Genomic DNA, 57,545 nt, shown 5'->3' with positions numbered 1-57,545 from the left:
GCGCTGGTCGGCAGTGCGGAGCAGATCGTCGACAAACTCAACCGATACATGGACATGGGCATGCGGGCCTTCATCCTCTCTGGCTATCCCCTACTCGACGAGGCCAACTACGTAGCCCGACTCGTACTGCCCCATCTGCCCAACGCAACCCTTTCGCGTCTGCAGGGACGCCTTCCCGAACTCAGGGAGGCCGCTCAGGAAGGCCAGTAACTGTCTTTACCATAACTAAAAAGCCCCCGCCAGTGCTGGCGGGGGCTTTTGCAGGAGTAACCCGGTTTGTTCCGGATTTTATTTCACTTCTTCATACGGTACGTCCGAGACGTTACCATCGGTTGGCTGACCCTGACCAGCGCCGGGGTTGGCGTTTCCGCCGTCAAAACCGGCCCCATCTGTCGGAGCACCCTGCCCGTTGGTAGCGTTGTAAAGCTCCTGCGAAGCGGCAGCCCAAGCGTTGTTCAGCGTTTCAAGGGCCGAATCGATAGCGGCTGCGTCGCGCGAACCGTGTGCGGTACGCAGACCGGCCAGTGCCTCTTCAATGGCAGTTTTGTTGCCGGCCGAGAGCTTATCGCCGTAATCCTTGAGCTGCTTCTCGGTCTGGAAGATCATCGAGTCGGCCGCGTTGACTTTCTCGATTTTTTCCCGTTCGGCTTTATCGGCCGCTTCGTTGGCTTTGGCTTCTTCGCGCATCCGGTTGATTTCAGCGTCGGTCAAACCGCTCGATGCTTCAATCCGGATCTTCTGCTCCTTACCGGTTCCTTTGTCCTTGGCCGTTACGTTCAGAATACCGTTGGCGTCGACATCGAAGGTCACTTCAATCTGGGGTACACCCCGGGGAGCGGGCGGAATGTCAGACAGGATAAAGCGACCTAACTGACGGTTCTGCTGCGCCATGGGACGCTCGCCCTGCAGTACGTTGATTTCCACGCTGGGCTGGTTGTCCGACGCCGTCGAATATACCTCCGACTTCTTGGTCGGGATGGTCGTGTTGGCCTCGATCATTTTGGTAAACACACCACCCATCGTTTCGATCCCCAGCGAGAGCGGGATCACGTCGAGCAGCAGTACGTCTTTCACTTCACCGGTCAGTACGCCACCCTGTACAGCAGCCCCAATGGCTACGGCTTCGTCGGGGTTAACGGCTTTCGACGGTTTGCGACCGAAGAGCTTTTCTACTTCGTCCTGCACCTTCGGAATCCGGGTTGATCCACCGACCAGGATAACTTCATCGATCTGACCCGCCGACAAGCCGGCGTTTTTCAGGGCTTTGCGGCAAGGCTCCAGCGAGCGCTGAATCAGCGAATCGGCCAGCTGCTCGAATTTCGACCGGCTCAGCGTACGGACCAGGTGTTTGGGAATACCATTCACCGGCATGATGTACGGCAGGTTGATCTCCGTCGACGTAGAGCTCGACAGCTCAATTTTAGCTTTCTCGGCGGCTTCTTTCAGGCGTTGCAGGGCCATGGGGTCCTGACGCAGATCGATGGCTTCGTCTTTCTTGAACTCGTCGGCGAGCCAGTCGATGATTACCTGGTCAAAGTCATCACCCCCGAGGTGCGTATCCCCGTCGGTCGATTTTACTTCGAACACGCCATCGCCCAGTTCCAGGATCGAGATATCGAACGTACCACCACCCAGGTCAAAGACGGCGATTTTCTGATCTTTATCAGTCTTGTCGAGTCCATACGCCAGCGCGGCTGCGGTAGGCTCGTTAATAATGCGTTTTACATCGAGACCGGCAATCTGACCCGCTTCTTTGGTAGCCTGCCGTTCGGCATCGTTAAAGTACGCCGGTACGGTAATGACGGCTTCGGTCACGGTCTGGCCCAGATAATCTTCGGCGGTCTGCTTCATTTTCTGAAGGATCAGGGCCGAGATTTCCTGGGGTGTATATTGACGGTCGCCAATCCGAACGCGGGGGGTCGAGTTGGGGCCGTTCTCTACGTCATACGCAACGTTTTTTATTTCATTCGATACTTCGCCATAGCGTTTGCCCATGAAACGCTTGATGGATGAGATCGTATTTGTCGGGTTGGTGATGGCCTGGCGTTTGGCCGGAGCGCCGACCTTCCGTTCGCCGTTGCCGTTGTCCATAAACGCGACCACCGAGGGCGTAGTACGGGCTCCTTCGCTGTTCGGGATCACGACCGGCTCGTTGCCTTCCATCACGGCCACGCACGAGTTTGTGGTGCCTAAGTCAATACCAATAATTTTTCCCATGATACCAATTCTATTTGGTTTAGTTTCTTTCTTGCTGCAATTGAATGCTGACAGACGAACTCATACTATCAATAGAAATGCCAGCCGGGAAATTTGTTTGATTTGCTGTCAGATTGACAGCAAATGCCGAGTTTGTGGGCCAGAATGGCGGGTCTGTGCCACTGTATGCCTCATTTCCTGTCAGGAATGAATTGGCTTCCCCGTATAAACAACAAGGGCTCAGACCGAATGAATACGATCTGAGCCCCCCAAACTGGTTTAGTCTTTTTATCGTCCGCCAAATAGGCCGCCCAGCATACCGCCAAGGCCACCGCCACCGCCCTGCTGGCCTGCAACGCGCAGCAGATCGTTCATATCCAGTTTGCCATCGGCCATGGCTGAACCGGCCATGCCCATCCAGTCGACTCCCTGTTTTCCGGTGGCAGCACCCAGGATGCTGTTGCCATCCACGCTACTATCGTTGGGATCGGCGGCTTTATTCATCAGCTTACCCAGCACCATAGGCACAACGGCCGAAGCTACCGACATCGCCACCTGGGGCGAAATGCCCAGCTTCTGCATCAGATTCTGTTCAACATGTTGTTGAACGCCACCCGTTACCGGATTCTCCTGCACGTTACCACCCCCATTCACGACCATCCCGAGCAAGTTGCCCAGACCACCGCCCTGGGCCTGCTGGCCCAGACCGCTCAGGATACTGCTGGCTACCGTCTGCATCACGGAATCATTCTGTTCGTTGGGGATAGCCGGGTTATTCACGACTGCCTGGCCAGATTGCTGCTGAACCAGATTCATAAGGGTTTCAAACATGTCTGTAAAGTGTTTATTGGGTTGAACTCAAAAGGAGCCGAACAGTTTTTTATCGGCCTGATCCGAAACACCGGCTACCTTACTTCGTCAACGTGTTATACTTTTGCCCGATGGTTCTGCTAAAGTACCAAAAGCCCATCTATGACGAACAACACCCCCGAACGTAACGACGCATCTGCCGATAAAACAACCGTAGAGCAGGCGCTGCCCCCACTGATCACTGACTTGTTTTACCCCAGCGAATCCGATGAGCCTATCGAGCCGGTTTCCTGCTACCTGAAGCAGGAAACGCCCTTAACGGTCAGCCAGATCAAAGACTGGCAAATGCTGCCGCCAGCCGTTTATGTTGAGGAGCGGCCGGCAGCCGACTTCTGGGCTCCCGTAGTTACGGAGCAGGACTGGTATACCGATGACGAAAAAGCCCGGACGGCCCGCTTTCAGCAGCTGCGTCAGTTTCTGGAACGTGAGCTAACGGTCTGTCAGGTTTTTTACGTAGGTGAGATGGAAATGGACGTTTATTTCCTGGGCCGGGAGCCCTCAGGCCAGCGTACCGGCATCCATACCAAAATCGTTCAGACCTAGAGTTTACAGGCAGTTTAAGCCTGCAACCGGTCATGAAAGCGCACCGAACCGACAGGCTATAAACGACGAAACCCCGGCTCATCACCGGGGTTTCGTTTTCTTCAGGTCTGTTTACTTTACTTGCTCTACAACAGCAGCGAACGCTTCGGGGTGGTTCATAGCCAGATCGGCCAGTACCTTCCGGTTGAGTTCGATGCCTGATTTATTGAGGGCACCCATCAGGGCTGAGTACGACATCCCGTTGATGCGGGCGCCAGCGTTGATCCGCTGAATCCACAGGCTACGGAAATCGCGCTTCTTGGCACGACGGTCGCGGTAGGCATACCCTAATCCTTTTTCAACGGCGTTTTTAGCTACCGTCCAAACATTTTTACGCCGACCAAAATAGCCTTTGGCCAGCTTCATTACTTTTTTCCGACGCGCCCGTGAGGCAACGTGATTGACGGAACGTGGCATAATTTTTTTGTTTTTTGACGACCGGCGGAAGTACTGTATCGATCAATACGCCTTCACTTTATAAGCCGGGCATCGGGTGAAACGTGAAACCAGGATGCACCTGCATCCTTTTTGTCCTTAGACGTTCAGCAACGCTTTGATGCGACGCTCGTCGGCGGGGAACACCAGCGTATCATGTACCAGATTACGCTTTTGCTTGGTGGTTTTTTTCGTCAGAATGTGACTGTGGAAGGCGTGCTTCCGCTTGATTTTCCCGGTACCGGTCAGCTTGAACCGCTTCTTGGCACCTGAGTTGGTTTTTACTTTTGGCATTGTCGTAAACCGCTTAGTAGAGAAAAAATAAGTAAACAGGCCGCAAAGGTACAAAAAAAATTCAGTTTCCAGTCTATACCTTCCACTCGCAAAGCCGTATTGACAGCGTACCAGGTGGGGGTCTGTTCTGAAAACTGAATCCGTTTATTTCTTCGGAACTACCGTTTTGGGAGCCAGGAACATGCTCATGCGTTTTCCTTCGAGCTTGGGCTCGGCTTCTACCTTACCGTACTCCTCCAGTCCTTTCGAGAAACGCTCCAGCAGCTGAAAACCGCGGTCCTTGAATACAATGGCCCGGCCTACAAACTGCACATAGGCTTTCACTTTGGCGCCTTCTTTCAGGAAGTTGATGGCGTGTTTGAGTTTAAATTCAAAATCGTGGTCGTCTGTATTCGGGCCGAACCGTATCTCTTTGATCACGACCTTGGTAGCATTCGCCTTGATTTCCTTCTGTTTTTTCTTTTGCTCGTATTTGAACTTGGAGTAGTCGACAATACGGCAAACGGGCGGAACAGCGTTGGGAGATACCTCGACCAGATCGAGGTTCTGGGCTTTGGCCATCGCCTGCGCCTTATTAATATCGTAGATTCCCTGCTCTACATTTTCACCGACCACCCGCACTTCGCGGGCCAGTATGCGCTCATTGACTTTGTAGGGTTCTTCAACCACGCGACGGGGTGGTCTGCGTTGGGGTAATGCCATATATTGTGTTTAGTGTGACTTTGAAATCGCTTGGATAACGTACGCGCTACCAAAAAGTTCGGGAAAGTATTGAAAATACGGGTGCTACGCAAGTTTACTTCGCTTACCGAAGCCAGGTAAATAGTTTTTATACTACCGGGTATGATAACTAACAGAAAGGTAACCATCCTGTCAGCCATCATACCCGGTCTGTGTATTTAGACCTTCACTTCCTGCTGGAAGGTTTCTACAAACTCGGCTATGCTCATGCTTCCCAGATCGCCCTGGCCTTTCCGCCGGACCGATACTTTTCCTTCGGCAGCTTCCTTCTCGCCTACAACGAGCATAAACGGCACCTTGTTCACTTCTGCATCGCGGATTTTACGGCCAATCTTTTCATCGCGCAGATCTACGAAGCCCCGGATGTCGTGTTCCTGGAGGGTGAAATACAGGTCGTTGGCGTAATCTTCGTACTTCTCGGATATCGGCAGAATGGCGATCTGATCGGGCGAAAGCCAGAGCGGAAAGTTACCGCCTGTGTTCTCGATCAGGATGGCAATGAACCGCTCCATCGATCCGAACGGCGCCCGGTGAATCATAACGGGCCGGTGTTTCTGGTTATCGGCACCGATGTATTCGAGCTCAAACCGATTCGGCAGGTTGTAATCGACCTGAATGGTACCCAGCTGCCACCGCCGGCCCAGGGCGTCGCGAACCATAAAATCAAGTTTAGGACCGTAGAAAGCGGCTTCCCCCAACTCGGTAACGGTCCGCAGTCCTTTCTCGGCTGCGGCCTCGATAATGGCCGATTCGGCCCGCTCCCAGAGGTCATCCGAACCGATGTATTTGGCCTTGTTCTCCGGATCGCGCAACGAAACCTGGGCGCTGTAGTCGGAGAAGCCAAGCGACTTGAACACGTACAGAACCAGGTCAATTACTTTCATAAACTCGTCTTTCACCTGATCGGGGCGACAGAAAATATGCGCATCATCTTGGGTGAAGCCCCGTACGCGGGTCAACCCGTGCAACTCACCCGACTGTTCGTAACGATAAACCGTACCGAACTCGGCCAGCCGCAGGGGCAGGTCACGGTAAGAACGCGGACGGGTTTTATAGATTTCGCAGTGGTGCGGGCAGTTCATGGGCTTCAGCAGGAACTCCTCATTCGGATCGGGCGTCTTGATGGGCTGAAATGAATCTTCCCCGTACTTATCCCAGTGGCCCGAGGTCACGTACAGTTGCTTGCTGCCGATATGGGGCGTAACCACCTGCTGGTAACCAGCGCGGATCTGGGCTTTGCGCAGGAAATTTTCGAGCCGCTCACGCAGCATCGTACCCTTGGGCAGCCACAGGGGTAAGCCAGCCCCTACCCGCTCCGAAAACGCGAACAGGTCAAGCTCTTTGCCCAGCTTACGGTGGTCCCGTTTTTTAGCTTCCTCCAGCAGATGCAGATACTCGTCGAGTTCTTTCTGCTTGGGATAGGTAACGGCGTAAATACGGGTCAGCTGCTTATTTTTCTCGTTGCCGCGCCAGTAAGCGCCAGCCACATTCATCAGCTTGGCGGCCTTGACGAACCCGGTGTTCGGAATATGCGGCCCCCGGCAGAGGTCCGTAAACTGACCCTGTGTATAGAACGTGATCGTACCGTCGTCGAGTCCTTCGAGCAGGTCGAGCTTGTAGGGATCTCCTTTTTCTTCAAAGTAGGCAATGGCATCGGCCTTGCTCATCGGCTTGCGGATGTAATCCTGCTTCTGGCGGGCTAGTTCCAGCATCTTGTCCTCAACTTTTTTGAAGTCCTCCTGCGAGAAGGGCTGTCCGTTGAGGTCAACGTCGTAATAGAAGCCGGTTTCTACCGCCGGGCCGATCCCGAATTTCACGCCGGGGTACAGGCTTTCCAGGGCTTCGGCCAGCAGGTGGGCCGATGAGTGCCAGAAGGTGGCTTTTCCTTCGGCATCGTTCCAGGTCAGCAGCTGCACGCTGGCATCTTCGTTGATAGGCTGGGTCGCGTCCTGTACCTTACCGTTTACTTTGGCAGCCAGCACATTGCGGGCCAGCCCTTCGCTGATCTGGGTGGCAATATCCAGCCCGGTCGAGCCTTTCGGGTATTGCCGTACGCTCCCATCGGGCAGCGTCACGCGGATTTGTTCGTCCTGCGCAATCATTGGATTGAATTGGTTTATAGATGGTACCCGCAGCCTACCTACAACTGTAGGCTACTTACTTTATTCATGTAACGTATTCTATGCTAAGTTTGTCCGTCACCCCGTCAGCAGATCTGCTGCTCACGATAGAGTCAGCACAGCCGCGTGGCCCAAACAGCATGTATTAATTCTGCCCAATGGGCTTGACGGCCCGCCGGAGCGAGTCGCTTTCACTGACTGATACCCTGGCTTTCGGCTGGATCGTCGAGATCCGGACCCGGCTGGTATCCAGTTCCGTGCGCTTCTGTTCTACGGTTACCGGCTCGGTTGGTGAATTCGGCAAAAATAGCGGGTTGTACGATCCGGCATACTGGCGTCGCTGCGACCGCCACAACCCGGCTGCAGCCTGCCGGTCTGCCGGATTTTGCCGGGTCGCCTTGGTATAAGCCGCAACCGCCTGTTCATATTGCCCCATCTGCTCGTGACAGTACCCGATGTAGGTGTCGATGCGCGGAAACTGCGGCCTCAGCTGCTGAACTTTCTGGTAGTTGGCCAGGGCCGCGTAATGATTCCGATACTTCTGATTGATGAGACCCACCTGAAAATAAGCCTGATAATAGGCAGGCTGCAACCTGATGGTCTGCAAATAGCAGGCCAGCGCGCTATCGGGTCGGTTGGCCGTGTGGTAGATGAGGCCCCGCCCGTATTGAAGGCGGGCGTTGTTGGGGAAGTACCGGATTGCCTGTCCGCTATAGGTCAGCGCAGCGTCCAGATTGCCGAGCGTCCGGTAGATGGACGCCAGCTGATTATAGGTTTCCAGGTACCGGGGTTTCAGACGTAGCGATTGCTGATACAACGCCAGGGCCTGCGCCGTGTCGCCCTGCTTGGCCGCCATCAGGCCGTTGAAGAAATACGCTTCGCCATCGTAGGGAGCCATCTGCAGGGCTTTGGCGATGTAGAGCCGGGCTTTATCGTACTGACTCTGCTGCTGGAGTAAATCCCCCTGCAGCGTGTACAGCTCTGGTGTGTTGACCCCCAGAATTTCAGCCCGCTGCGCATCGTCCAGTGCGTTGGCCGGCTTTTGCAGTTCCCGCAGCACCTTAGCCCGGGTCAGGTAGTAAACGCCCGCATTGTTGTTCCGCTCGATGGCTTCATTGATATCGGCCAGCGCATCGTTCACCCGGCCGAGTGCCAGCAGGACCACCGCCCGCTTGGCGTAGGCCGAGGCTGGTGATGAGGCATTGATGGCCCGCGTCAGTGCCCGCAGCGCCCCCTCTACCCGGCTGCTATCGTCAGGCTTGGGAAAATCAGGAATACGGGCCGCTTGCCGGTTGTCGCTGCCACAGCCGCCCAACATGATACCGACGAGCAGAACGGCCAGACTTGTACTGGCCCAGCCGTTACCCCACAAACGCCCTGCGCCCAGCCGGATTAGCAGCCAGTTGATTGGTTGTTGTTGCGGGGATATGATGCTTTGTTTTTTCACCGGAATGGCTCAGTCAAGCCCGGCGGTAACGCCTGCCGACAAAGGTACGGACGCAAATCGGTAGAATACGCCCAGTGGCAGCCGTTTTTGGTACGTATCATCCATGAATAGCTCCCCCCATTCTGCATTGGGTACCTCCCCAAACGTTTGCCGCATCAGGTTGTCGAGAATCAGCGAGGAGAACCCCAGCGAGTACAGGTTAATAATGAAGAAAAAATTATCCCGGTCGAGCAGGTCGGCACAGGCTTTGAGCAGGTCGTTAAGGTGTTCTTCCAGCACCCATTTCTCCCCATCGGGGCCGCGCCCGTAGGCCGGCGGATCCAGGATGATGCCGTTGTACCGATTTCCCCGGCGCCCTTCCCGACGAACAAACTTTACCGCATCATCGACCACCCACCGGATATTATCGAGTTCGCTATGGTCCATATTTTCCCTCGCCCAGCTGATAATAGGCTTAACCGCATCTACGTGGGTCACGTCGGCGCCGGCCTGCCGGGCCGCCAGCGAAGCCCCGCCGGTGTACGCAAACAGGTTCAGCACCTTGGGCCGCTCTGTATCCATGCTTTGAATGGCCCGGTGGAGATACGCCCAGTTATCTGCCTGTTCGGGGAAAAGACCCACGTGTTTAAACGTTGTCAGGGCCAGCTTAAACTTAAGGTTGAGGCCACTCTGCTGAAACGTTACGAACCAGGGGTCGCGCATATCGGGCGTAGTTTGCCAGTCGCCCCGTTCGGGAGATTGCCGGTCACGCCGGAAAATGGCATGGGCACGCCGTTCCCACTCGTCGTCACTCAACGACTTATCCCAGATAGCCTGGGGTTCGGGCCGGGCCAGCACGAAGTCCCCAAACCGTTCCAGCTTATAAAAATCGCCGGAGTCGATCAGTTCATACGACGACCAGGGCGCAGGAGTAATGAGTTGCATACGAAAGAAGTGAACGGAAAACGATGAAGCGGGCAGCCCCGTTACTGGGCCAGGCTCTGCTGGCCCAGGGCGAGAATAAGCTCGTATTCATCGAACCGAATAGGCATCACCGACAGGCGGGATTGCCTGATCAGCGCGATGTTGGTCAGCAAGGGCTCCTGCCTGATCTGGGCCAGCGAAACGGGGCTTGTAAACGGCAAAACGGGCTCCAGTTCGACGACCACCCACCCAAATTTAGTTTGCGCCGGATCATCGGCAACCGTCGGGTCGGGATAGGCTTCGCGGACAACCGTAGCCAGACCAACTACGGCGGGTTTGGTGACACTATGATAAAACAGGACGGGATCGCCAACCCGCATCGCCTTCAGGTTGTTGCGAGCCTGGTAGTTGCGAACACCGTCCCAGATGGCACGTCCCTGTGCAATAAAATGGTGCCATCCGTACGCATCCGGTTCTGATTTTACGAGCCAGTAGTTCAAGGCGCAATCATAAAAAAGCCGGGTTGTCAGCTGATCCTGCGGGCAGGATCAGCTGACAACCCGGCGGGTTTTATTAATAAAAATCGTCGTGCTCAGAGCTGCTGCCGAAGGGCGATCCGTATTGGTCTTCGTCGTCTTCGTAGCGCGATCCGGCCCGGTTGAATGCCAGTGCTTTCTTGAGAATCATGATCTGCCCCGTATGATACAGGTCATGGTTGATTATACCGTGGAGCATATCGTAATAAGTGTAGTCACGCCCCGGCACAATGTCTTCCAGAAACTCGTCATCGTCCCGTTTGTCGAGTTCGTTGATCAGCTCCTCCTGACTCAGGCTGAGTTCCATTTCGAGCGCTTCCCACTCAAAATCATCGATTTTATCGGGGAGGGCACCAAAATTTTTCTCCGGTGTGGTTATGTCAAACGTCGCATCGCCCTGCATCTTCTTGACGCAGAAAATCCGCCAGCTTGTCATGTGAAAAACCAGTTCGGCAATGGTATGTGTATTAGGGCTAATCCGTCGCCCGGCCATGTCGGGGGTTACTTCCCGCAGGGCCTCCACCACCGACGGGCCATGCCAGGCCTCCTCGCTCTCGTACGTGGTGTTGAGTAAATCGATAATGCGTATGAGTTCGTCGTTAGGAACCATCTTTTCTAGTTGTGTCGTAGTGCTTCAGAGTAGTAATACCAACCATACGTATAACACGAAGTGCCGTACTCTGTTGGTTTACCTTAATAAATACGGTTAAATCAACCACAGTCGCCCATCGGCAGGTGTTCGCTGCACACGGGCCGATCAGCAATTTGTCCCGCAAAGGTAAGTTAATATTGACGGGTTCCGAAAAAATGCCGCACTGAGGCCGCTCTAATTGAGGGCTACCGGTACGTGGGTTTAGGCACCTGAAGCCCCCGATCGGCAATAATTGTGGTTGGGCATGATTTTAGCAACAGGTTTTTCACCGGATGTGACCCTGGGAAGCTCCCCGCGACTCAACTGAACAGGCCTACCGATGATGACTTCGTTTCTACGCTTACTTGTCTGCTTTCTACTGGGGCTTGCCAACTGCTCAGGTCAGTTTACCAAGCCGCTCCAGTTAGATACTGAGGCCGGAAGCTATTTTTCAACCTCCGGGCTTACCCCCTTCTGGTTACGGGCCAACCAGTTCGGTATTGTTCCGCGCGAACATGCCATCATGACCGTCCGGCAAACGCTGCGGGTCGATTATGACCGGCAGCCCGGCAGCAAGTGGGATAGCCTCCGTTCGGTCAACAAACGGATCGACTGGGGCTGGGGTCTTCAGGCTGTCTTCAACGCTGGGTATGCCTACAAACTGCTGATTCCCGAAGCGTATGTCAAGGTTAAACTAGGTGCGTTTGAGATCTGGAGTGGTCGTCGGCGCACAACGAGTGGACTGGCAGATTCGATACTTTCGTCAGGCTCCTATGCGGTTTCGGGCAACGCGCTACCGCCGTTGAGCCTACAGTTTGGCATTCCGGAGTTTACCCCCCGACGCGGGCTGATCAGCCTGAAAGGTTTTTATAACCACGGCTGGTTCGAGAACGATCGCTTCGTCAAAAATGCCATGTTGCACCAGAAAGCGCTCTACCTGCGTTTGGGTAAACCCAGCTGGCGACTTAAACTGTACGGCGGCTTCAACCACCAGGTCATGTGGGGCGGGAATACCGAGCGACTGCCAGGCACTATGGTCAAAAACCAGCAGTTGCCCGCTACCTTCAGTGACTATCTCGACGCCGTGATGGGAAGCACCCTGGGCGCCCGCACCAATGTTGATACCAATCGGGTAAGCCAGTTTGATCGCGAAAACCGGATTGGCAACCACCTCGGCACGGTAGATGTGGGGTTCGAGTACACAGCTCGTTCTTTTTCGGTCTTTGCGTATCGCCAGAGCATCTACGAAGACGGGTCTTTGTTTTACCTGATCAACATTCGCGATGGGTTACACGGCCTCCGCATCCGCAACCGACGCCCCCTGAATCCCGACGGCCTCCAGATTCAGGACCTGTTGCTCGAATATTTGTATACACAAAATCAGGGGGGCGCGGTATTCAGCAATAACCCATCCCAGCGCGGCCGTGACAACTACTTCAACCACTCTCAGTACCAGGACGGCTGGTCGCGCTACGGGCTGACCATTGGCACGCCCTTCATCACTCCCTCGGGAGATGGCCGCACCGGCCTGCCCCTGTACGGGTTCACCAACAACAACCGGGTATCCGTCATGCACATCGGTCTGTCGGGGCAGGTGCTGGATTTCTTTCAGTTTCAGGTGAAGGCGTCCTACAGCGCCAATAAGGGTACCTACGAAAAACCCTTTGCCCAGACGGTGCGTCAGTTTTCGTCGGCGCTGACCATGTCGGCCCCGCTCTACATTCTTAACGGCGTGACCGCTTCGATGGCGGTAGCCCTTGATACGGGCAATCTTTACTACAATAGCCTCGGATTTTACGTCGGAATCCGAAAAGAATCTCAGTTCGGACGTTAACTTTCCTTTTCGTTTGTAAGCTATTTTATAGACTAACCGAATAATAAATCTTTAGTCTAATCTATCCTTAGAGTATCTAAAGTTTTACTTAAAACGGCTACTTTTCTGTGCATAAGCGTACTGACAGTGAATAAAAGTGGTATTAGGTATAGTAATTGTCTAAGGTCGATTCTGTATCTGATTAGCTCACAACGATCACTTAATGCGCTTACTGCTAACCTTATTCTCAATATACTTTATTTGTCATGGCTAAACACCAACATCTAAAAGATGAAGAACTTATCCGTATGTATCTGCATACCCAGCAGAACAATTATTTCGAAACCCTTTACAATCGGTACGTCAGCAAGGTGTACCGCCGGTGTCTTTCGCTGATCAAAGACTCTACCAAGGCTGAAGATTTCACCCACGACATCTTCCTGCGCGTGTACGGAAACCTCGGTAATTTCCGCGAGCACTCTACCTTTTCAACCTGGCTGTACTCCATCTCCTACAACTACTGCATGGACCAGCTTCGGTACGCCCATCGCACGGTAACCGTTGCGCTGGACGATGACGATGAGCATCAACTGGCAGACAGTTCGGATCACGAACTGATCGAAACCCAATTTCAGCAGCTGGCTCAGGTGATGGGCACCATTTCGCCCCAGGAGACCCAGATGCTTCGGCTTAAGTACGAGGAAGGGCTGGATATCCGTTCCATTGCAGACCAGCTGGCGTTGAAAGACAGCGCGGTAAAAATGCGCCTGAAACGCACCCGTGATAAGATTCGGCGTCTGTATGACGCGCATTACCTGTAGTGCTGGCAATACAAATTATTCCTGTAGAAGAATTCGGTTATCTGTTTGGCCAAACCTATCCGTATCCGCAGCCTCCGGACACGGATAGGTTTCGTTGGTGGGTACTACCTGCGGGTACCGAAATCAGTGACCCAATAGTGGCGGTAGGTACTGGTCGCTGAATAGGCATACCCCACCCCTACCTGTTTGAAGTTGGCACTCATAATATTGCGGCAGTGGCCCGGCGACTTCAGCCAGCCATCAACTACCGCCCGGGTGGTGCTATAACCAGCGGCAATATTTTCGCCGGCGGCCCGCCATATGTATCCCTCCCGGGTCATCCGATCCCAGGGTTGCGAGCCGTCGCGTCCGGTATGGCTGAAATAGTTGTAGGTAGCCATGTCCAGCGCATGCTTGTCCGAAGCGGAATTTAGCTGGCTATCCAGGGTAAGAGCAGGCACAGCGGGGTACGTTGTGGTGCCGCACTGGCAAGGTTTGGAGCGAGCCACGTTGATGTACGTCAGGACTTCCTGCTGCTGGGCATAACTGGCGGCTGCAGCACGAGCCCCGGCCAGATCCGGGGCAGGGACGGTGGTTTCTCCCGTGTTTATTTCGGCATAGACTGAAGACGATACAGGAGCCGGCACCTGCTCCGACTCCCGATCGGACTGACACGCTGCTGTAGCCATAACTATGACTGCCGTAGCGAAGAGGTAGGAAAACTTCATAAAATATATAGTTGGATTTGTTGATTAAACGGTAGTTCTACCGCTCTGGTATGCTACCAAACCCAACTTTTTGCATTTATTTTCGAGCCATCCGTAACCTCTTGTTTACTTACCGGGCTATAGTATTCGTTGTCAAATCCATAGGCCTTTAGTCCGTAGGTGTGGGTCTCCATCGGAACGATTGCTCATCCACGGCCCGCATCGTACATAGTACACCGTTCAGATGGTCATACTCATGCTGAATTAATTCGGCCAGCGACCAGTCCGTTACTGTCCATACCTGCTCCCGCCAGTGTTCGTCCCGATAGGCAAGCGTCAGGGTTTTGTGACGCCTGACCTTGACCAGTAGATTTGGAAAGCTCATACAGTCATCCCAGAGTTCATCCAGCTCGGGGCTTACGTCTACCAGCTCGGGGTTGATCACAACTATGGGCCGGTCGATGTTCTGATAAAACAGCCGTTTCATTATACCTAACTGGGGTGCGGCAATACCCCGCCCAAATTGATAGCGGGCCCGAATCGCTTCCATCACGGCATGCAGGTCCGCCACCCATCCTGACACCAGAGGTAGCTCTTCTTTCCTGACCGGGTCGCAGTTCTGATACAACCGCGGGTCGCCGAGCAGGAGCAGGTCGGAAAGCGTTTTCATTTTATAGACAGAATTGTGTTAATTCTACCGGCAGACCAAGGCGGTGTTATAGATATATACATGCAACGGCATCAATGCCGCTGCTACTCATAGACCTGGCTCAATGAGATAATCCAACCCATTCTATCAATGACTAGCGTCGGCATTGATGCCGACGATCCCCGGTGATCCCGTATACCGCAACGGCATAAATGCCATTGCTACTCATAGACCTGGCTCAATGAGATAATCCAACCCATTCTATCAATGACTAGCGTTGGCATTGATGCCGACGATCCCCGGTGATCCCCTATACCGCAACGGCATCAATGCCATTGCTACTCATAGACCTGGCTCAATGGGATAATCCAACCAATTCCAACAATGAACAGCGTCGGCATTGATGCCGACGATCCCCGGTGATCCCGTATACCGCAACAACGCATCAATGCCATTGCTACTCATAGACCTGGCTCAATGAGATAATCCAACCCATTCTATCAATGACTAGCGTTGGCATTGATGCCGACGATCCCCGGTGATCCCCTATACCGCAACAACATCAATGCCGCTGCTACTCATAAACCTGGCTCAATGAGATCATCCAACCCATTCTATCAATGACTAGCGTTGGCATTGATGCCGACGATCCCCGGTGATCCCGTATACCGCAACAACATCAATGCCGCTGCTACTCATAAACCTGGCTCAATGAGATCATCCAACCCATTCTATCAATGACTAGCGTCGGCATTGATGCCGACGGTCAATTTACCGGACTTTCTTCGTTGATACTGGCTAAACGCAGGCTGACGGCGCGTTTGTGTGCATCCAGCGATTCTGCTTCAGCCATTGCTTCAACGACTGGTCCTACCAGCTGAAGCCCTTCCGGGGTGATGTGCTGAACCGTAATCTTTTTGACGAAGCTATCGAGCGATACGCCACTGTAAGCCCGTGCAAACCCGTTGGTGGGTAAGGTATGGTTCGTGCCTGACGCGTAGTCGCCAGCCGATTCAGGGGTGTAGTTGCCTAGAAAAATAGACCCCGCGTTGATAATCTGTTCGGCTACCTGCTCGGCGTTGCTGACACTCAGAATCAGGTGCTCGGCCGCGTACTGGTTCAGCAGCTCGATTGCATCGGCCTGCGTGTCGACCAGGATGGCCTTACTATTCTCGAGCGCCTGCGCGGCCAGGTCGCGCCGGGGAAGCTTATCGAGTTGCGTCCCTAAGGTCAGATTCACGCTACTGATTAGTTTTTTACTGGTGGAAACCAGCAGAACCTGGCTGTCAGCCCCGTGCTCGGCCTGTGAAAGCAGATCGGCCGCCACAAATGACGGCACGGCGGTATCATCGGCGTAAACGGCTACCTCGCTGGGACCCGCGGGCATATCGATAGCCATTCCTTCTTTGGCCACCAGCATCTTGGCCGCCGTCACGTACTGGTTACCCGGACCAAATATTTTGTATACCCGGGGAACGGTCTCGGTCCCATACGCCATGGCCGCAACGGCCTGTGCTCCGCCAATCCGGAAAACGCGCGTGACCCCAACCAGCCGGGCCGCATAATAAATGGCCGGATGGCTACCGGGCGTACAGAGCACGACATCCCGGCAACCGGCCAGTTGAGCCGGCACGCCCAGCATCAGAACCGTGCTGAACAAAGGAGCCGTGCCACCCGGAATGTACAGGCCTACCTTTTCGATGCCTACACTCCGGCGCCAGCACGTAACGCCCGGCATCGTTTCTATTTTTTCGACGGGTTGTTTCTGTGCTTCATGAAATAGCCGAATGTTCTGATACGCCTGCCGGATCGCGGCCTTCAACTCGGCAGACAACTGGTCTTCTGCGGCATCGAGTTCGGCCGCGCTGACCTCGAGCTGATCGGGTTGTAGCGTTAACCGATCAAATCGCTGAGCCAGTTCGATCAGGGCCGCATCCCCTCCGGCGCGTACCTGGGCCAGTATAGGGGTGACGGCCGCTTCAATCTGCTGGGTCGATTGCACCGGTCGGGCCAGCAGCGCAGGCCATTCGCTCCGGTCAGGAAAGGGAATAATTGTCATGATAATACGGCTGAAGAAATGCGCTGGGCCGACAGCACATCGCCACCGACCGGATTGCATCGCTGTTAATAAATCATTTTCTCGATTGGGATAACCAGAATCCCTTCCGCCCCGGCAGCCCGAATCGCTTCGATATTTTCCCAGAATTCGTTTTCATTCAGGACCGAATGAACCGAGCTCCAGCCCTCCGTAGCCAGGGGTGTTACGGTCGGACTCTTCATGCCCGGCAGCAGCGCCGTTATCTGGTCGAGGGCGTCGTTAGGCGCGTTCAGCACAATGTACTTGTTATTCTTGGCGGCCTGCACCGATTTAATCCGAAACAGTAGTTTGTCGACCAGCGCCTGTTTGTCGGCGTCGAGGGCCGGGCGGGCAATCAGGATAGCTTCCGACCGGAAAATGGTTTCGACTTCTTTGAGGCCATTGCTCAGCAATGTGCTGCCTGAGCTGACGATATCGCAGACGGCTTCGGCCAGTCCAATGCTGGGTGCAATCTCGACCGATCCGCTGATCTCGTGAATCTCGGCCTGAACCCCTTCGCCAGCCAGGTAAGTACCCAGCAGGTTCGGATACGACGTGGCAATGTTTTTACCCTGCAAATCCTGAATACCGGCCCAGTCGACACCGCGCGGAATAGCAATACTCAGCCGACATTTTGAAAAGCCCAGCTTGTGTACAGTCTGGACAGGGCGGCCCGTCTCGACCGCTACGTTCTCTCCAACGATACCGAGGTCAGCCACACCATCTTCGACGTAGCCTGGAATATCGTCGTCCCGCAAAAACAGGAACTCGGCTGGGAAATTGGAGGATACCGATTTGAGTTTACCGGTGCCATAGTCGAACCGGATACCGCACTCTTTGAAAAGCTGGTACGAATCTTCGCTCAGCCGACCGGATTTTTGAAGGGCAATGCGTAATAAAGAAGCCATGAATGGATTTGACGAATGACGAATCACAACAGGCCGTAAAGGCCGGGAGTTATTCGCTGATGAGTAGGCAGGCCGCAGGCATTGACGCGTCGCAGAACCACCTGGTTAAATGAACGGCAAAAGTACTGGAAAACGACGGATCGGCAGATCGATTCAGTCGTAGAATATGGACCGATCAGCCGCGATGATGGCGACGATGTCGAAAATAAGGAACGGCGGCCCGGGAGGAGATCATGGGCGCAAAAGTAATAGCCAGCTCCATCTGGAACAAGCCTCCGGCCAGTTTCGCCATCTGTAAGCGGGTCGGCGTGTCCTAAAACAGGCAGAGGCTCGAACCAGGCGCCAAAAGCCGTATCTTTGTCGTATGCTTTTGGAACAGAAACAACAACCTTCAACAGACTTACTTACGTCATCATTACCCGTAATGGAAGCGTTTTATACGCTCCAGGGCGAGGGAGCGCATACCGGGCGGGCGGCCTATTTTATCCGGCTGGGTGGCTGCGACGTGGGCTGTCACTGGTGCGACGTAAAAGAATCGTGGGATGTCAACGCTCATCCGCAGCGTACCATCGATGCTATTGTGACCGGCGCCCTGGCCTATCCGGGTCGAATGGCGGTCATTACGGGTGGCGAACCATTGATGCACAACCTGACCCCACTCACCCGCGCGTTACAGACCGCCGGCTTCAGGACCAACATCGAAACATCCGGCGTCTGTGAGGCCGTTACCGGTTCGTGGGACTGGATCTGCTTTTCGCCCAAGAAGTTCAAAAAACCCAACCCGGCCATTTTTGAACGGGCCGATGAGTTGAAAGTCATTGTCTACAATCAGTCTGATTTCGCCTTTGCCGAGTCGTTTGTACCCTCGCTGCGCCCCGATTGTAAACTCTTTTTACAAACCGAGTGGAGTCGTTCCAATGAAATGCTACCTCGCATCGTTGAGTACGTTAAAGACCATCCGCAATGGCAGCTTTCATTACAAACACACAAGTATCTGGATATTCCCTGACAGGTAAACGGAATGGAGAGTACGGGGGGCTGCTCGCGCTCATCGGCCTGTTTAGCTTCCTGCTCCTGCTGACCAGCCCTGGTTTCGGGCAGACGACCAAAGCCCGGCAGCTCTACGACCAATCGATCAAGCTTTTTGGCGAACGGCGCGCTACGGAAGCCATCCCGTTCATGGAACAGGCCATCAAAGAGAACCCTAATTTTACCGATGCCTACATTAAACTGGGGCAGCTCTATGAGTTCACCAAACGGTACGAGCCGGCCATAGCGGCCTATCGTAACGCCCTTCGGCTGCAACCCGACAGTCCGGCCTCGGGAGCAGCCTATCAATCGCTCAGCAACACACTCCTTCGACTGGGGCGCTACGCCGAAGCACTGCCCTATCTCGAAAAATACCAGACCTTATTTGCCCCCCAGTCGGTACAGGCCAAACGGATCGAACGCCAGATCGAAACCGCCCGGTTTGGGCAGAACGCCCTGCAACGCCCGCAAACGGTCGACCCCAAACCCTTGTCACCAGTCCTGCAGACGACCCCTTCGCAGTATTTTCCGGTCCTTACGGCCGATGAGCAGACACTGGTGTTTACAGCCCTCAAACCCGAAGGAGACGAAGATCTGATGGTAGCCACCTTCAACGGCGAAACCTGGACGCCCCCCGTCTCGCTGTCGCCCGGCATCAATACCCCCGAAAACGAAGGCACCGCCAGTTTATCGGCCGATGGGCGACTGATTGTTTTTACGGCCTGTCAGGGGCGAAAAGGGTTTGGCAGTTGCGATCTGTACGTTAGCCAGAAAACCGGCGATACCTGGTCGACCCCTGACAACCTGGGCCCAACGATCAACACCCGTTTCTACGAATCGCAGCCCGCCCTGTCAGCCGACGGACGGCGTCTGTATTTCGTGTCGGACCGGCCGGGCGGCAAAGGCCGTCGGGATATCTGGCGGGCCGATCGGGATTCGCTGGGTAACTGGGCCGACCCTGTCAACCTGGGCGACCCCATCAATACGCCCCAGAACGAAGCCTCACCCTTTATTCATCCCAATGGTCAGAGCCTGTTTTTCGCTTCCGACGGGCACATTGGACTGGGGGGCTACGATCTGTTTGTGAGTGACAGTAACCAATCGGGCTGGTCAGCGCCGGCTAACCTGGGGTATCCCATCAACACCTCCGAAGACCAGGCCTCTCTCTTTGTCTCAGCAACCGGCAAACGAGCTTATTACTCGTACGAAGAGCAGAAAGATGGCGTATCCCAGAAGTCCCGGCTGTATGCGTTCGATCTGCCCGAGTCGCTGCGGGAACGGGTCAGGCCGGTCAGTATTCTGAAAGGGGTTATTGCCGACGCCAGAACGAAGAAACCCCTGGCCGCTACCATCGAGCTGATCGACCTGAAAACCAACCAGGTTATCACCCAGGTACAGGCCGATGCGCAAACAGGACAGTACACAACGGTGCTGCCGAGCGGTGGTGAATATGCACTCTACGTTAGCACCCCCGGCTATCTGTTTAAGAGCCTCTCGTTCGACTTTACCCAGAAAAAAAGCGAGCGGGGCGATGGCCTGACCCTGGCCGTTCCCCTGGAGCCGGCGGTAGCAGGAGCCACCGCTAAAGAAATATTGAACAACCTATTCTTCGAGTCGGGTCGGTATGACCTGGCCGATAAATCGCGCACCGAACTGAACCGGCTGTCGGCATATCTAAAAATGAACCCGGCCCTCCGTATTGAAATATCGGGCCATACCGACGATACCGGCGAAGCAGCCGCCAACCAGACGTTGTCGCAGAAACGGGCACAGACGGTCGTGACGTACCTAAGCCAGGCAGGCATCGATCCGGGGCGCATTCGGGCTGTAGGATACGGAAAAACACGCCCGGTGGCGCCCAACACGAACGACGAAAACCGGCGTCTCAACCGACGCATCGAATGGCGGGTGTTATGATCCATTCAGGCCCGGACGATCGGTGCGGTAAATCTATAGTCCTAACGGACCGGACGCCCCTTACTTTGCATTCTACGGGATTTTTTTCAATTTTGCGTATGTTGTCCTGTTGACACTCGTTTTTTATCGAACGGTCACTAGTGCTATCCGACAACGAATTGCCCCATTTGCAATGACTCCCGAACACATTAAGTGCCTGATTATAGGCTCCGGCCCCGCCGGTTATACAGCCGCCATTTACGCAGCCCGCGCCAACATGAAGCCCGTCCTTTATCAGGGTGGACAGCCTGGTGGCCAGCTGACCATTACGACAGAAGTCGACAATTTTCCTGGTTATCCAGATGGCGTAGAAGGCCCGCAGATGATGCAGGACCTCGAAAAGCAGGCACGCCGGTTTGGTACTGATATTCGATACGGTATGGTCACGGCCGTGGATTTTTCGGAAACACCCGGTCACGGCCGGCCCCACCGCATCACCGTCGACGATAAGCTTGAACTAACGGCCGATTCGGTCATCATTTCAACCGGCGCATCGGCCAAGTGGCTGGGCCTGCCCTCCGAAATGCGGCTAAACGGTCGGGGCGTATCCGCCTGCGCGGTCTGCGACGGCTTTTTTTTCCGGGGGCAGGACGTAGCGATTGTAGGGGCCGGCGATACAGCGGCCGAAGAAGCCAGCTACCTGGCTAACCTTTGCCGCAAAGTGTACATGCTCGTCCGCCGGGGCGATATGCGGGCTTCCAAGTTCATGCAGCAACGGGTAAAAACGGCGCCCAATATTGAGATTCTGTTCCATACCGAAACCGAAGAAATCCTGGGCGACGACGAAGTATCGGGCGTACGGGTGAAAAATACGGTATCGGGCGAAGAACGCGTTTTAGATGTGACCGGCTTCTTTGTAGCCATCGGTCACAAACCCAACACGGATATATTCCGGGACTATCTGGATCTGGATGAGAGTGGATACATTCTGACCGAGAAAGGGAGTACCCGTACCAACATACCCGGCGTTTTTGCGTGTGGTGACGCTCAGGACAACATCTACCGGCAGGCCGTTACCGCTGCGGGAACAGGCTGTATGGCCGCACTGGATGCCGAACGTTACCTTGTCACGCTGGAAATGCAGGACCAGGAACTTGTTCATTAACTTAAAAAGAGGCAGGGTATCGAATTGACAGGTCTATAATCCATGCTGTTCGTGGCTCCTCTACCAGGCAGAGAACACTCTGCCTGGTAGAGGATTCTGTATAAACCGGTTTATTCGACACCCTACCCCTTCCGAACGATGAAAAAAACCGCTACACAGTGGCTTTTGGCTATTGGATGCCTATGCCTGACCGTAACGGCGTCCGCCCAGGAACGCGGTCGATTCAAGAATAACTTGAAGATTACGCCAAGAAATCAACCCTCCCCCAATGCGCCGGTCGTTGAGCAGCCTCGAAAAGCGGACGACCCCTATGACCAGGAAACCACTCAACTGCGCTTCAACAACCAGTTTGAACCTAAAAAAGCACTAAACCCGGTCGTCAGCGAAGACACCAGCCAGATCGATCAGGGAGAAACCAGCGTTGTTGAAGTTATCGACTCGGTGCTGGTAGGTAATGAATGGGTCAAGATAGCCGATTATTACGCCGTATGGGATTCGCGCACGATCGATCCCTACAACATTAATCCGCTGGAGTTCGACGAAGCCATCGACATCAAGCTCTATGATCCGCCAGCCAACCGCTTCTGGTCGCCCCCGCTGAACGAAGGCAAACTGACGTCTAATTTTGGCTACCGCTGGGGACGCTGGCATACCGGAGCCGACCTCGACCTGGAAACCGGCGACCCGGTCTACTCGGCCTTCGACGGCATTGTACGGGTCGTTGGGTGGGATGGTAACGGCTACGGGCGGTATGTACTGGTTCGGCACTACAACGGGCTCGAAACGCTGTATGGCCACATGTCCAAGCAGACAGTCGAAACAGGTCAACTCATCAAAGCCGGTGACCAGCTGGGACTGGGCGGTAATACCGGCCGCAGCTACGGAGCCCACCTGCATTTCGAGACGCGTTATGAAGGAAATCCCTTCAGCCCGCTCAATATCTACTCATTTCCCGAAAATACGATCAACTCCGATCACTTCCTGCTCACCCGAAACGTCTGGGATTATCTGCGGGGAGGTCGTTCGTCATCGGCCGAGCCTAGCTTCAAGCCGCGCATCAAACGAACCGTGCTTCACCGCGTCCGGTCGGGTGAAACGCTCAGCTCGATTGCCAGTCGATACGGGATGTCGGTGTCGGCACTGACACGTAAGAATCACTTGTCGTCGCGGTCGCGGTTGCGCCCCGGTCAAAAGCTGCGGGTACACTAACGAACCTGACTTATCGAATGGCGGGCGGCAGATACAAGCCCTCCCGGTGGGCAGCTGTCCAGCGCTGCTCGTAGTAGTGGCGCATAAACGGCGTTGGCGCGTCAACCCGATGATAACGTTCCCAGTTTATTAGCTGCTCGTTCATATAAGCCTGATGCTTTTCAAGCCTGGGCAGCGACCGCCAGTAACCGATCACGTTTATGGCCAGGCCAACGACGACGCAGGCGGGTAACATCCAGCGGGCAGGTGTCATGCTGGTCAGTACCATCATCAGATACACGCAGATGAGCAGGAGCAACGGGTATATTTTATAACGCGTCACGAAGAGAGCAGCATCCAGCTGACGGCTCACGGCAATGGCGGCCATGGTCATCAGCAGAAAACCACCCAAAGCCACCATAAACAGCGCGCCCCGATCTGCCGACGGTACGGACTGGGTCCATACCCGTTGTACTATACGTGCTGCTGGAATACCAAAGGCAAGTACTAACAGCAACCCGGTTGCCATCGGAATTTCCTGGTACCGCTGAGACTCTACGAGTGCTCCCAACAGGCCTAGCAGCGTCTGCGCCTTTTCGAAAAGGGTCGATGCCTGTTCAGCCCCGATACCCGACTGTATGGCCGGGTCGAACCCCCACCAGTATAACCCGATCGCTAGGCTGCCTATGATCAGCCAGCCCGCTACCAGCCAGTACTGACGCCGGAGCAGCCAGACAAAGGCAACAGCCGGAATGAGCAGCATACCATTCGCCCCCGTCAACATGCTTAACAGGGTTAGACCGAGTACCAGGGCTAAACGGGTAAAGGATAGAGGTCCGGCTGCCAGATACAGCGTGATAACCGCCAGCGCCAGCACGCCCAGATTCTGCAACGAAGCCATGCCCCAGTACACCAACTCGGTATGCAACGGCTGGAATAGCAACAGAGCAATGGGTACCAGATAGGCTGGCGAGATCTTTCTTCCGGCCAGGACCTGATAAAAGACAGCCAGCGGCACGAGCAGAAATGCGTTCCCCAGCCAGACCCACCACCGAAAATCGATAACACCGCCGTTTAAAGCTGTCAGTCCTATCGTTACTAACCGGGGCAGCAGCAACCGGTGCTCATTGTGAAAGGAAAACAGGATAGAAAGCGTTGCCGACACACTACCCTGATTGGATAGATCGTATAAGCTGGCCAGCAGGCTGAGATCATCGGCATAGGGTATGTTCTGGCTGAAAATACCAACAAGAGTATAATAAACCAGTATGACTACGAACAGAATAAGAGGAACCAGAATACCTTTTTTTTCTGACATAAGCGCGATGAGAGGAAGTCAGCTAACTCCATTAGCCTACAATTGCGCTGGAGTTAACAACAAAAATAGACTTGACCCCTCTTTGCCCATATATTTTATATATTATTTATATTTTTACTTCTTTTTTTCCTATTCCGATCTGCAGGTTACCTGCTTATTGTTTCGCCGGACCTGATCGCTACCGCGGAACCATCGGCCAGGAATATAGACCGCGGAGGCTCCTCAAAAAACGGAGCGAAACGACTGCCGTACAGCGTAGTCACGTCACAATGAACCGAATAATCCGTTACCGGAAAAATCGACCAGGTGGGGTGAACGACCTCGTACTCGGAGGTTCGTCCAGCTTTCGTACCTGAAGACGACCGGTTGGTATACCCCCAGTAATGTTCGGTGATAAACGCTTCTTCGCTGTCGGGTACCAGCGCGTGCCCCCTCTGATCGGCCCGTACCTGAATGTGGTTCCAGGCCCCGTTGACCTTCCATTCGTACCGGGTGTACTGCTGGTCCGCATCGGTTCGCCACTCATGCCGCATCGGATGGGTAGCATACGGCTCGCCGTATAAGGTATTGGCCACGAGTGAAATAGCTGGCTTCGGAACAATTTCCTTGACGAACACCACCCCTCTCCGCCAGCCGGTCTGGTGTTTGCGACGAACGTAAAAGCGCAGGTTGAACTCTTCGAACTCCTGGTGAAAGGGCACCGCTACGGCCCCGAACAACCTGACCCGCTGAAAGTAAAAACCCACCAGGCTCCCGTAGCAGATGCCATTGTACGCATCCAGTTCGGTACCGTACGGAACCAGCGGTTTCAGCACCTCAGGATCGATGGCGTAGTTTGCAAATATAAGGTTCCGCCATTCGGCAGTCAGGAAAGTAAAAGCCACGGTGATTATCGCTATAGTTTACACCACAACGGCTTGTGCGCCCAATGGTTTGTAAAAGAAAACGCGGGAATGACTGTGTCATCCCCGCGTTTGGTGTGGGTTTGTCAACCAGGTTATTTCTGCTGGTATTTTTCTTTGTAGGTATTGTAAAGTCGCTTGTGCCGATCGTCCAGGTTTACTTTTTTACCCTGGATGAATACGTGCTCCACTACGTTGGTCCGCATATCGAGCGCATCGCCGGCCGAGACGAACAGAGTGGCCTGTTTGCCCCGTTCCAGTGTCCCGACCAGGTTATCGATACCCATAATCCTGGCGGTATTGGAGGTGATCATTTTCAGCGCTTCCTCGCGATCGGTGACCCCAAATCCTACCGCCGTACCGGCCAGGAACGGCAGATTTCGGGTGCGCCACCACGCATCGGCATAACTCAGGCTTACCAGTACACCCGCTTTTTGCAGGATAGCCGGCATACGATACGGCAGGTCGACATCCTCATCGTCGCGGTTGGGCAGGCGGTGAAGCGCGCTCAGGATAATCGGAATGTTCTGTTCCTTAAGGAATCCGGCAACCCGATGGGCTTCTTCGCCCCCGACAATAACCACCTTAGGCACACCCGCGGAGCGGGCAAACTGAACCGCTTCGATGATGTCTTTACCATAGTCGGCCCGGATGTAGAGGTTCTGGCGGCCTGAAAATAAGCCCCGCATAGCCTCCAGCTTAAGATTCATGGGGGTTGGGCTGGGCAGAGCCGCATATGCTTTGGCATCCGCGAAGGTGGACCGTAATGAGCTGATCACTTCGTCGCGCCGTTCGTTTTTCTTGACAACGGTGGTGAAATCGGCCAGATCGAACGAGCGCGCAAAGTAGCCGGGCCAGTTGAGCCACAGGCCATCATCCTTTTTCAGCACCGCATCTTCCCAGTTCCAGCCGTCGGCCATCATCACACTGGAGCTACCCGATACGGTACCGCCCTGCGGCATGGCCTGGGTGAGCAAGACGCCGTTATTGCGGATGGTTGGAATAATTTCCGAATCGGTGTTGTAGGCAATCAACGCCCGAATGTTGGGATTCAATATGCCTATTTCCTGTTTATCGACGGTGGCCCGCACGGCTCCGATTTCCTGCAAACCCACCGTCGATGCGGGGGATATGAAGCCCGGATACACATGTTTACCAGCCACGTTGATCACCTCCATCTCGTTGGTGTTGAGCCGGATTGTGGTGGCATCGGCCACGGTGGTGATGATACCCTTGTCGAACACCACCACCCCGTTCTGGATGACCTGCCCGTTCCCGATGTGGACGGTGGCATTCAGGAGGGCTATAGGCCGGGTCTGCGGTTTAGCGGGAGCGGGGTTCTGCGCCATGCTCGTAAGCGACGCCAGCGAAAGTATAGTTGTAAGTAATCGTTTCATCTGTTTGTTCGGTATACCGTTTCTGGTCCTTATTTGCCGTCTTCCTCACCTTCGGCCATCACCCCTTCCACATCTTCGCAATGCCACATCCGTGACCGACGGGGGGTCGGACGGGTCGTTGACGAGCCGCTGGATTTGGCGGTCAGCATCTTCTGAATGATGCGGGCACGTTCGGCCTGCATGGCATCCCGTCTGGCGTCTTCGGTCTGCAGATCGAAATAGATCGCGCCGTCGATGATCGTTTTTTCGGGACGGGCGTAGATCGCCAGCGGGTTCGTATTCCAGAGAACCAGATCCGCATCCTTACCAGCCCGGATGCTCCCCATCCGATTGTCGAGGTGCAGCAGTTTGGCCGGGTTGAGCGTTACCATCTTCCAGGCGTCTTCTTCTGTCATACCGCCATACTCGACCGTTTTGGCGGCTTCCTGGTTCAGTCGACGGGCCATTTCGGCATCATCGGAGTTGATCGATACCGTCACTCCCTGCCGGTGCATGAGCGCGGCATTATAGGGAATGGCATCTTTCACTTCCATCTTGTAGGCCCACCAGTCGGCAAACGACGATCCGCCCACACCGTGCTGCGCCATCTTGTCGGCCAGCTTGTACCCTTCCAGAATGTGGGTGAAGGTATTCACTTTGAAGCCCAGCGAATCGGCTACTTTCAGCAGCATGTTGATTTCCGACTGAACGTAGGAGTGGCAGGTGATGAACCGCTTTTTAGCCAGGATCTCCGACAAAGCGTCCAGCTCAATATCCCGACGAGGTGCCAGCGCCGACGCTTTCTCCTTGGTGCTGAGCCGGTTATACGTGTCCCAGCTCTTGGCATATTCCTTGGCCCGCATGAAATGATCCATGTACACCTGCTCAACCCCCATCCGGCTCTGCGGGAACCGAATGCCGCTACCATCGCTCCGGTTCGATTGTTTTACGTTCTCGCCCAGGGCGAACTTAATGAACCCATCGGCCCCTTTTACCAGCAATCCTTCCGGCGACTCACCCCATTTCAGCTTGATCAGCGCCGACTGGCCACCGATGGCGTTTGCCGACCCGTGTAGAAGTTGGGAGGTCGTAACCCCACCCGCCAGCTGGCGGTATATGTCGACATCTTCCGAGTTGACCACGTCGGCCATACGCACTTCGGCCGTACTGGACTGAGAGCCTTCGTTCACGGACAACAACGCAATGTGTGAGTGCTCATCGATGATCCCATTGGTCAGGTGCTTACCGGTTCCGTCAATTACGGTGGCGTTGGCCGGAGCCGTCAGCCCTTTACCGACCTGGGTAATTTTTCCATTCTGAACCAGTACGTCGGTGGCCTGAACGATCCCCTCTTTCTCATTGGTCCACACCGTTGCGTTCCGGATCAGCATGGTTTGCGGCTGCGGCTTGCTGAGGTTACCCATGCCCGCAAACGGATAGAGAAGCGTGGTGCCGGCAGTGCTGGTAGTAGAGCGGCCCGCGGTGGCGGTGGCACTGGTAGCGGTACTCGACGTGGGCGTGTCGACAGCCCGGGCGGCCGACCAGCTGATGGCTTTGCCATCGGGGGTTTCGCCATCGCCCGCCAGGTTGGATGGGCTGGTGCGGTATCCCGTCAGGCGGGTGGTGCCGGGTTTCTTTTTGTCGAGCTGGATCTGCATCGTAATCAGGTCACCGCTTACCGACACTTTCGGAGTGATTTTGGTGGTATCGACCTGAATCTGATACTCGGGCTTTTCGGCCGACTTACCCGTAATGGTCAGCTGAACAGGCGGCTGATTACCGATAACCAGGCGCCATCTGCCGCGCAGGTCGGTACCATCTTTCGGGTTCACAATGTACTGCTTACCCTGAATCCAGTTTTCGTAGATTACATTGTCGGCACTGAACAGATTACCCGAGGTAATGATAAAATTGGCTACGTTCCCTTTTTTGAGCGTACCCACCTGATTCTCGGCACGAATGAGCCGGGCGGGTAGCGTGGTCAGCGCTTCCAGCGCCCGCTGCTCGGGCAGTCCGTTCTCGATGGCTTTGCGCAGGTTGGCCCAGAACTCCGACTTGTTACGCAGCCCCGCCGTTGTCAGCGCAAACGGAATATTGGCAGTAGCCAGTCGACCGGCGTTCATCGGTGCCATTTCCCAGTGTTTCATCTCGGCCAGAGACACATTGTCGGCATCCCAGGGGTCCTCGACATCGTAGGGCTGCGGAAAATTGAGGGGAACAATCAGCGACGCGCCCGTAGCCTTTATCTCATCGATCCGCTGGTATTCGTCGCCAGAGGTCCGGATAATGTACTGCATACCAAACTCATCACCGATTTTATCGGCCCGCAGCACGCCCAGCTTGTCATTGGCTTCGAAGATGGCGGGCAGACTCTGAATACGATTCAGGGCGTCGAGCGAGAGGTTGGCCTGCTCTTTATTACCAGCGCGTTTGTACCAGTCGGCGTCGTACAAAGCCTGCCGAAGTACCGCTACCGAACCCATCATTGAGTTGGGAGAGGTTTGGGTGGAGCTTCCCTTGCTGAACGAGTAATGAGCCGTGGCGTTCGGTTTCAGGACCAGTGCGTTTTCGCGCTCGTCGGCCAGCGTTACCAGCGCACCGGTGCCGCGGGCTATACCATCGTGGGCGTGGGCCAGTACCGAACCGAATCCCATCTTACGAAGTTCATCGGCTTTTTTAGCATCCGCTTTGAAAAGCAGACTGGCATCATTTTCGGGCTGGATGGCCTGGTTCCAGTAGTAGGCCCCTTTTTTGTTCGACTCAAGCTGAGGCAGCGAATTGAACGACCGGCGCTCGGTTTTCACCTCCGGCATTCCGTAGTCCGAATCGATATCGATCAGAGCCGGATAGATTCGTTTCCCTTTCAGATCGGCGACCACCGTGCCGGCGGGCAGGCTCACGTTGGCCCCCACCGCTTCGATACGACCGTTTCGGATCAGCAGCGTAGCATTGGATAATGTCGTTTGCGGATCAACCACAATGGTAGCGTTGGTGAATGCGTACAGGCCGGGTCGTTCGTCGTACACGCCATTACGCGGAAAGGTTGTCTGGGCAGTGGCCGACTGAATCAGACCCAGCGCCAGCAACCCCATCAGCAGAGGTTTCGTCATGAAGTTAGAGGTTGTATAAATTGGTCATAAACGGTTAAATGTACGGAAATAGCGCCACTGTCTAATGATAGGCCATATAACATTTTGCGTTATTCGCTGAATGCCAATGCATCTACCTTTGGAGATTATACGTTTCTTTACAGCCTCTTCACCGTAACGTCCTTCACTATGCGATTTAGCTGCCTCCCCCTCCTGCTGCTGCTTCCGGTATATGGTTTTGCCCAGACAAGCCCGGACAACTCGATGCAGCAAACCACCCGCGACCGAATCAATTTCAGTGGCCTCAAAATACCGGCGAATGGCGTTTTGTTTGGCGTCGACGGACCGCCGGGCCAGATTCTCGGCGACGCCTACCTGGACACCACGTTTCAGGCCGGTACCATCCGGTTTTATGGCCGCATCGGTCAGAGTGACACGCTAGCCGGTGTGCCGGTCCGACTTGATTTGATGGCCAACGAAGTAGAGATACAGGCCAGCCCGGCCGACATACGCGTTGCCAAGGGTCACAGCGTAAAGCGGTTTGCCATGAACAGCAAGCTGGGTGGAGTCAGCCATTTCGTCAATGTGCTCGAGTACCGGGGCGACGCAGATGCGATCAACGGCTTTTTCGAACAGCTGGTTACCGGCCGGGTCGAGCTCCTACTCCACCCGTTTATCTCCGTAAAAAAAAGCACCTACAACCCGGCCCTCAATACCGGTAGTAAAGACGATCAACTGCTTAAAAAAGCCGACTGGTATATTGGTCGGCAAGGGCAGGCTGTCAAGTTTTCGCCCGGCAAAAAAGCGGTTCTGGAGCTGATGGCCGATAGGAAGGAGCAGGTTGAAGCTTATTTACAGGCCGAAAAGCCGGATCTGAAATCGCGGGCAGGACTCGTAGCGCTGTTCACGTTCTATAATCGGTTGTGACCGGCTCGCAGATGAGCCAAAAAAAGCCCAAACTGACGTCTGGGCTTTTTGTATAGTTTCGGTTACTCGGCTGCTGGGGCGGGGGACGGGCTTTGCTCCTGGCCGTTTTCGCGTTTTTCACCCCGCGGCCCCCGCCGACGCTTTTTGCGTCGCTTAGGCTTATCGGCGGGTTGCCCATTCACATGGGTAGCCGAAAGCGGTAGCGCCGGTTCTGCCGAATCAGTAGCCATGGCAACACCCTCGCCTGCCGGCTGCGGCACCGGTTTATCCCGCCGGTCGCGCCGACCTTTTCCGGAACGGTCCGAGCGGGCTTCACCCGATCCGGTACCGGATGGACGCTGGTCATTGGGTCGGCGCCCATCGCGTCCGCCCCGGTTGTCGCCACGGCCTCCGTCTTTACGACGGCCAAACCGCTTGGGGTCGAACACCGGCGACTTGCCCATGCCGAGTTCTTCGGTTATGGATCGTTTGTCGATCTCGCGCTCGATCAGCTTTTCGATGTTTACAATACGATTCTGCTCCTGATCACTGATGAACGTAATGGCCGTACCGGTCGTAGCGGCCCGCGCCGTCCGGCCGATGCGGTGTACATAATCTTCGGCGTCGCGGGGCGTATCGTAGTTGACCACGTGGGTCAGGTTGTCGATGTCGATACCGCGTGAGAGTACGTCGGTGGCTACCAGAATCGGGAATGCCTTATTCTTGAAATCGCGCAACACCACTTCCCGGTCGTCCTGTTCGAGATCAGAGCTGATGCCCCGTGCTTCGTAGCCCAGCTTGCTGAGCGCCCGTACAATACCGTTCACTTCCGACTTTTTGGACGTGAACAGCACCATGCTCTGAACGGGCTTCTCACTATTCTTGATCAGGTGAGCCAGCAGCGGCAGTTTCTGATTGTCGTAGGCGAGGTAAAACTGCTGATCGATACCAGCCGCCGGTTTCGAAACGGCCAGTCTGATTTCTTCCGGCTCGGTCAGTATCCGTTTGGCAAACTCCCTGATTTTGTTGGGCATCGTGGCCGAGAACAGCAGGGTCTGGCGCTTGGCCGGAATCTTATCGACAATGTTCAGGATGTCATCGGAGAAGCCCATGTCGAGCATTTTGTCCGCTTCGTCGAGAACCAGGTAATCGATCTTGTCGAATTTGACGTAACCCAGCTGCATGTGCGCAATGAGTCGGCCGGGGGTGGCGATAATAATATCGGCGCCGGTTTCCAGAGCCTTACGCTGCTTGTCCCAGTCGTCTCCTTTGCCCCCGCCGTAGATAGCGATGCTGTTGGCTTGTACGAAGTAGCCGAATCCTTCTACCTGTTCGTCGATCTGCTTGGCCAGTTCACGGGTGGGCACCAGAATAAGCGTACTGGTATGGTCGTGGTCGGCATGCGAGATTTTGTCGAGCAGTGGAATGAGGTAGGCGGCCGTTTTACCGGTACCGGTCTGGGCACTGGCGATCAGGTCGCGCCCATCGAGAATTTTAGGGATGGCCATTTCCTGAATAGGTGTGGCCTTCAGGTAGTTCATGGCGTCCACGCCAGCCAGCAGGTCGTCGTGGAGATTAAATTCGGAAAATGTCAAGGTGACAGCTTGTAAAAGTGATAAAACGCTGACCCTTCGTTCCCGGTCAGCAAAACCGCTTGATTTGGAACCAAATATACACAAAAAACGGCTCAATCAGGCAGTTTTCGCGCCTGACACCCGTGGTTTCTTTTAAAATAAGGAGCCGTCGCCCGCTTATCGGCTCCGGATTACCAGGAAACCAGTACCCCACGGCTGGTAGTTCGTGCTCGCAGGCTCGCGGTTCAGGATTCATCCAGCAGTTTTGCCAGATCGATCTCATCGGCGGGGGTTATGTCGGCCTTCAGTACCCGCTTCATAAACGCCAGGGCTTCTTCGGTATGAACCGGCGAGCCAGCCACCACGCAGTCGGACGGGATGTACAGCGAGAAGTCGCGTACGTAGGCATCGCTGGCCGTGAACAAAACGCAGGCATCGGCACTGATACCCGTTAGGATCAGCGTTTTTGCTTTCAGATACGCCAGCAGCGTTTCCAGCGTCGTCGCAAAAAAAGCCGAGTGCTTGGGTTTAAGGACCGAATAATCATCGTCGTCGGGCAATAACCGTTCGGCCAGCGGCTGCCCGCGCACCCCATCGTGCAGACAGTGATCCAGCACTTCCCTAAAGTCGGACCGCCATCGACCAAAGTTATCGTTGATGTAAACAACCGGAATGCTGGCGTCTTTACACCGCTGTTTGAGTCGGGCGATCCGATCCGCAGCAGCCAGGGTTGGCGCCAGAAAGTCCGGTCCCTCAGGGAATTCCAGATCGTTGATCATATCGATAATCAGCAGCGCTACCGGGGCGGAGTCGGGCGCATTGCCGTGTAAATCGTCACTTGTGTTGGCCATGAGCGGCTAAAGGGTAATGGATTAATGAACTATCTTCGACCCCAGCCGACAGATCGGCTAAAGAATCGTAGTTGTATAACAACAAAAGCGCGTCATTCGCTCTTTTATCTGCATCAATTCCCCAATCAGTACTCGTTGCCTCATGGTTCAGTTCTCCGTACGATTTACTCTTTTCCTGGTGCTTGGCTATCATGTTGGCAGCCTGGCTCAGCCCCCTGCGCCTACCGCTTCATCTCTGGACGATACCCTGCAACTGAACGAGGTAGTGGTTCGCGGGTACGCATCGAACCGGCGGCTGCTCGAGACAGGCGCATCGATCGGCCTGCTGACCCGGCGGGACCTGAACCAGCGTTACGGAACCCCAACCCTCATACCGGCCCTGAATACCCTGCCCGGTGTCCGGGCCGACGAACGATCGCCGGGCAGCTACCGACTGGCCATTCGGGGCAGCGCGATCCGGTCGCCGTTTGGGGTACGTAATGTGAAAGCATACTGGAACGAACTGCCGCTGACCGACGCCGGCGGCAACACCCCGCTCAACGCGCTCGATGTGCGGTCGCTGGGCCGTATCGAAGTTATCAAAGGCCCGGCCGGCAGCCTCTACGGCGCCGGAACGGGCGGCACGCTCCTGTTCAGTGGCCTGGCGGTCCCGGCGGGCAAAACCAACGTGGAGCTGTCGGCGCTGGGCGGTAGCTACGGTTTATACGGAAACGGCATTGCGGTTCAGACGGGCCAGCAAAACTCGGCGATTACCCTTAGCTACAATCACCTGCAAAGTGACGGATACCGAAACCACAGTGCGCTGGTGCGGGACAACCTGACGCTGGCGGGCTCGTTCAATGTCAGTGACAAACGAACGATTTCCGTGCTGGGACTCTATTCAGACCTGCACTATCAGACACCCGGCGGCCTGACCGAAGCCCAGTATCGGGCCGATCCGCGAGCCTCCAGACCCGCTACCCGAACCCTGCCCGGCAGTGCCGACCAGCGGGCCGGTATTTATCAGAAGTATGGCTACCTGGGCGTCTCGCACGAGTACCGCTGGAGCGATCGGATTCAGAATACAACGGTCCTGTACGGGTCAACGACGGACTTTGCCAACCCGTTTATCACCAATTACCAGAAGAGCGCCGACCAGGGCCTGGGCGGGCGAACCGTCACTCAGTTCCGGCTGCCCAGCGGGCCGCTGCCCACTACCTTTACAGTTGGGGCCGAGCTGCTGCGCACCTTTACCGTTATCCGCAACTTTGGCAACCGCGCCGGTACGCCCGATACGATCCAGACCGACGAAGAGCTGGTTGCCCGGCAAACCAGCCTGTTCGCGCAGGCCGAAACCGAACTCCCGGCCCGCTTCCGGCTTACTATGGGGTTGAGTCGCAACGATGTTCGCTATGGCTTTACCCGCTTCCCGACCCGGGCGGCCGGTGCCTTGCCGGCTGAGCTGCTTACCCGCAACTTTACGCCTGTCTGGTTACCCCGTGTGGCACTGCTTCGCACCTTCGGCCAGACGTTGTCAGCCTTTGCCAGCATCAGCACCGGCTATTCAGCGCCCACCCGCGATGAGGTTCGCCCCTCGGCAGGTGGCTTCAACACAACCCTGAATCCCGAGCGGGGCACCAGCTACGAAGTTGGCATTCGCGGTTCAGCGCTTCAGTCGAGACTTCGCTTCGATGTGGCGGCCTACCAATTCGGTCTGCGCGAAACCATTGTACGTCGATCTAACGCGGCCGGTGCCGAATTTTTCGTGAACGCGGGCCGTACTGACCAGCGGGGCCTTGAAGCCCAGGCGAGCTACGACCTGGTAGCCCCGACTGGATTTTCGGGCGCGTCAAATGCGGTCGTTTCTCTGCTGAGAATCTGGCAGAATGCCACCCTGACCGACTACCGCTTTCGCAGCTACCAGCAGGGCACGGCCGACCTGTCGAACAATCGGATTCCGGGAGTGGCTCCGGTAACGCTCGTGTCGGGCCTGGATCTGGAACTGAAAGCGGGGGTATATGCCCACCTGACCTATCAGTTTCTGAACCCGTTCCCGCTCAACGACGCCAACACGGCCCAGTCTGATCCAACCCGGCTCCTGCAGGCCACCCTGGGCTTCCGTAAACCCATTGGCCGGCACTGGACGCTGGATGGATACGTCAGTGGCGACAACCTCCTGAATCAGACCTATTCGCTGGGCTATGACCTCAATGCCGTAGGGAACCGGTTTTATAACGGATCGCCCACCCGCAATGCCCTGGCGGGTATACGCGTGAGCTGGTTGTGGTAGATGAATGAACTAGGGCAACGTATAATCTATCGCTATTTTTGGCCATACGAAAATGCCCTTATTCCTTGCTCACTGTCACCAACCTTAGCAAAGCCTACTCGGGTCAGCCCGTACTGACGGTACCGTCGTTGCGGTTGCCCGTCGGCATTCATTACTTTCGGGGTAGCAACGGCTCCGGCAAAACCACCTTTTTCAGGACGGTGGCCGGACTGCTCCCCTTTTCGGGGCAGATCGTGCTCAACGAAGCGTACGACCTCAACCGCCATCCGGTGGCGTATCGGCTGCGGGTCAACTATGCCGAAGCCGAACCCCTCTACCCCGACTTCCTGACACCCCGCGATCTGGCGGGTTTTGTAGGGAAAGCCAAACGAGCACCGGCGGGTCAGGTCAACGAACTGGCCGACTTACTGGGCGTGCATGCGTTCTGGACGCAACCGACGGGTACCTTTTCGAGCGGCATGCTGAAAAAATTGTCGCTGCTGCTGGCCCTGCTCGGCGAGCCGGCTCTGGTGCTGCTCGATGAGCCGCTCACGACGCTCGATGTAGCCACGGCCGCCCGGCTGTTCGATTACATTCGGCAGCTTCACACGCGCCAGTCGGTTTCGTTTTGTCTGACCTCGCACCAGGACGTTAGCCTGACGGGACTTTCACTGACGAGTATGTGGCAGGTGGGTAATGGCGAAATCAGTTCCGTAATAAACTGATGTATACTGTTCTTTACCGTACCCTCGTCCTGCCTTTCTACGTTCGCAACGCCGGTACTTTTCTGGTCGTGGTTCTGCTGGCGTTCGGCTTCATGCGCCCGATGGACCACGAAGCACTGATCACGGCCGCCCTGGGCTCACCCGCGCTCCTGACCGGGGTTATACTCCTCTGGCTGGTGTACACGCTGCGGACGGTCGGCTTTGTCAGAAAAGCACTGGCCGCACCCGACCATCTGTTTCTTCAGACTTTCCGGCTCGTTCCCGTGCGAATTCGCTGGTCGTTGTGGCTTTTACTGGTTGCTCAGCTGCTCGTTCCGGTCGGCGGTTACGCGATCTGGATGCTGGCTCGGGCTGTTCATTACCAGGCCTGGGGGTCGTTTGCGGTCATTCTGCTGACCATGGCCGGTTTGCTGGTCGTTGGCGCTGCCGGGGCCGACCACCGACTTCGCCATCATCCGGCGGGCTCGCTGCGGCTGCCGACGCTGAGCGTCAGTCTCCCCTACTGGCTGTTCTTCCCAGCCTACTGGCTTCGGCATGAACCCTTGTCTTTACTGCTGACCAAGCTACTATCCGGGCTGCTGCTGGTGGGCGTATGCCGGCTTTACCCGACCGACGATTATGACGAACGGCTCCTCCTGATCGGGTTGATGCTGGCTCTGATTACCCATTCGCAGGTGGCGCGGCAATTGAGCACGTTTGAACACCGTTACCTGATCCTGCTGCCCAATATGCCTTTCACCTGGCTCGATCGGCTGGGTCGTTATACGCTGATCTACGGGTTGATCTGGCTACCCGACTGGCTGATTATGCTCAAAAACCAACCCGCCACTGTCGGGGTCGATTATATGGTCTGGCTCGGGCTGACCGGCTGGGGATGGCTACTCCTGATGCATGGGCTGGCCTACGGGCGAGAGGTATCGCCGGAGCGTTGGCAAACCGCTGTTTTCTGGGCCTTTATCCTGGGTCTGCTGGCCATCATGTTCAGTGTACCGGTGGGCGTCTGGCTGGCTATAGGCTGGCTGGGGGCGGCAGGTATCAGCTTTTCTTCTGCTTACCGGCCAGGGTTTGTTTAGCGGCAATGGCTTCGATAGCCGCTACCAGACGATCCAGATCTTTGGGCGAATGATAGATATGGGGCGTTACCCGAACCCCGCGAATATTTTCCCATTCGATCCCTACCGTATGGATCTTATACTGGTTTAGCAGCTGACCATCAATCTCGGCGGGTTTCATCCCATCGATCGAGAACAGGGCTACCGCACCGGCATACTCGGGCTTGAGCGACGTATGAATACGAACACCCGGCAGCTCACGGACCCGCTCCATCCAGTAGTTTTTGAGGTAGTGCGCCCGGGCAAACTTACGCGCGGAGCCAATGCTGTTATGGAAGTCAACGGCGGTACCAATGGCCATTTCTGACGCAAACGAACGCGTACCCAGGCTCTCGAACTTCCGGATATCAGGCCCGTCAGGTTCATTGTTGGAGAGCAGCGCCCATACGTTTTTGATCTTGTTTTGCCGCACATAAAGCATGCCGCTGCCGAAGGGCGCACACAACCATTTGTGCAGGCTGCTGGCAAAGTAGTCGCACCCCAGGTCCGGTATTTTGAAATCGAAGAGCGCGAAGGAATGAGCCCCGTCGGCGATGACCTCGATTCCCCGCTTGTGGGCTTCGTCAGCGATTTTCCGTACCGGCATCACCTGCCCTATCCAGTTGATCATATGGGTGATATGAACCACTTTGGTTCGGGGCGTAAAGGCTCGGATGTACTGCTGAGCCAGCGCGTCGTCATCTTCGCTGGGCAGGTCGAGGTTCAGGTACACGAGTTTGATCCCGTCCCGTTTCTCGCGCTGCTTCCAGGCATTGAGCATGTTCGGATAGTCCTGTTTGGTAAGCACTACCTCGTCACCGGCTTTCAGATTTAATCCGAAAATAACGGTGTTCAGCCCCTCGGTAGCGTTTCGATTGATGGCGATCTCTTCCGACGAACAGCCCGCCAGATCGGCCAGTTTGCTGCGGAGGGCTTCGCGACCCTGATCCAGAATCCGCCACATGTAGTAGGATGGCGCTTCGTTGGCGTACTGATAGAACCGGATATGGGCGTCCTGCACAACTTTTGGTTGCGGACAAACGCCCCCGTTGTTCAGATTCAGGAGATTGGGCGAAACCGTGTACTCGGACTTCACCCACGCCCAGAAATCCTCATCCTGCGCCCATTCCGCGGCCGACTTCAGCGCTGTACCGGGTGCAGGCATTGGGTTGGCAAACGTGTCGGGGAGAAACGTCGGGAGTGTAAGCGCAGCGCTGGCCGCAGCGGCCGACTGACGAAAAAAAGTGCGACGGGTTGACATAACAGGCCGTATGGATTAGACTAGACGATCCAAGGCAAAACTACCCTTTTTACGTTGTCTTCCTAGAAAAAGTCCCCATTTCGCCTTATATTTTATTGAATTCTATTCATAATGCCAAATTTTATCGAAGTAACCACTTCTTCAACTATCGGTGTTGTACTGTGTGGGCTAATCGGCCAATTCTGGCGGTCTGGAAGTCTTCCCGTGGCCAGTCTCTCACCCACGCAAAACCTTTTGGCATGTTTACCAGTCAACTAAGGGCAATACTGCCTGTACGACTGCATGTCCCGGCGCCAGTTCGTTGGTACCGGTCCGGCATGTAGTCCTGACGAATTCCATTGTATGAACGCACGCCCTGCTGATCAGCCAAACGCAATCTCCGAGCTAACGGCTTTTCTGTTCAATCGACGGGAAACGCTGCTTAACAACTGGCGCTCTGCCTGCGAGTCGGACCCTTCTCTTCGCAAGATCACGGTGCTGGCGCGCGAGGAGTTCAATAACCTGATGCCGATTATACTCGACATTCTGGAGCAACAGCTGCTGGGTAAAGTGCCCGATAACGACCCCATTATTGCGGCCAAGTCGCACGGACTCCATCGCTGGCAAAAATCATTGGCCCTGCCGGAACTGCTGCGGGAGCTGAACCACCTGTCCGTTATCCTGTTCGATGAGCTGAAACTGTTTCGGGAGTTGTTCCCGCATGTTGATCCGGATCTGGTACTACAGGCCCAGCAGCAGATTCTGGTTTTGATGAACGAGACCATACGGGGCAGCGTCACCAAACACGATGAATTACAGCGGCTTCAGGCTGCCAACCGGGCTTCGAGCCTGGAGCAGGCCCTGCATGAGATGGAAGAACTGTCGCGCCAGCGTGGCGATCTCCTCCGTAAATCATCCCATGATTTGCGGAGTGGGCTGGGGTTGAGCATGGGGGCCGCTTACTTTCTCCGGATGGACGATCTGAGTCCGGAAGAACGCCAACAGTTCATGGATATGCTCAACCGCAATCTGACCCATGTGCAGTCGATGCTGACCAACCTGATGGATCTGGCTCGCCTGGAAGCGGGTCAGGAGCCCCTGCAGCTGGAAGAGTTCGATGCAGCCGCTCTTTTAGGCGACCTGGTTGCCAGCGTAAGCCCAATGGTGGCAGAACGGGGCCTGATCATACGGGCCGACGGGCCGGAAAGTCTGAAGGTCAGGTCTGACCGGGTTAAGATCTACCGGATTGCGCAGAACCTCATCCTGAATGCACTGACCTACACCCCCTCCAGCCCGGATCGCCCCGGCATGGTGTCTATATCCTGGTCGGCAGAGAATGACTGGCGGTGGGGATTCAGTGTTCAGGATTCGGGCCCGGGTCTACCCGACGATCTGATGGAGCTGTTCCATAAACAGCTTAAACCGACTGTTGAAGAAACCAGCGTGCTGGCTCCCGAAGAAGGCCAGCCGACGCCCATGCCCCCCAACGATGACCATCAGGTACCGACCGGGCAACCGCTCGGCCAGCTGATGGCCCGCTCAACCGAAAAAGGCGAAGGCATTGGTTTACAGATTGTTAAACGACTCTGTGAACTGGTGGGTGCCAGTCTGGAAATAGAGAGTATCAAGGGACGAGGCACCCTGTTTCGGGTGCGGATGCTCGTTCAGCAGTTCGATTAACTCGCAACCCGGGTCGTAGTCTAGTCCACCACTCTTCCTGTACAGCCCATGTTTAGTACGAACCAACCGACCGTAGCCATCATTCTCTGCCTTCTGACCATGCTGCTCTGGGGCTCCTGGTCAAATGCCCAGAAATACGTGACCCAGTCAGCCCCGCTTTACGTCTTTTATCGCGACTACGTGTACGGCATTGTCCTGACTGCCCTGGCCCTGGGGTTTACGCTGGGCAGTTTCGGCGAAGAGGGCAGGTCACTGTTCGACGATATGGGCCAGGCAACGACAAAGGCCCTGCTGCTGGCGGTGGCGGGCGGGCTGGTTTTCAACATCGGCAACACCTTACTGACAGTCGGCATCAGCATGGCTGGTATATCGATCGCCATGCCGGTTGGAACGGGCTTATCCCTAGCCATCGGGCTGGTCGTCAACTACCTCGCCGAACCACAGGGGAGCGTCTGGTTGCTGGCCCTGGGCGGGGCAGCCATATTGGGGGCCATGGTGTTCAGTGCACTGGCCTATCAGCAAAAGCAGAAAAAGGCCGATGCCGGAAAAACACCCGACGATACCCGCGGGATCTGGATCGCGCTGGCGGGCGGACTGGTTGCGGGCTTCTTTTTCCGGCTGATATCGAGCGCGCTGGTTACCGACCATACGTCGCCCGAACCGGGTTTGCTCACCCCGTATACAGGTTTGCTGTTTTTTGCCCTTGGTATCCTCATCAGCAACCCACTGGTCGAATACCTGGTCCGCCGGTTCATCCTGACCGACGAATCTGGCCAGCCGACGTACGGGCAAACTCCATTCCGTACTCATCTGGCAGGCATCGGGGGTGGTTTCATTTGGGGGATCGGTATGATTGCGCTCCTGCTCGGTTCCAAACAGGCCGGCGACGCGGTCTCGTACGGGCTTAGCCAGGGGGCTACCGTTGTCTCGGTTCTGTGGGGGTTATTCGCCTGGCACGAGTTCAAAGAGGCCCCGTCGACAGCCAATCGATACTTATGGCTGATGGGCGGGGCGTACCTAGCTGGCCTTGTCCTGATTATCCTGGCCCGCTCCTGACCGGCATGGGTAATGAATAAACCGACCGTATTCCAATTCACTTAATTGACCCAGTCATGCGTATTACCTTGTTTATACTACTGGCATTCTGCACTGTTTTTGTCAGTGCGGGGCAGGCGCAACCAGCCAAAAAACAAACCAGAAACTACATGACTACGCCAACGGGTTACCTGGTGGTATTACAGCAGGGCGACAATGTGCTTCAGGAACTTGAACAGCTTACCCGGCAGGAGGCCATTCCCAGCGCCAGTATTACCGGGCTGGGTTTTGTTCATCCGACGTTCGGCTTCTGGAACGCAGCTACCAAAACCTACGATCCGAGAGCGTTGCGCGACACCGAGCTGGTTAGCCTGACGGGTAGCATTGCCTGGCAGGACAACAAACCGGCCCTTCATCTGCACGGTGTGGTTGCCGACAAAGAGTTCAAAATAACCGGAGGGCACATTCTGGCCCTGGAGGTGGGCACGGGCTCGGTAGAAATCATGATTATCCGGCACCCGGATCGGCTCGTTCGGGAGATCGATTCCAAAACGGGAGCAGCCGTTTTACAAATTCCCAACCGGTAGCTGGTTCGTCAGGGCAACGTATGCCCAACGCGCCCCTCTATGGCCGTTTTGATTTTTCGACACTCAAAAAAGCGACGGATCAACAGCCTGTTTGCCATTGATCCGTCGCCTTCTTATACCAGTTATGTCCGCTATGGGAACTTCGGAAACTTACTGAAGTCGGGTTTGCGCTTTTCGAGGAAAGCATCTTTTCCTTCTTTGGCTTCGTCCGACAGGTAGTACAGGAGCGTGGCATCACCCGCCAGCTGCTGGATACCGGCCTGCCCATCCAGTTCGGCATTGAACGACGCTTTCAGCATCCGGAGGGCAATCGGGCTTTTCTCGAGCATTTTGCGGCACCAGGCCACGGTCGTCTCTTCCAGCTGATCGAGGGGGACCACCTTGTTGACCAGCCCCATATCCAGCGCTTCCTGCGCATTGTACTGATCGCAGAGGAACCAGATCTCGCGGGCTTTTTTCTGGCCCACGACCCGGGCCAGGTAACTGGCGCCAAACCCACCGTCGAACGAGCCGACTTTAGGACCGGTCTGCCCAAAGCGGGCATTGTCGGCCGCGATGCTCAGGTCACAGACTACGTGCAGCACGTGACCGCCCCCAATGGCATAGCCGGCCACCATAGCCACAACAGGCTTGGGTATCCGCCGAATCTGCATCTGGAGGTCCAGCACGTTGAGCCGGGGTACCTGATCGTCGCCGATATAGCCACCATGGCCCCGGATCGACTGGTCACCCCCTGAGCAGAACGCTTCGCCCCCTTCGCCGGTGAGGATAACGACCCCTACCCGCTCGTCCTGCCGGGCCAGTTCCATGGCTTCCGACATTTCTTTGACCGTTAAGGGCGTAAAGGCATTACGCTTATGCGGGCGGTTGATGCTGATTTTAGCGATACCGTCGTAATACGAGAACAGAATCTCCTGATATTCTTTTATGGGTTCCCAGGGGAAATTGCTTTGCATAGTGCATTGGGTGAGTATAAACTACTCATTATATGAAACATCATGATACTGAACATCCCACGTGTGATCAGCCATCATACGAACGGTGGCCAGGCAACGCTCGAACGGAAACGTACGCCCCCACTCCGTCGGGCCGATCATCGACAGCACATCCGTTCCGTTCCGGCGGGTATAGAAATAGTAGGTATGCCCAACTACCGGCTCAAAATTCATCTGGGCCGCATAGATCCGTTCAGACACTTCGACCCGGTGACGAATGGCCGTAGCCTGGTCGGCCAGCAGCTGCATCTGTTTGTAGAGCTGACTAAGCTGCATGTCCGTCTGCTCGCGCATGGCCGACACGGCCCGTCCCGTAATCTTACCTTTGTCTTCGGGGCGGATAACGGCACCGCCCGCCGTATGCGCGTATGCCAGGAGGCCCGGTGATTCGGCTACTTTATCCGGCGAAATCGGATTGATGATTACTTTCGCTTCTTCCATATGTACTTCGGATAACCGCCCGGCGAACGACTTTGTTCGCTGTCGTGGAATGACAGAAATATTGCGTATTTTCGCCAAAAACCCGGCTTATGGCCGTAAAAGTACAACAAAACACCATGCAAACCAGCTCACTGGCTCCGGATAAACGACCGATCGACAGACAACATTTCTTCCGGCTGGTGGGCACCGGCATCGGCGCTATCCTGCTGAATCGATGCCTGGCCGGCTGCGCGGCTCAGGGAAATGATGACCCCATCCGCCCCGCCACCGAAAAGCTGGATTTCACCCTACGCCTGGACGATAAAAGCAACGAAAATCTGAACGTAAACGGCGGCTATGTCATTGCCAACGATGTCATTGTTGCCCGAACCAAAGACGGCAACTTCGTAGCTGTATCGGCCGAGTGTACACATGCCGGTACAAAGCTGACGTTTAAGTCGGCCAGCGATCAGTTTTACTGCCCCCTGCACCTGTCCCGTTTCGATACCAGCGGTAAGGTGCTGGTCGGCCCGGCTTCGCTTCCGCTCAAACAATACAAAGTGACTCCCGACCTCATTGCCCGTACGGTTCGGGTATTCGAGTAATCCTGTTAGCCAGGCGGCCTCTGCCGGGGGAGATAACCGGTACGCTGCGCCCTGATTCTATGGTGCTTGCGTTCCCCGATCCGGCTACCTGGCCGGACGCACATACCCCCTACGAAGCCGAAGCGCTGGCTTTCTGCACGGCCTGGTTGAGCGGTCAGGACGAATTTACCCTACACACCTCCGGCTCGACCGGTACGCCCAAACCAATCCGGCTCACGCGCGCCCAGATGAAAGCCAGCGCTCGGCTTACTGGCCAAACCCTGGGGCTCCAACCCGGCGATCCGGCCCTGGTTTGTCTGAACATCCGGTATGTGGCCGGGGTCATGATGCTCGTTCGGGGCCTCGAACTGAAGTTGCCCATGACGATCATCGAACCCGTCAGCAATCCCCTGGCGGGTTTCCATGCCCCCGCAGACCAGTTTGCCTTTGCGGCCCTGGTTCCGCTGCAGCTACAGACCATTTTGGACACGATCGATCCGGATACGGGGCAACCTGCGCAAGTCGACCTGCTCGATTCGATGAAAGCAATTCTGGTAGGTGGTGCCGCTACCAGCCCGGCTCTGGAAGAGGCTATACAAGCCATACGTGCCCCCGTCTACGCCACCTACGGCATGACCGAAAGCGTTTCGCACATAGCCCTCCGGCGACTGAATGGCCCGGAACGGAGCGACTGGTTTACGGCTCTCGACGGGGTAACGCTCGGCACCGACGAGCGGGGTTGTCTGCACATTACGTCGGCGGCCACCAACCAGCAGCGCATCCAGACCAACGACGTCGTTACGCTGCTGCCCGATAATCGGTTCCGGCTGCTGGGCCGCGCCGATACCATCATCAATACGGGTGGCGTAAAAATACAACCCGAACCAGTAGAACGCCTGATTCAGGAGGAGTTGGCCAAATCTGGACCCGTACCCCGTTTATTTGTGGCGGGCATACCCGATGAGCGGCTCGGGCAGCGGGTAACGCTCGTTAGTGAACCGTTTCCCGACTGGCATTTGCACTGGGAGCCCCTTCAACTGGCCATCCGGACTGCCATTGGCCCGTATGCCGTACCAAAAGAATGGCGTATTGTTGCCAACTTTGCCGAAACGCCCACCGGTAAACTAGATCGGCAGGCTACCATTGCCCGCATCGTGTAGGATGGCGGGCCAACTACTTTGCACCCATGTCGTTTAAGTCTATTCAGATTCGCTACCAGACAGCCCGATCGTTACCGGCGCCCTACGCTTATTTCTATACCCTGACGCTTACCCCACTCGTTGGCGAAATTAGCGTCGACCTGGCCATCACCTACCCCGACCGCGATGATATCGACGAGGACGAGCTGATTGCCGAGGGCTACACCCGCGACGACGATTTCGGCTGGACAGGGCGCCTGCCGCAAACCTGGCGACAAACCCTGATTTCGCTGGCAGAAAAAACCAAACTTCAGCGCGTTGACGAAGAGCAGCTGGACGAAGACGACGATTTCTGGGATATTAAACTCGAACCCACAGCGGGTCCAGTGCGCCAGGGTCGTCCGGAACAGCGGCCCAATAGCAGTCCCGACGATTGGCAGTATCTGGTTCAGGAACTGATTCAGGCCGCTTACGAGTCGATGGGGCGCGAACGACCTTTTGAGCTCACCTACCTGCGGATCAACGGTCGACAGGAGGGTATGGAGCTGCGCATGACGGCCTCGTTTGTAGCCCGGAATGTTCAGATTCTGACCCTGCACGACCGACGCGAACGGACCCGGACCTTGCCCTGGTCTACCCTGCAGCGGGTTATGAGTACCGTTTATGCCTACGATTACGATCCGGCTGAAGCCCAAACCAAACGCCCCAGAACCGATGGACGCTGGCTGAACCTGGGTACTGACGATTGGTACGATATTGCCGACTATACGGAGGTCAGCGAAACCCTGGAACACCTGTAGACTTCCTACCGCTCCCACACCTCCGCCGACACCATTCCTCCCACGGCCGACTGTCGGTCTCGACAGACCAGCCCGGCCTGGCTCATCAGCAGCTGCCAGTCGGGTAGTTGACGGGCTTCTATGCCGGCGGTTAGCCTGAAGAACCGGATCATGCTCCAAAGCAACACCCGCTGCCACCAGCCCTGAGCGGGCACAAAATCCGTTACCAGCCAGATCCCCCCCGGCCGGAGCGCTTCCAGTAAGCGCGGAATCATTCGATGCTGGAGGGTAGCCCTGGTAAACAGGTCGAGAACAAACGGGGTGATAATCACATCAAACTGCTCATCGGCCGGTATCGTCTGCTCGTCACCGGTCTGGAATCGGACCTCAATGGAGAACGGTTGATGCAGGATACGGCGGGTGGCGCGGGCCAGCATCCGGCCCGATGCTTCCAGGTACAGCACCCGAACGGGCTGGCATCGCTGTAAGATCTGTTGCAGCAACCAGCCCGTTCCGCCCCCAAGGAGCAGTACCGAAACCGGCGCCGACAGGACGGATGAATCGGCCGGTTCGCGGCTCGTTTGCTGGCGGTGAATCTGATCGATAAAGCGGAGTTGAGCCCGCTGTAGCCGCGACCCAAAAACAATCTTCGCCAGTATATCGTATACCGGTTCAATCCAGTCAAATCCCATGAGAGGCTATGTTCGTTGATGAGCTCACTGGCAGCCACCATGATCTGCCCGGGCAACCAAAACTACCATTAAGTAACTGTCTAAAAAGCGTTTACCATAATAATCTGTAGCTTTACCCTATCCACCACTCTTACCATGCCCCATGTACCCTACGAAGCTACTGCTTATCATCGGCTTATTCGCAGGTACGTACGCCTGTACGATCCAGGATAGCCAGCAGGATACACCACCCAATCAGGCATCGCCCGTTACGGCTTCCCGGGTAAAAAAACCATCGACACCCGACGCACTTGTCCGGGAATTGTACAGGCAGCATGACGCGGGCAACGGACCGTTTTTTCAGACTGACGACAGGCCGCTGCTGAGCCGCTATTTTGACGGGGAGTTGGCTGACCTGATCTGGGCCGATATGACAACCACCGAAGCGGGCGAGAGCATGCTTGACGCCGATCCGTTGTATAATGCGCAGGATATCGACATCAGAAAGTTTAACGTTCATCCGGCTGCCGAACGGGATGGGGCGACCGAAGTACGGGTTACTTTCGAAAATTTTGGTGAGCAACAGGAAATCCGGTGCCGCATGATCCAGCTGCGGGGCAAGTGGCGAATCGCGGATATTATATACCCCGACGGCAGCCAGCTGTATCAGCTACTCAGCGGCCCGGACGAGGAAACGCCCTGACTTGGAGAGTTGCCTGTCCCGGCCGTAAGCAGAACGGCATATATACAAAAGGCCCATCAAACAGCAGTCTGATGGGCCTTTTGGTAGGGTATTGTAATAAAGTCGCGCCCGCGGGCCGAATCCGTTTTACGCCAGTACTGGTATCGTGACCGTCTGCTTACTTTCACCCGCAATGGTCACCGTTTCGCCATGTACCCGCAGCGTAACGGGTTGCACGGAAAAATTCTGTACCGTTACATCCTGCTGGGTGGTGGTAATCTGTAACAAGGCGCCCCGGTACCGGATTTTAAAGGCCAGACCCTGCCAGTTTTCCGGACAGTACGGACTGAACGATAGCCCCTCGGCATCGACCCGCATACCGCCGAAGCCTTTCACCACCGCCAGCCAGGTTCCGGCCATACTCGTTATGTGACAGCCGTCCTCGGTATCGTTGTTGTAGTCGTCGAGGTCGAGACGAGCAGTACGGAGGTACATTTCGTAGGCTTTTTCTTTCATACCCAGCTTCGACGCCTGAATGCTGTGGACGCAGGGCGAGAGCGATGATTCATGAACCGTCATGGGCTCATAAAACGCGTAGTTTCGGCGGAGCGTGTCGGTATCGAATTCATCCTCGAAGAAATAGAGCCCCTGCAGTACGTCGGCCTGTTTGATAAAACACGACCGCAGAATCCGATCCCAGGACCAGTTCTGGTTCAACGGACGCTGGCCTTTGGGAATATCCGACACCGGCATGAGATCCTTGTCGAGGAAGTCGCTCTGCTGGAGGAAAACCTGCCGTTCGGGATCGTACGGATAGTGCATATTGTCGACGATATGCTGGGCGTTCTGAACTTCCTTTTCTTCGCGGAAGTGGATGCGTTCACACAGGTCAGCGTATTTCTCGGGGTTCAACGCCTTTACTTTGCCAACCGCTTCGATGGTGTACCGCAGCGTCCAGGCGGCAATGTAGTTGGTGTACCAGTTGTTGTTGACGTTGTTTTCGTACTCATTTGGTCCGGTAACGCCCAGCATGACGTACTGCTTTTTGGCGGCCGACCAGTTCACCCGCTGGCTCCAGAACCGGCTGATGGCAATCAGGACTTCCAGGCCGTAATCGGTCAGGTACGATTCATCGCCGGTATACCGCACGTAATCGTAGATGGCGTAGGCAATGGCCCCGTTTCGATGAATTTCCTCGAAGGTAATTTCCCATTCGTTGTGGCATTCTTCGCCGTTCATCGTCACCATTGGGTAGAGCGCAGCCCCCGCCCGGAAGCCCAGCTTCCGGGCATTCTCGATGGCTTTCTGCAGATGTTTGTACCGGTATATCAGCAGATTACGGGCTACTTTCTGGTCGGCAGTAGCCAGGTAAAAGGGCAGACAGTACGCTTCGGTATCCCAGTAGGTGCTCCCCCCGTATTTTTCGCCGGTAAACCCTTTAGGACCGATATTGAGTCGTTCGTCCTCGCCGGTATAGGTCTGGTTCAACTGAAAAATATTAAACCGGATACCCTGCTGGGCTGCTACGTCACCGTCAATGACGATGTCGTTCATTTTCCACTTGTCGGCCCAGGCCTGCTTCTGTTCGAACAGCATCCGGTCGAATCCCTTGCGGGATACCCGGGCAATGGCCTCGTGAGCCAGGCGCATCAGCTCATCGGAGTCGTGGTTGAGCGAAGACAGGTTCACGGCGTATTTATAGATAACCGTTTCCTGGCCCTGCTGACAGTCGAGAGTCATCCGGTTGGCCACGTACTTCTCGTATTTGATCGGCTGCGACTGGTAATCCATCTTCTGACCGTCCTGTTCGATTTCCACGCACATGCCGGTCGTGACATGGAATCCGGTTTTTCGGGTCCGCAGCTCGATATAGGCTTCGCCATAGCCGGTCTCCTTGCGCACTTCGTCCCAGAAGGTCTCGTCATAGTTCGCATCCCGGTTCCGGATAGCCCCATCAATGTAGGGCGTTACGGTGATCTTGGCGTCGAAGTTGAGCGGGGTCAGGCTGTAACGAATGGCACCGGCGTCATCATCGACGATGGAACAGAAGCGTTTGGCATTGACCTTGACCTCTTTCCCGCTTTTCAGCACCGCCACGAACGACCGTTCGAGGTACCCTTCCCGCATATTCAGCTCACGCCGGAAATCGCGCACGTCGCAGGTAGCCAGGTCAAGGCTCTCGTACTCGATATCGATATCAATGCCGGCCCAGTTTGCCGCATTGAGCACTTTGGCGAAATACTCGGGATAGCCATTCTTCCACCAGCCTACGCGGGTTTTATCCGGGTAATAGACGCCGGCCACGTAGTTGCCTTGCAGGGTTTTACCGGTAAACTTCTCCTCGAAATTCCCCCGTTGTCCGAGCCGGCCATTGCCCAGGCTCATCAGACTTTCGGTGATTTCATTATAGTCGCGGTGGAAATCGGTTTCGACAATGGACCAGGGGTCCTGTGTAATGTATTGTTTCATTAGAGGTTATTGTTCGTAGCCGCAAAGGTATCCATTTCCTTCTTTACGCGCATGGCCTGGTTCAGATGCCGCTCTGAATGCGATACCAGCATCTGTAGGGCGTCGCCTACCCGGATTTTGAGCCAGTTGCCAAAAATAGTGGACAGCTTGTCGGCGTTCCAGTCGAGGTAAATCGCTTTGTCGAGCAGGTCGCGAAGCAGGTACTGAATTTCCAGAAACTGGGCCAACACGTTGGCCGGATGCAGATCGACAGACGAGCGGGGTTTGATAATTCCCGGCGCCGGAAATTTCAGTTTGGTCTCGGGGTTGACGATCCAGTTCAGGGACCGCCCTACCAGATCAGACGCCAGTATCTGATCGGTCGGCATCGTTTGTACGAGGCCCAGCTGATCGACTTTGTGCTGAAGGTTGCGGATGTAGTACCGTTCGGCCAGGTTAAGGTGCTGAAGACATTCGATTATGCTCCACGAACCGGGAGCCGGTTTCCAGCGGAGCTGCTCGTCAGACAGGTGTCCGAATTCGCTCTCCACGGTTTTTAGGATAGTTGTCAGCCGCGTTTGCAGCGTACGGGCAGTAGCGAGTTTTTGCATGAGTAGCGTTTCCGTGGGGCAACATAAAGAAAGCCCGACTCGTCGGAGTCGGGCTCAATTATACGGATGTCATTGGACCTGTGCCAATACCTGATGAAAAAATTCAATATCCCGGCGGGAGTCAAGGTCGATGGCCCCAGCCTCGAAGGGCACTTCCGAGCAGTCGTCCCGGTGTTTGCCGATGACCCATTTTACGCCTTTATCCCCCTCAAGACCAAGCAGATCGCTGATGTAGTCGCGGCTGAATAAGGCAGGTACGCTGAGCTGGGTATCATACCGACAGGCAATGATCCCTTTCTGATCGTCTTTCCCGACTTCGACCATGTGCAGCAACAAGCCCAGCGACACCAGCGGCTGGTCCGTATGTAGCACCAGCACTCTGTCAATATCCTTGTGGGTAATGTATAAAGCAGCCAGTCCCGTTTTCAGTGACGAAGCCTGACCGGTTGGCCAGCTGGCGTTATCGACCAGCGTAACCGGTAACCCCTGCAGCTCCGGCACGATCCGTTCACGATTGGCCCCTAGTACGACCACAACGGGCCCACGTTGTAGCGCCAGGGCTGTTTCTGTTATGCGCCGAATCAACGACTGGCCTTTATAGGTCAGCAGTTGCTTCGGCTCTCCGCCCATCCGCGACGAATCGCCGGCGGCCAGAATAATAGTTCCGATTTTCAAGATGCTTTTTGTTACATGGAGTTAGCTGCCTACCCGACATTCCATGGTGAATACACGTCAGCGGCTCGTCCATGACGTCTGAACTGATTCAGTTCTGCGAGATAAACACCCTATACGATGGGTCGGTTCTGCCGTTGCGCAAACACCTCGGCCGGGTAGCCCACTTCAACCAGCGACAACCCCTCGGCCGGAGCCGCCCGCCCGGCGGCCTGACGATCGCGGGCCAGGATGATCTGCTCAAATTCATCGACACTCATCCGCTCCTGCCCCACCATCAGAAGCGTACCGACAATGGCCCGTACCATACCCCGCAGAAATCGATCAGCGCGAATATGGAACATCAGCTCGTCGTTGTTCTGGCGCTTCCAGTACGCAAAGTCAATCCGGCAGTTAAAGGTTTTAACATCCGTCTTAACCTTACTGAAACTCTGAAAGTCGGTATGCAGCAGCAGGCGGCTGGCGGCTTCGTTCATCCGGTCAACGTTAAGCGGCAAAAAGAACACGCAGGCCAGCCCATCGCGAAATGGGTCCTTACGTCGGATTATGCTGTACTGGTAGTAGCGATAGGTAGCGGTATAGCGGGCATGATCGCGCGGGCCTACCGGAAAGCAATCGTAGACGACAATGTCGCTTGGGATCAGTTTGTTGACCGAACGAAGCAGATGGGCGGGCAGGGGCGATTCAAGTTCGAAGTGCGCAAATTGCTGGGCTGCGTGAACGCCCGCGTCGGTTCGGCCACTACCGACAATACCGATAGGTTGCCGGATAATCGTTGTAAGGGCCGTTTCGAGCACCTCCTGCACACTCAGCCCGTTGGGTTGCCGTTGCCAGCCGTGGTAGTTGGTGCCTCGGTAGGCCAGTTCAAGGAAATAACGCATTCAGGAATTGTGGGTGTTTTGCGGACCAAAGTTCCGTCTTTCTGCGTCACAAATTGCCTTTTATCGGGTTTAAGACCGCAAAACACCCGCAATTTACTTCGGCACGTCGCCAAACTTCTCGTTCCGACCGGTTTTGTCGGCATCGCCGGTCAGGGCGCCCTTCGCCATTTCGAACAGCTTGACCATTTTCCCGCCGGGCCGGTCCCAGTATTCACCTCCGTGGATCGTAACTTTCAACAAAGCAATGTGCGGGTCTTCTTTCCCGTTGGGAAACCAGGTTTTCAGGAAGTCGCTCCAAAGCTCATCGATTTTTGCCCGATCCCTGACCACGTCGGCCCGCCCGGTTGTTGTGACGTACACCTCGCTGCCGGGATCCGAAAAAGCGACACTGACGCGCTGGTCCTGCTGAATCTCGGCTACCTTCGTCGAGTTGTCATAGGTAAAAAACCACATACTGCCGTCCTCGTCGATCTCGTGGGTGGCCATGGGGCGGGTGTGAAAATCGCCATCCGACTCCAGCGTGGTCAGCATAGCAATCCGGATATCCTTAATCCTGTCTTTGAGCTTGTCCAGCTCCATGGCATTCAGTGTCTGTTGCGCCTGCATAGGGGTTGTGATTGATTGTACACAGTCACAACCCTACTTATCAAATAGAGTTTTATTCAGACACGGGTAAAGCAGAAAGTCGAGCCAGCGGGCTTCCGATCATCGGCAACCCATCCGGAACCGGTTCTACAGCCGGTCAATCTCGAACCGAAGTTCGTCGGCCAGCTGGCGCAGGCGGGTCGAGTCGGCCCGGGGCGGTGGGAGCTGCTGGCTGACGAAAGCCTGAATTTCCCAGACCTCCAGCACCTCTTTCAGGGCAACTTCGCGATTGGGGATGTCGGCCCGATCGGCCGTGAGCAGCAGCGTTCCCTTGGCCTTCACCTGGTTATAGGCCCGCCGGCTGCTGATTCCGTCGCGGCTGGTCAGGAGAACGTACAGTTTTCCGTCGGCGATGTCGAACCAGTTTCGTACAAACTGGCCAACCAGCAACGCACCCGGAAAAGCAAAATCATCGCCAGCTTCAAAGGCGCGGTAGTGTCCTTCGGGTAAGGTAGGCAGGTGCATAGCCGGTAGCTGCCGCAGAAAATCAGGCTGCTGATAGCGTTGACCGTACTCCGCGTACCGCGCCTGCATGACCACCGCTATGGTCGGGGCAACGGCCTGAGCGGGTGCACTGGCCGGGCTGGCTGCCCCCGGCCCCTCGTACACATTGTTGAAGGTAAGCACGTCAACGGAGCGATGCTCGACAGGCCTGAATGGCGGAGCGGGCGGGGTCTGCCCAAACAAACGATCTACCGGCGACGCGGGCGGTGCGGGCTGATAGGCAACCGGGGCCGGCCGCTCAGCGGCTACCTGGTCGGGTCGGACCGGTGGGGTAATGACCGGCGGAACGGGTGCCGGTCTGGGGGCGGGCTGGGGCTGCTCGTCTGGCCGGTAGTATTTGTTCAGAACGGCCGAGAGCGGCTGCGGTTCCGGCGTAACAGGTCGGGATGTATCGGCGAAGATGTCCGGAAAATCCGGATGCTCGAACGGGTCATCCTCGGCTGGGTTGATCTTGCCATCTGACCGGATGTTGTCGGTCCGTATACGGACGTCGGCAGGACGGGCGGGTTGCCCGAGCGGTATGCTAAGGTTGGGCGTTTCGCGGAGTTTGCGCAGGTCCTGCCGCGTTAGCAATTCAACGGTTGTGTTGAAGGCCCGGGCAATGGCCTGTATATTCTGTTGGTTTGGGTTTGCGCGCCCCTCTTCATAAGCCCCTAATAAAGAACGCTTTATATTTATTTTTCGGGAGAATTGTTCCTGCGTCAGACCATTCAGTTTGCGCAGATAACGAATGTTTTCGCTGACAAGTGTCATTCGGTTCGGGTTTACTAAGGTGTTGCTAAGATATACGATTCCGGTTTGAAATACTAAAGCCAGTGGATTGCCGGGATTTTTTGTACTTTTACCCTATCCATTTGAATCTAATCAACACGACTTAACCTGCCTATGCAACCGTTACAAGCCACCACTGACCTGCGAGATGAGATAACATCGATTTTTGACCGGCAACGCCGGTTTGCGCCCAAGATGGCTCTGACCACCTCCCAGGAGCGGATCGAACGGATCAAACGGGTCCAGGACTGGATGCTGAGCCATCAGTCGGAGCTCGAAACGGCGATGTACAACGATTTCCGGAAGCCCAGCGCGGAGGTAGCGCTGGGGGAGCTGATGTCGGTCAATGCGGAAATCAAGCACATCGTTAAAAACCTGAACCGGTGGATGCGTCCCCAGCGGCTTCCCACGCCCCTCAGTCTGATCGGGACTAAAAGTCATATCCGTCACGAACCCAAGGGGAACGTGCTGATCATAGCGCCCTGGAACTATCCGTTCGCGCTGATTGCCAAACCGCTGGTTTCGGCCATTGCCGCGGGGAACGTATGTATGCTGAAGCCTTCCGAAATGACGCCCCATACAGCAGCGTTGATCAGCCGCATGGTTCGGGAGTTATTTCCGATTGATGAAGTAGCCGTATTCGAAGGGGATGCCGACGTGTCGAAGGCGCTGCTCGACCTGCCTTTCAACCATATCTTTTTTACCGGCAGTCCGGCAGTAGGACGGATCGTAATGACGGCTGCGGCCAGGCACCTCGCGTCGGTAACGCTTGAACTGGGCGGCAAGTCGCCCGCTATTGTCGATGACTCAGCCAATATCCGGCAGGCGGCCGAGCAGCTAACCTGGGGCAAATGCCTGAACAACGGCCAGACCTGCATCGCTCCCGACTATGTACTGGTGCACGAGTCGATCCGCGAACCCTTTCTGGAAGCCATGCGCGACTGTCTGAAACGCATGTACAGTCCAGACGGTCAGCCCGTCGAAGCTTCGGCCAGCTACGCCCGCATCGTTAATCAGCAGCATTTTCAGCGAATCCGGTCGCTGGTCGACGAGGCTGTTCAGCAGGGAGCTACCGTCAGCATAGGCGGCCGGATGAACGAAGCCGAGAACTTCATTGAGCCAACTGTACTTGAGCAGGTTACGGATGGTATGCGGATTATGCAGGAAGAAATTTTTGGTCCCGTGCTGCCGGTCGTGACGTACCGCACCCTCGATGAGGCCCTAAGCCGGGTTAACCAGCGGGATAAACCCCTGGCTCTGTACATCCACAGCCGTAACCGCGAACATACCCAATACATTCTGGACCGCACCTCGGCCGGCGACACCGTCGTTAACGATACACTCCTTCAGTTCGGGAATGTCGAGTTGCCGTTTGGCGGGGTCAACAATAGCGGGCTGGGTAAATCGAACGGGTTCTTCAGTTTTCAGGAATTCTCGAATCAGCGGGGGGTTATGCAGCGCGACTTCGGCACCATGAAATTCATATTTCCGCCCTATACCGACCGGGTGAAGAAACTCATTAACTGGGCGGTGAAATTCTCTTAAACACCCATTTGGTTAAACAAACCGCTCAGCACGTCATGTAAGGGGCGTTTTGTTTAGCCAAAAACTTCGTATCATTGACATTCTATGGTACGACTTCGTCTGCTCGCAGGGCTTAGCCTGCTATTCTGTTTTCCGGCCGTTTCCCAAACGCTGCCGATCCTTGACCAGAACCCGACTTCGCTACGCTGGTATCGACTCTCCACACCGCATTTCCGGGTATTATATCCCGCCGGGTTCGACACCACCGCCCAACGCACGGCGCAGCGGCTCGAGCAGTTATATGAACCGGTCAGCGCGTCACTGAACCGGCGGCCCCGGCGGGTGTCGGTGCTGCTGCAAAACCAAACGACTGTCAGCAACGGGTTCGTAACGCTGCTGCCCAGGCGGTCCGAATTCTTTGCCTCTCCGCCCCAGGACCCGGGGCTGCTGGGTACTTTCGACTGGCTCGACCTGCTGGCCGTGCATGAATACAGGCACGTTGTTCAGGCCGAAAAAGCTCTTCAACACTATGGACGAGTGCTGTTTGCCCTGTTTGGCAATGCGGGACTGACGAGTGCTTATCTGACCGTTCCGGACTGGTTTGCCGAGGGCGACGCTGTCAGTACCGAAACGCTGCTGAGTACTGGCGGTCGGGGTCGGATTCCCAACTTCGACCTGGGTATGCGCGCTAACCTGCTGGCCGGACGACAGTTTCCCTACGCCAAGGCCGTGAGTGGCTCGTTCCGGGATAACGTGCCGAACCATTATGTGCTGGGTTATTTCATGACGACCTACCTCAAACGGGCCAAAGGCCCCGAGGCCTGGAGCGACATCCTGAACCGTAACTACCGGCGCGTACCCTGGCCCTTTGCATTTTCGGCCAGTGTTAAAGATCAGACCGGTTTGCGTGTGGATGATCTGTACAGGAAAACGATGGACGACCTGACCGAAACCTGGCGCACGCAGCAGAAAAACCTGACCCTCTCCCCCGTTTCGCCCTACGCCATCGCGCCACCAGAAAAAGCGGGGCAGGATCGACCCGTTTTTACCAGCTACCGGTATCCGCAGTTCATTACTGACTCATCGGTTATTGCCGTCAAAAGCGGCCTGGGCGATACGCCCCGGCTGGTTCTGCTCAGCAATAACGGATCTGAACAGCTCGTTCATGTACAGGGCTTCCCGAACGATCCGGCCATGCTGTCGGCTACGGCCCAGCGGGTCTGCTGGATCGAATACGGCTATGATCCGCGCTGGGGCCAGCGCGTTTATTCAAACATCCGGCTCCTCGACCTGGCTTCCCGCCAGCTCACCCGCCTGACCCACCGCACCCGCTACACCGCCGTTGCCTTATCGCCCGATAACCAGAAACTCATCGTGGTTGAGAATACGGACACCTATAAAACCCGCCTGCATGTGCTCGACGCGCAGACCGGACGGCAGCTGGCTACCCTCCCCAACCCCGACGATGCTTTCTACCTGCACCCACGCTGGGCTGCCGATAACCAAACCATCGTGACGGTAAAACTGAAAAACGGCTATAAGACGTTACAGGCTGTTGATACCCGAACGGGACTCAGTACCGACTTACTACCGGCTGCCCGGGAAAACATTAGCCATCCGCAGCCGTGGTCCGACTATGTTTTCTATAACTCGCCCCGTTCGGGAATCGACAACGTGTATGCCGTCAACACCAAGACGAAGCAGGTTTTCCAGGTTACGTCCCGGCCTCTGGCGGCTTACCACGCGGCTGTGTCTCCTTCGGGGGGTAAACTAGCCGTCGAAGAATTTACGGCCGATGGCTACCGGATTGTTGACATGCCCCTGGCTCCTTCCCGCTGGACTGCGCTGTCGGCTTCTGCCCCGGCTGGCAATCCGGCCGAGCTGGTACGGTATTTTGGTGCCCTGCCCCAGCTCGAACCGGGTGCCGTCCTGGGGCGGCAGATTCTCAACGACTCACTGGCCCCCACCCAGGTTTATACGCCCACGCGCTTCCGGCGGCTGGCCCATGCGCTCAACGTCTACAACTGGGGGCCGATCGTGAGCAGCACCGGCCAGGCGCTCAATGTAGGGTTAAGCTCGCAGGATCTGCTCAGCACCACCCAGGTTAGCGTTGGCTATACCTATAACCAGGCAGAACGCGTCGGCAATGCGTATGCGCTGCTTAGCTACCAGGGACTCTACCCGATCATCGATGTCAGCTTTCAGCGCGGTAACCGCAACACCTCACTGTACATTGACAGGGCCGCTCCGGTCGACAGTCTGCGCTCGGATCGGTGGCAGTATAACCAGCTCACGGCCGGGTTTCGGCTTCCCCTCCAGTTCACCCAGTCGAAATACAGCCAGGCCGCGTCGATGTCTGCCTATTATAACTACCTGGCCGTTACTGATTATGACCTTCCCTTCCGCAGTATTACCGAGGTAGGCGGAGCGGGTTCCCTGAATGCGCTCAGCTACGCGGTGAGCTATAGTCGGTTGTTGCGGCAAAGTAAGCGCGACGTGGCTCCGCGCTGGGGACAGACGCTTTCGGCCACTTACCGACACACGCCCTTCGGGGGTCGACTACAGGCCGAGCAATGGGGCGTTCAGGGAAATTTGTTCGTGCCGGGTCTT

At 55.8% G+C, this 57,545-nt stretch carries 51 protein-coding genes (2 of these 51 running past the window's edge); 21 read left to right on the top strand and 30 right to left on the bottom strand.

The annotated features are described in order from the left end of the window. Window positions 1-210: the 3' end of an LLM class flavin-dependent oxidoreductase gene (locus tag EQG79_RS12765; RefSeq protein WP_077920956.1), read on the top strand. Its footprint begins 945 nt before the window's first position; the window shows 210 of its 1,155 coding nt (coding positions 946-1,155); its start codon lies beyond the left edge, outside the window; the stop codon is at window positions 208-210. A gap of 78 nt (window positions 211-288) precedes the next feature. Here EQG79_RS12765 and dnaK read toward each other — a convergent pair whose 3' ends face one another. Then, window positions 289-2,217: a molecular chaperone DnaK gene (dnaK, locus tag EQG79_RS12760; protein ID WP_129601699.1), complete on the bottom strand. Its 1,929-nt coding sequence runs from the start codon at window positions 2,215-2,217 to the stop codon at window positions 289-291. A 267-nt stretch (window positions 2,218-2,484) separates the two neighbouring features. Beyond that, entirely contained in the window at window positions 2,485-3,027 is a 543-nt protein-coding gene (locus EQG79_RS12755; RefSeq protein WP_077920958.1) for a DUF937 domain-containing protein, read from the bottom strand. Window positions 3,028-3,168: 141 nt separating this feature from the next. Here EQG79_RS12755 and EQG79_RS12750 point away from each other — a divergent pair, with 141 nt between their 5' ends. After that, window positions 3,169-3,609, top strand: coding sequence for a nuclease A inhibitor family protein (locus EQG79_RS12750; RefSeq protein ID WP_077920959.1), 441 nt, complete (start codon window positions 3,169-3,171; stop codon window positions 3,607-3,609). A 111-nt stretch (window positions 3,610-3,720) separates the two neighbouring features. Here EQG79_RS12750 and rplT read toward each other — a convergent pair whose 3' ends face one another. The 8 genes from rplT to EQG79_RS12710 all read right to left on the bottom strand — a co-directional run bounded on the left by rplT (window position 3,721) and on the right by EQG79_RS12710 (window position 10,734). Then, a complete protein-coding gene (rplT, locus tag EQG79_RS12745; protein ID WP_077920960.1) occupies window positions 3,721-4,065 on the bottom strand; it encodes a 50S ribosomal protein L20 in 345 nt (114 codons plus the stop codon). Window positions 4,066-4,182: 117 nt separating this feature from the next. Continuing rightward, window positions 4,183-4,377 carry a 50S ribosomal protein L35 gene (rpmI, locus tag EQG79_RS12740; RefSeq protein ID WP_077920961.1) on the bottom strand — a complete coding sequence of 65 codons (195 nt, stop codon included), beginning with the start codon at window positions 4,375-4,377 and terminating at the stop codon, window positions 4,183-4,185. 144 nt (window positions 4,378-4,521) lie between these two features. After that, window positions 4,522-5,079: a translation initiation factor IF-3 gene (gene infC, locus EQG79_RS12735; protein ID WP_077920962.1), complete on the bottom strand. Its 558-nt coding sequence runs from the start codon at window positions 5,077-5,079 to the stop codon at window positions 4,522-4,524. A 197-nt stretch (window positions 5,080-5,276) separates the two neighbouring features. Beyond that, window positions 5,277-7,220, bottom strand: a complete 1,944-nt coding sequence (gene thrS / locus EQG79_RS12730) for a threonine--tRNA ligase (protein WP_129601698.1) — start codon at window positions 7,218-7,220, stop codon at window positions 5,277-5,279. A gap of 163 nt (window positions 7,221-7,383) precedes the next feature. After that, window positions 7,384-8,685 (bottom strand): tetratricopeptide repeat protein, encoded by a 1,302-nt coding sequence (locus tag EQG79_RS12725; RefSeq protein ID WP_240699349.1) that lies wholly within the window; start codon window positions 8,683-8,685, stop codon window positions 7,384-7,386. Window positions 8,686-8,694: 9 nt separating this feature from the next. Further along, window positions 8,695-9,609, bottom strand: coding sequence for a class I SAM-dependent methyltransferase (locus EQG79_RS12720; RefSeq protein WP_077920964.1), 915 nt, complete (start codon window positions 9,607-9,609; stop codon window positions 8,695-8,697). A 41-nt stretch (window positions 9,610-9,650) separates the two neighbouring features. Next, window positions 9,651-10,088 carry an EVE domain-containing protein gene (locus tag EQG79_RS12715; protein ID WP_077920965.1) on the bottom strand — a complete coding sequence of 146 codons (438 nt, stop codon included), beginning with the start codon at window positions 10,086-10,088 and terminating at the stop codon, window positions 9,651-9,653. 73 nt (window positions 10,089-10,161) lie between these two features. Continuing rightward, the gene (locus EQG79_RS12710) at window positions 10,162-10,734 is read right to left on the bottom strand and encodes a DinB family protein (protein WP_077920966.1); all 573 of its coding nucleotides are present in this window, start codon (window positions 10,732-10,734) and stop codon (window positions 10,162-10,164) included. 361 nt (window positions 10,735-11,095) lie between these two features. On the opposite strand from EQG79_RS12710, the gene EQG79_RS12705 reads away from it, so the two are divergent. Both EQG79_RS12705 and EQG79_RS12700 read left to right on the top strand, forming a co-directional pair. Continuing rightward, window positions 11,096-12,589, top strand: coding sequence for a capsule assembly Wzi family protein (locus tag EQG79_RS12705; protein ID WP_165358881.1), 1,494 nt, complete (start codon window positions 11,096-11,098; stop codon window positions 12,587-12,589). A 245-nt stretch (window positions 12,590-12,834) separates the two neighbouring features. Further along, window positions 12,835-13,389: an RNA polymerase sigma factor gene (locus EQG79_RS12700; protein ID WP_129601697.1), complete on the top strand. Its 555-nt coding sequence runs from the start codon at window positions 12,835-12,837 to the stop codon at window positions 13,387-13,389. A gap of 104 nt (window positions 13,390-13,493) precedes the next feature. On the opposite strand, the gene EQG79_RS12695 is transcribed toward EQG79_RS12700, so the two are convergent. The 4 genes from EQG79_RS12695 to hisG form a co-directional block, all read right to left on the bottom strand. Then, window positions 13,494-14,096 (bottom strand): CAP domain-containing protein, encoded by a 603-nt coding sequence (locus EQG79_RS12695; protein WP_129601696.1) that lies wholly within the window; start codon window positions 14,094-14,096, stop codon window positions 13,494-13,496. A 148-nt stretch (window positions 14,097-14,244) separates the two neighbouring features. After that, a complete protein-coding gene (locus tag EQG79_RS12690; RefSeq protein ID WP_129601695.1) occupies window positions 14,245-14,745 on the bottom strand; it encodes a peptide deformylase in 501 nt (166 codons plus the stop codon). 745 nt (window positions 14,746-15,490) lie between these two features. Beyond that, complete coding sequence (gene hisD, locus EQG79_RS12685; protein ID WP_129601694.1) at window positions 15,491-16,783, bottom strand: histidinol dehydrogenase; 1,293 nt, start codon at window positions 16,781-16,783, stop codon at window positions 15,491-15,493. Window positions 16,784-16,848: 65 nt separating this feature from the next. Then, window positions 16,849-17,709, bottom strand: a complete 861-nt coding sequence (gene hisG, locus EQG79_RS12680) for an ATP phosphoribosyltransferase (protein WP_077920971.1) — start codon at window positions 17,707-17,709, stop codon at window positions 16,849-16,851. 364 nt (window positions 17,710-18,073) lie between these two features. Here hisG and EQG79_RS12675 point away from each other — a divergent pair, with 364 nt between their 5' ends. The 4 genes from EQG79_RS12675 (at window position 18,074) to EQG79_RS12660 (ending at window position 23,008) form a co-directional block, all read left to right on the top strand. After that, window positions 18,074-18,718 carry a 7-carboxy-7-deazaguanine synthase QueE gene (locus tag EQG79_RS12675; protein WP_077920972.1) on the top strand — a complete coding sequence of 215 codons (645 nt, stop codon included), beginning with the start codon at window positions 18,074-18,076 and terminating at the stop codon, window positions 18,716-18,718. After that, window positions 18,673-20,655, top strand: coding sequence for an OmpA family protein (locus tag EQG79_RS12670; protein ID WP_129601693.1), 1,983 nt, complete (start codon window positions 18,673-18,675; stop codon window positions 20,653-20,655). Before EQG79_RS12675 ends, EQG79_RS12670 begins: the two co-directional genes overlap by 46 nt. A gap of 172 nt (window positions 20,656-20,827) precedes the next feature. Continuing rightward, window positions 20,828-21,799 carry a thioredoxin-disulfide reductase gene (gene trxB / locus EQG79_RS12665; RefSeq protein ID WP_129601692.1) on the top strand — a complete coding sequence of 324 codons (972 nt, stop codon included), beginning with the start codon at window positions 20,828-20,830 and terminating at the stop codon, window positions 21,797-21,799. 138 nt (window positions 21,800-21,937) lie between these two features. After that, window positions 21,938-23,008 (top strand): peptidoglycan DD-metalloendopeptidase family protein, encoded by a 1,071-nt coding sequence (locus EQG79_RS12660; protein ID WP_077920975.1) that lies wholly within the window; start codon window positions 21,938-21,940, stop codon window positions 23,006-23,008. A gap of 10 nt (window positions 23,009-23,018) precedes the next feature. On the opposite strand, the gene EQG79_RS12655 is transcribed toward EQG79_RS12660, so the two are convergent. The 4 genes from EQG79_RS12655 to EQG79_RS12640 all read right to left on the bottom strand — a co-directional run bounded on the left by EQG79_RS12655 (window position 23,019) and on the right by EQG79_RS12640 (window position 29,693). Then, on the bottom strand, window positions 23,019-24,305 hold the full coding sequence (locus tag EQG79_RS12655) for a DUF2339 domain-containing protein (RefSeq protein WP_129601691.1): 1,287 nt from the start codon (window positions 24,303-24,305) through the stop codon (window positions 23,019-23,021). Window positions 24,306-24,451: 146 nt separating this feature from the next. Beyond that, a complete protein-coding gene (locus EQG79_RS12650) occupies window positions 24,452-25,189 on the bottom strand; it encodes a YqjF family protein (RefSeq protein ID WP_129601690.1) in 738 nt (245 codons plus the stop codon). 113 nt (window positions 25,190-25,302) lie between these two features. Beyond that, complete coding sequence (locus EQG79_RS12645) at window positions 25,303-26,604, bottom strand: amidohydrolase family protein (protein WP_129601689.1); 1,302 nt, start codon at window positions 26,602-26,604, stop codon at window positions 25,303-25,305. Window positions 26,605-26,633: 29 nt separating this feature from the next. Continuing rightward, entirely contained in the window at window positions 26,634-29,693 is a 3,060-nt protein-coding gene (locus tag EQG79_RS12640; protein WP_129601688.1) for an amidohydrolase family protein, read from the bottom strand. Window positions 29,694-29,861: 168 nt separating this feature from the next. On the opposite strand from EQG79_RS12640, the gene EQG79_RS12635 reads away from it, so the two are divergent. Beyond that, window positions 29,862-30,599: a hypothetical protein gene (locus EQG79_RS12635; protein ID WP_077921157.1), complete on the top strand. Its 738-nt coding sequence runs from the start codon at window positions 29,862-29,864 to the stop codon at window positions 30,597-30,599. Window positions 30,600-30,661: 62 nt separating this feature from the next. On the opposite strand, the gene EQG79_RS12630 is transcribed toward EQG79_RS12635, so the two are convergent. After that, window positions 30,662-32,119: a DEAD/DEAH box helicase gene (locus EQG79_RS12630; protein WP_077921158.1), complete on the bottom strand. Its 1,458-nt coding sequence runs from the start codon at window positions 32,117-32,119 to the stop codon at window positions 30,662-30,664. A 278-nt stretch (window positions 32,120-32,397) separates the two neighbouring features. Continuing rightward, the gene (locus EQG79_RS12625) at window positions 32,398-33,003 is read right to left on the bottom strand and encodes a cysteine hydrolase family protein (protein ID WP_077920980.1); all 606 of its coding nucleotides are present in this window, start codon (window positions 33,001-33,003) and stop codon (window positions 32,398-32,400) included. A 142-nt stretch (window positions 33,004-33,145) separates the two neighbouring features. Between EQG79_RS12625 and EQG79_RS12620 the strand changes: the two genes are divergently transcribed. The 3 genes from EQG79_RS12620 to EQG79_RS12610 all read left to right on the top strand — a co-directional run bounded on the left by EQG79_RS12620 (window position 33,146) and on the right by EQG79_RS12610 (window position 37,049). Then, window positions 33,146-35,272, top strand: a complete 2,127-nt coding sequence (locus EQG79_RS12620) for a TonB-dependent receptor (RefSeq protein ID WP_129601686.1) — start codon at window positions 33,146-33,148, stop codon at window positions 35,270-35,272. A gap of 65 nt (window positions 35,273-35,337) precedes the next feature. Then, window positions 35,338-35,976 carry an ABC transporter ATP-binding protein gene (locus EQG79_RS12615; protein WP_129601685.1) on the top strand — a complete coding sequence of 213 codons (639 nt, stop codon included), beginning with the start codon at window positions 35,338-35,340 and terminating at the stop codon, window positions 35,974-35,976. Beyond that, window positions 35,976-37,049, top strand: a complete 1,074-nt coding sequence (locus EQG79_RS12610) for a hypothetical protein (protein WP_129601684.1) — start codon at window positions 35,976-35,978, stop codon at window positions 37,047-37,049. Before EQG79_RS12615 ends, EQG79_RS12610 begins: the two co-directional genes overlap by 1 nt. Here EQG79_RS12610 and EQG79_RS12605 read toward each other — a convergent pair. After that, window positions 37,012-38,328 (bottom strand): aminotransferase class V-fold PLP-dependent enzyme, encoded by a 1,317-nt coding sequence (locus EQG79_RS12605; RefSeq protein WP_077920984.1) that lies wholly within the window; start codon window positions 38,326-38,328, stop codon window positions 37,012-37,014. The two genes, EQG79_RS12610 and EQG79_RS12605, sit on opposite strands and share 38 nt — an antisense overlap. A gap of 342 nt (window positions 38,329-38,670) precedes the next feature. Here EQG79_RS12605 and EQG79_RS12600 point away from each other — a divergent pair, with 342 nt between their 5' ends. The 3 genes from EQG79_RS12600 (at window position 38,671) to EQG79_RS12590 (ending at window position 41,609) form a co-directional block, all read left to right on the top strand. Then, complete coding sequence (locus EQG79_RS12600; RefSeq protein ID WP_129601683.1) at window positions 38,671-39,987, top strand: sensor histidine kinase; 1,317 nt, start codon at window positions 38,671-38,673, stop codon at window positions 39,985-39,987. Between the two features lie 48 nt (window positions 39,988-40,035). Beyond that, the gene (locus EQG79_RS12595) at window positions 40,036-41,043 is read left to right on the top strand and encodes a GRP family sugar transporter (protein WP_129601682.1); all 1,008 of its coding nucleotides are present in this window, start codon (window positions 40,036-40,038) and stop codon (window positions 41,041-41,043) included. 149 nt (window positions 41,044-41,192) lie between these two features. Beyond that, the gene (locus EQG79_RS12590; protein WP_206445584.1) at window positions 41,193-41,609 is read left to right on the top strand and encodes a PPC domain-containing DNA-binding protein; all 417 of its coding nucleotides are present in this window, start codon (window positions 41,193-41,195) and stop codon (window positions 41,607-41,609) included. A 131-nt stretch (window positions 41,610-41,740) separates the two neighbouring features. Here EQG79_RS12590 and menB read toward each other — a convergent pair whose 3' ends face one another. Beyond that, entirely contained in the window at window positions 41,741-42,565 is an 825-nt protein-coding gene (menB, locus tag EQG79_RS12585) for a 1,4-dihydroxy-2-naphthoyl-CoA synthase (RefSeq protein ID WP_129601681.1), read from the bottom strand. A gap of 21 nt (window positions 42,566-42,586) precedes the next feature. Then, entirely contained in the window at window positions 42,587-43,045 is a 459-nt protein-coding gene (locus EQG79_RS12580; protein ID WP_077920989.1) for a DUF2452 domain-containing protein, read from the bottom strand. Between the two features lie 116 nt (window positions 43,046-43,161). Between EQG79_RS12580 and EQG79_RS12575 the strand changes: the two genes are divergently transcribed. The 3 genes from EQG79_RS12575 to EQG79_RS12565 are packed head-to-tail and all read left to right on the top strand — an operon-like array spanning window position 43,162 to window position 45,547. Then, a complete protein-coding gene (locus EQG79_RS12575) occupies window positions 43,162-43,629 on the top strand; it encodes a QcrA and Rieske domain-containing protein (RefSeq protein ID WP_077921159.1) in 468 nt (155 codons plus the stop codon). 59 nt (window positions 43,630-43,688) lie between these two features. Further along, window positions 43,689-44,768, top strand: coding sequence for an AMP-binding protein (locus tag EQG79_RS12570; RefSeq protein ID WP_077920990.1), 1,080 nt, complete (start codon window positions 43,689-43,691; stop codon window positions 44,766-44,768). A gap of 26 nt (window positions 44,769-44,794) precedes the next feature. Further along, window positions 44,795-45,547: a hypothetical protein gene (locus EQG79_RS12565; protein ID WP_077920991.1), complete on the top strand. Its 753-nt coding sequence runs from the start codon at window positions 44,795-44,797 to the stop codon at window positions 45,545-45,547. A 5-nt stretch (window positions 45,548-45,552) separates the two neighbouring features. On the opposite strand, the gene EQG79_RS12560 is transcribed toward EQG79_RS12565, so the two are convergent. Continuing rightward, window positions 45,553-46,218, bottom strand: coding sequence for a class I SAM-dependent methyltransferase (locus EQG79_RS12560; protein WP_129601680.1), 666 nt, complete (start codon window positions 46,216-46,218; stop codon window positions 45,553-45,555). Between the two features lie 142 nt (window positions 46,219-46,360). Between EQG79_RS12560 and EQG79_RS12555 the strand changes: the two genes are divergently transcribed. After that, the gene (locus EQG79_RS12555; protein ID WP_129601679.1) at window positions 46,361-46,900 is read left to right on the top strand and encodes a DUF3828 domain-containing protein; all 540 of its coding nucleotides are present in this window, start codon (window positions 46,361-46,363) and stop codon (window positions 46,898-46,900) included. Window positions 46,901-47,026: 126 nt separating this feature from the next. Here EQG79_RS12555 and EQG79_RS12550 read toward each other — a convergent pair whose 3' ends face one another. From EQG79_RS12550 to EQG79_RS12525, 6 genes are all read right to left on the bottom strand, one after another. Further along, window positions 47,027-49,348, bottom strand: coding sequence for a glycoside hydrolase family 65 protein (locus EQG79_RS12550; protein ID WP_077920994.1), 2,322 nt, complete (start codon window positions 49,346-49,348; stop codon window positions 47,027-47,029). After that, complete coding sequence (locus EQG79_RS12545; protein WP_129601678.1) at window positions 49,348-49,938, bottom strand: DinB family protein; 591 nt, start codon at window positions 49,936-49,938, stop codon at window positions 49,348-49,350. The genes EQG79_RS12550 and EQG79_RS12545 overlap by 1 nt, the downstream gene beginning before the upstream one ends. A 69-nt stretch (window positions 49,939-50,007) precedes the next feature. Beyond that, on the bottom strand, window positions 50,008-50,613 hold the full coding sequence (locus EQG79_RS12540) for a nucleotidyltransferase family protein (RefSeq protein WP_077920996.1): 606 nt from the start codon (window positions 50,611-50,613) through the stop codon (window positions 50,008-50,010). A 110-nt stretch (window positions 50,614-50,723) separates the two neighbouring features. After that, window positions 50,724-51,491 carry a tRNA pseudouridine(38-40) synthase TruA gene (truA, locus tag EQG79_RS12535; RefSeq protein WP_129601677.1) on the bottom strand — a complete coding sequence of 256 codons (768 nt, stop codon included), beginning with the start codon at window positions 51,489-51,491 and terminating at the stop codon, window positions 50,724-50,726. Between the two features lie 93 nt (window positions 51,492-51,584). After that, window positions 51,585-52,097: a pyridoxamine 5'-phosphate oxidase family protein gene (locus EQG79_RS12530; RefSeq protein ID WP_077920998.1), complete on the bottom strand. Its 513-nt coding sequence runs from the start codon at window positions 52,095-52,097 to the stop codon at window positions 51,585-51,587. Between the two features lie 126 nt (window positions 52,098-52,223). Beyond that, complete coding sequence (locus tag EQG79_RS12525) at window positions 52,224-53,393, bottom strand: helix-turn-helix domain-containing protein (protein ID WP_129601676.1); 1,170 nt, start codon at window positions 53,391-53,393, stop codon at window positions 52,224-52,226. Window positions 53,394-53,525: 132 nt separating this feature from the next. Between EQG79_RS12525 and EQG79_RS12520 the strand changes: the two genes are divergently transcribed. Further along, window positions 53,526-54,956 carry an aldehyde dehydrogenase family protein gene (locus tag EQG79_RS12520; protein WP_077921000.1) on the top strand — a complete coding sequence of 477 codons (1,431 nt, stop codon included), beginning with the start codon at window positions 53,526-53,528 and terminating at the stop codon, window positions 54,954-54,956. A gap of 84 nt (window positions 54,957-55,040) precedes the next feature. After that, a protein-coding gene (locus EQG79_RS12515; protein ID WP_129601675.1) for a TolB-like translocation protein crosses the window boundary here: on the top strand, window positions 55,041-57,545 show its 5' portion. 444 nt of this gene lie beyond the right edge of the window; only the first 2,505 of its 2,949 coding nucleotides appear in the window; it begins with the start codon at window positions 55,041-55,043; its stop codon lies beyond the right edge, outside the window.

The organism is Spirosoma sordidisoli (assembly GCF_004138325.1).
Lineage (GTDB): Bacteria > Bacteroidota > Bacteroidia > Cytophagales > Spirosomataceae > Spirosoma > Spirosoma sordidisoli.
This window is presented reverse-complemented; position numbering and strand designations above follow the sequence as displayed.

What these genes read in the sequence shown, in the direction of transcription:
- dnaK (WP_129601699.1), bottom strand. Translation starts at nt 2,217, where the DNA reads ATGGGAAAAATTATTGGTATTGACTTAGGCACCACAAACTCGTGCGTG.
- EQG79_RS12755 (WP_077920958.1), bottom strand. Translation starts at nt 3,027, where the DNA reads ATGTTTGAAACCCTTATGAATCTGGTTCAGCAGCAATCTGGCCAGGCA.
- EQG79_RS12750 (WP_077920959.1), top strand. Translation starts at nt 3,169, where the DNA reads ATGACGAACAACACCCCCGAACGTAACGACGCATCTGCCGATAAAACA.
- rplT (WP_077920960.1), bottom strand. Translation starts at nt 4,065, where the DNA reads ATGCCACGTTCCGTCAATCACGTTGCCTCACGGGCGCGTCGGAAAAAA.
- rpmI (WP_077920961.1), bottom strand. Translation starts at nt 4,377, where the DNA reads ATGCCAAAAGTAAAAACCAACTCAGGTGCCAAGAAGCGGTTCAAGCTG.
- infC (WP_077920962.1), bottom strand. Translation starts at nt 5,079, where the DNA reads ATGGCATTACCCCAACGCAGACCACCCCGTCGCGTGGTTGAAGAACCC.
- thrS (WP_129601698.1), bottom strand. Translation starts at nt 7,220, where the DNA reads ATGATTGCGCAGGACGAACAAATCCGCGTGACGCTGCCCGATGGGAGC.
- EQG79_RS12720 (WP_077920964.1), bottom strand. Translation starts at nt 9,609, where the DNA reads ATGCAACTCATTACTCCTGCGCCCTGGTCGTCGTATGAACTGATCGAC.
- EQG79_RS12710 (WP_077920966.1), bottom strand. Translation starts at nt 10,734, where the DNA reads ATGGTTCCTAACGACGAACTCATACGCATTATCGATTTACTCAACACC.
- EQG79_RS12705 (WP_165358881.1), top strand. Translation starts at nt 11,096, where the DNA reads ATGATGACTTCGTTTCTACGCTTACTTGTCTGCTTTCTACTGGGGCTT.
- EQG79_RS12700 (WP_129601697.1), top strand. Translation starts at nt 12,835, where the DNA reads ATGGCTAAACACCAACATCTAAAAGATGAAGAACTTATCCGTATGTAT.
- EQG79_RS12695 (WP_129601696.1), bottom strand. Translation starts at nt 14,096, where the DNA reads ATGAAGTTTTCCTACCTCTTCGCTACGGCAGTCATAGTTATGGCTACA.
- EQG79_RS12690 (WP_129601695.1), bottom strand. Translation starts at nt 14,745, where the DNA reads ATGAAAACGCTTTCCGACCTGCTCCTGCTCGGCGACCCGCGGTTGTAT.
- hisD (WP_129601694.1), bottom strand. Translation starts at nt 16,783, where the DNA reads ATGACAATTATTCCCTTTCCTGACCGGAGCGAATGGCCTGCGCTGCTG.
- hisG (WP_077920971.1), bottom strand. Translation starts at nt 17,709, where the DNA reads ATGGCTTCTTTATTACGCATTGCCCTTCAAAAATCCGGTCGGCTGAGC.
- EQG79_RS12675 (WP_077920972.1), top strand. Translation starts at nt 18,074, where the DNA reads ATGCTTTTGGAACAGAAACAACAACCTTCAACAGACTTACTTACGTCA.
- EQG79_RS12670 (WP_129601693.1), top strand. Translation starts at nt 18,673, where the DNA reads ATGGCAGCTTTCATTACAAACACACAAGTATCTGGATATTCCCTGACA.
- trxB (WP_129601692.1), top strand. Translation starts at nt 20,828, where the DNA reads ATGACTCCCGAACACATTAAGTGCCTGATTATAGGCTCCGGCCCCGCC.
- EQG79_RS12660 (WP_077920975.1), top strand. Translation starts at nt 21,938, where the DNA reads ATGAAAAAAACCGCTACACAGTGGCTTTTGGCTATTGGATGCCTATGC.
- EQG79_RS12655 (WP_129601691.1), bottom strand. Translation starts at nt 24,305, where the DNA reads ATGTCAGAAAAAAAAGGTATTCTGGTTCCTCTTATTCTGTTCGTAGTC.
- EQG79_RS12645 (WP_129601689.1), bottom strand. Translation starts at nt 26,604, where the DNA reads ATGAAACGATTACTTACAACTATACTTTCGCTGGCGTCGCTTACGAGC.
- EQG79_RS12640 (WP_129601688.1), bottom strand. Translation starts at nt 29,693, where the DNA reads ATGACGAAACCTCTGCTGATGGGGTTGCTGGCGCTGGGTCTGATTCAG.
- EQG79_RS12635 (WP_077921157.1), top strand. Translation starts at nt 29,862, where the DNA reads ATGCGATTTAGCTGCCTCCCCCTCCTGCTGCTGCTTCCGGTATATGGT.
- EQG79_RS12630 (WP_077921158.1), bottom strand. Translation starts at nt 32,119, where the DNA reads ATGAACTACCTGAAGGCCACACCTATTCAGGAAATGGCCATCCCTAAA.
- EQG79_RS12625 (WP_077920980.1), bottom strand. Translation starts at nt 33,003, where the DNA reads ATGGCCAACACAAGTGACGATTTACACGGCAATGCGCCCGACTCCGCC.
- EQG79_RS12620 (WP_129601686.1), top strand. Translation starts at nt 33,146, where the DNA reads ATGGTTCAGTTCTCCGTACGATTTACTCTTTTCCTGGTGCTTGGCTAT.
- EQG79_RS12610 (WP_129601684.1), top strand. Translation starts at nt 35,976, where the DNA reads ATGTATACTGTTCTTTACCGTACCCTCGTCCTGCCTTTCTACGTTCGC.
- EQG79_RS12605 (WP_077920984.1), bottom strand. Translation starts at nt 38,328, where the DNA reads ATGTCAACCCGTCGCACTTTTTTTCGTCAGTCGGCCGCTGCGGCCAGC.
- EQG79_RS12600 (WP_129601683.1), top strand. Translation starts at nt 38,671, where the DNA reads ATGAACGCACGCCCTGCTGATCAGCCAAACGCAATCTCCGAGCTAACG.
- EQG79_RS12595 (WP_129601682.1), top strand. Translation starts at nt 40,036, where the DNA reads ATGTTTAGTACGAACCAACCGACCGTAGCCATCATTCTCTGCCTTCTG.
- EQG79_RS12590 (WP_206445584.1), top strand. Translation starts at nt 41,193, where the DNA reads ATGACTACGCCAACGGGTTACCTGGTGGTATTACAGCAGGGCGACAAT.
- menB (WP_129601681.1), bottom strand. Translation starts at nt 42,565, where the DNA reads ATGCAAAGCAATTTCCCCTGGGAACCCATAAAAGAATATCAGGAGATT.
- EQG79_RS12580 (WP_077920989.1), bottom strand. Translation starts at nt 43,045, where the DNA reads ATGGAAGAAGCGAAAGTAATCATCAATCCGATTTCGCCGGATAAAGTA.
- EQG79_RS12575 (WP_077921159.1), top strand. Translation starts at nt 43,162, where the DNA reads ATGCAAACCAGCTCACTGGCTCCGGATAAACGACCGATCGACAGACAA.
- EQG79_RS12570 (WP_077920990.1), top strand. Translation starts at nt 43,689, where the DNA reads ATGGTGCTTGCGTTCCCCGATCCGGCTACCTGGCCGGACGCACATACC.
- EQG79_RS12565 (WP_077920991.1), top strand. Translation starts at nt 44,795, where the DNA reads ATGTCGTTTAAGTCTATTCAGATTCGCTACCAGACAGCCCGATCGTTA.
- EQG79_RS12560 (WP_129601680.1), bottom strand. Translation starts at nt 46,218, where the DNA reads ATGGGATTTGACTGGATTGAACCGGTATACGATATACTGGCGAAGATT.
- EQG79_RS12555 (WP_129601679.1), top strand. Translation starts at nt 46,361, where the DNA reads ATGTACCCTACGAAGCTACTGCTTATCATCGGCTTATTCGCAGGTACG.
- EQG79_RS12550 (WP_077920994.1), bottom strand. Translation starts at nt 49,348, where the DNA reads ATGAAACAATACATTACACAGGACCCCTGGTCCATTGTCGAAACCGAT.
- EQG79_RS12545 (WP_129601678.1), bottom strand. Translation starts at nt 49,938, where the DNA reads ATGCAAAAACTCGCTACTGCCCGTACGCTGCAAACGCGGCTGACAACT.
- truA (WP_129601677.1), bottom strand. Translation starts at nt 51,491, where the DNA reads ATGCGTTATTTCCTTGAACTGGCCTACCGAGGCACCAACTACCACGGC.
- EQG79_RS12530 (WP_077920998.1), bottom strand. Translation starts at nt 52,097, where the DNA reads ATGCAGGCGCAACAGACACTGAATGCCATGGAGCTGGACAAGCTCAAA.
- EQG79_RS12525 (WP_129601676.1), bottom strand. Translation starts at nt 53,393, where the DNA reads ATGACACTTGTCAGCGAAAACATTCGTTATCTGCGCAAACTGAATGGT.
- EQG79_RS12520 (WP_077921000.1), top strand. Translation starts at nt 53,526, where the DNA reads ATGCAACCGTTACAAGCCACCACTGACCTGCGAGATGAGATAACATCG.